General features: G+C 35.1%; 67 protein-coding genes (1 of these 67 cut by a window edge). 50 read left to right on the top strand and 17 right to left on the bottom strand.

The window, feature by feature from the left end; translation table 11 throughout:
• Positions 1-409: the 3' portion of a hypothetical protein gene (locus QZV03_RS02945; protein ID WP_296874217.1), read on the top strand. 71 nt of this gene lie to the left of the window's left edge; only the last 409 of its 480 coding nucleotides appear in the window; its start codon lies beyond the left edge, outside the window; its stop codon occupies positions 407-409.
• Positions 410-415: 6 nt separating this feature from the next.
• On the opposite strand, the gene QZV03_RS02940 is transcribed toward QZV03_RS02945, so the two are convergent.
• Complete coding sequence (locus tag QZV03_RS02940; protein WP_296874216.1) at positions 416-1,378, bottom strand: tetratricopeptide repeat protein; 963 nt, start codon at positions 1,376-1,378, stop codon at positions 416-418.
• Positions 1,379-1,993: 615 nt separating this feature from the next.
• Between QZV03_RS02940 and QZV03_RS02935 the strand changes: the two genes are divergently transcribed.
• The 8 genes from QZV03_RS02935 (at position 1,994) to QZV03_RS02900 (ending at position 11,437) form a co-directional block, all read left to right on the top strand.
• Positions 1,994-2,332: a hypothetical protein gene (locus QZV03_RS02935; RefSeq protein ID WP_296874215.1), complete on the top strand. Its 339-nt coding sequence runs from the start codon at positions 1,994-1,996 to the stop codon at positions 2,330-2,332.
• Complete coding sequence (locus tag QZV03_RS02930) at positions 2,281-2,793, top strand: SIS domain-containing protein (protein WP_342764221.1); 513 nt, start codon at positions 2,281-2,283, stop codon at positions 2,791-2,793. The genes QZV03_RS02935 and QZV03_RS02930 overlap by 52 nt, the downstream gene beginning before the upstream one ends.
• Positions 2,794-2,826: 33 nt before the next feature.
• The gene (locus QZV03_RS02925; RefSeq protein WP_296874214.1) at positions 2,827-3,630 is read left to right on the top strand and encodes an FHA domain-containing protein; all 804 of its coding nucleotides are present in this window, start codon (positions 2,827-2,829) and stop codon (positions 3,628-3,630) included.
• 29 nt (positions 3,631-3,659) lie between these two features.
• Complete coding sequence (locus QZV03_RS02920) at positions 3,660-7,178, top strand: Hsp70 family protein (RefSeq protein ID WP_296874213.1); 3,519 nt, start codon at positions 3,660-3,662, stop codon at positions 7,176-7,178.
• 8 nt (positions 7,179-7,186) lie between these two features.
• Positions 7,187-7,315, top strand: a complete 129-nt coding sequence (locus tag QZV03_RS02915) for a hypothetical protein (RefSeq protein WP_296874212.1) — start codon at positions 7,187-7,189, stop codon at positions 7,313-7,315.
• Positions 7,316-7,369: 54 nt separating this feature from the next.
• On the top strand, positions 7,370-9,619 hold the full coding sequence (locus QZV03_RS02910; RefSeq protein ID WP_296874211.1) for a RyR domain-containing protein: 2,250 nt from the start codon (positions 7,370-7,372) through the stop codon (positions 9,617-9,619).
• 226 nt (positions 9,620-9,845) lie between these two features.
• Complete coding sequence (locus QZV03_RS02905; protein ID WP_296874210.1) at positions 9,846-10,634, top strand: hypothetical protein; 789 nt, start codon at positions 9,846-9,848, stop codon at positions 10,632-10,634.
• The gene (locus QZV03_RS02900; protein ID WP_296874209.1) at positions 10,634-11,437 is read left to right on the top strand and encodes a hypothetical protein; all 804 of its coding nucleotides are present in this window, start codon (positions 10,634-10,636) and stop codon (positions 11,435-11,437) included. The genes QZV03_RS02905 and QZV03_RS02900 overlap by 1 nt, the downstream gene beginning before the upstream one ends.
• On the opposite strand, the gene QZV03_RS02895 is transcribed toward QZV03_RS02900, so the two are convergent.
• The 3 genes from QZV03_RS02895 to QZV03_RS02885 are packed head-to-tail and all read right to left on the bottom strand — an operon-like array spanning position 11,434 to position 13,278.
• Positions 11,434-11,841, bottom strand: coding sequence for a flavodoxin family protein (locus tag QZV03_RS02895; RefSeq protein ID WP_296874208.1), 408 nt, complete (start codon positions 11,839-11,841; stop codon positions 11,434-11,436). The genes QZV03_RS02900 and QZV03_RS02895 overlap by 4 nt on opposite strands.
• A gap of 46 nt (positions 11,842-11,887) precedes the next feature.
• The gene (locus tag QZV03_RS02890) at positions 11,888-12,589 is read right to left on the bottom strand and encodes a metal-dependent hydrolase (protein WP_296874207.1); all 702 of its coding nucleotides are present in this window, start codon (positions 12,587-12,589) and stop codon (positions 11,888-11,890) included.
• A complete protein-coding gene (locus QZV03_RS02885; protein ID WP_296874206.1) occupies positions 12,586-13,278 on the bottom strand; it encodes a DsbA family protein in 693 nt (230 codons plus the stop codon). The genes QZV03_RS02890 and QZV03_RS02885 overlap by 4 nt, the downstream gene beginning before the upstream one ends.
• Positions 13,279-13,359: 81 nt before the next feature.
• Between QZV03_RS02885 and QZV03_RS02880 the strand changes: the two genes are divergently transcribed.
• The 4 genes from QZV03_RS02880 (at position 13,360) to QZV03_RS02865 (ending at position 17,017) form a co-directional block, all read left to right on the top strand.
• Positions 13,360-13,731, top strand: a complete 372-nt coding sequence (locus QZV03_RS02880; RefSeq protein ID WP_296874205.1) for a helix-turn-helix domain-containing protein — start codon at positions 13,360-13,362, stop codon at positions 13,729-13,731.
• A 53-nt stretch (positions 13,732-13,784) separates the two neighbouring features.
• Positions 13,785-14,777 carry a tRNA-dihydrouridine synthase gene (locus QZV03_RS02875; protein ID WP_296874204.1) on the top strand — a complete coding sequence of 331 codons (993 nt, stop codon included), beginning with the start codon at positions 13,785-13,787 and terminating at the stop codon, positions 14,775-14,777.
• A 17-nt stretch (positions 14,778-14,794) separates the two neighbouring features.
• A complete protein-coding gene (locus tag QZV03_RS02870) occupies positions 14,795-16,159 on the top strand; it encodes an MATE family efflux transporter (RefSeq protein WP_296874203.1) in 1,365 nt (454 codons plus the stop codon).
• Positions 16,160-16,222: 63 nt separating this feature from the next.
• On the top strand, positions 16,223-17,017 hold the full coding sequence (locus QZV03_RS02865; RefSeq protein ID WP_296874202.1) for a tetratricopeptide repeat protein: 795 nt from the start codon (positions 16,223-16,225) through the stop codon (positions 17,015-17,017).
• Here QZV03_RS02865 and QZV03_RS02860 read toward each other — a convergent pair.
• The 3 genes from QZV03_RS02860 to QZV03_RS02850 all read right to left on the bottom strand — a co-directional run bounded on the left by QZV03_RS02860 (position 17,014) and on the right by QZV03_RS02850 (position 21,386).
• Positions 17,014-18,819 (bottom strand): ABC transporter ATP-binding protein, encoded by a 1,806-nt coding sequence (locus QZV03_RS02860; RefSeq protein WP_296874201.1) that lies wholly within the window; start codon positions 18,817-18,819, stop codon positions 17,014-17,016. The two genes, QZV03_RS02865 and QZV03_RS02860, sit on opposite strands and share 4 nt — an antisense overlap.
• Complete coding sequence (locus QZV03_RS02855) at positions 18,816-20,501, bottom strand: ABC transporter ATP-binding protein (protein WP_296874200.1); 1,686 nt, start codon at positions 20,499-20,501, stop codon at positions 18,816-18,818. The genes QZV03_RS02860 and QZV03_RS02855 overlap by 4 nt, the downstream gene beginning before the upstream one ends.
• 87 nt (positions 20,502-20,588) lie before the next feature.
• On the bottom strand, positions 20,589-21,386 hold the full coding sequence (locus QZV03_RS02850) for a DUF169 domain-containing protein (protein WP_296874199.1): 798 nt from the start codon (positions 21,384-21,386) through the stop codon (positions 20,589-20,591).
• Between the two features lie 249 nt (positions 21,387-21,635).
• Here QZV03_RS02850 and QZV03_RS02845 point away from each other — a divergent pair, with 249 nt between their 5' ends.
• From QZV03_RS02845 to QZV03_RS02815, 7 genes are all read left to right on the top strand, one after another.
• Positions 21,636-22,496 carry a DUF1002 domain-containing protein gene (locus tag QZV03_RS02845; RefSeq protein WP_296874198.1) on the top strand — a complete coding sequence of 287 codons (861 nt, stop codon included), beginning with the start codon at positions 21,636-21,638 and terminating at the stop codon, positions 22,494-22,496.
• 87 nt (positions 22,497-22,583) lie between these two features.
• Positions 22,584-23,474, top strand: coding sequence for a hypothetical protein (locus tag QZV03_RS02840; RefSeq protein WP_296874197.1), 891 nt, complete (start codon positions 22,584-22,586; stop codon positions 23,472-23,474).
• Positions 23,475-23,853: 379 nt separating this feature from the next.
• Positions 23,854-26,007 (top strand): collagen binding domain-containing protein, encoded by a 2,154-nt coding sequence (locus tag QZV03_RS02835; RefSeq protein ID WP_296874196.1) that lies wholly within the window; start codon positions 23,854-23,856, stop codon positions 26,005-26,007.
• Between the two features lie 420 nt (positions 26,008-26,427).
• Complete coding sequence (locus QZV03_RS02830; RefSeq protein ID WP_296874226.1) at positions 26,428-27,015, top strand: acyltransferase; 588 nt, start codon at positions 26,428-26,430, stop codon at positions 27,013-27,015.
• 18 nt (positions 27,016-27,033) lie between these two features.
• Positions 27,034-27,195 (top strand): rubredoxin, encoded by a 162-nt coding sequence (locus QZV03_RS02825; protein ID WP_296874195.1) that lies wholly within the window; start codon positions 27,034-27,036, stop codon positions 27,193-27,195.
• 63 nt (positions 27,196-27,258) lie between these two features.
• Complete coding sequence (locus QZV03_RS02820; RefSeq protein WP_296874194.1) at positions 27,259-27,378, top strand: rubredoxin; 120 nt, start codon at positions 27,259-27,261, stop codon at positions 27,376-27,378.
• Between the two features lie 11 nt (positions 27,379-27,389).
• Positions 27,390-27,500, top strand: a complete 111-nt coding sequence (locus tag QZV03_RS02815; protein WP_296874193.1) for a rubredoxin-like domain-containing protein — start codon at positions 27,390-27,392, stop codon at positions 27,498-27,500.
• 12 nt (positions 27,501-27,512) lie between these two features.
• On the opposite strand, the gene QZV03_RS02810 is transcribed toward QZV03_RS02815, so the two are convergent.
• Complete coding sequence (locus QZV03_RS02810; protein ID WP_296874192.1) at positions 27,513-28,112, bottom strand: YigZ family protein; 600 nt, start codon at positions 28,110-28,112, stop codon at positions 27,513-27,515.
• Between the two features lie 66 nt (positions 28,113-28,178).
• Here QZV03_RS02810 and QZV03_RS02805 point away from each other — a divergent pair, with 66 nt between their 5' ends.
• Positions 28,179-28,619: a hypothetical protein gene (locus tag QZV03_RS02805; protein ID WP_296874191.1), complete on the top strand. Its 441-nt coding sequence runs from the start codon at positions 28,179-28,181 to the stop codon at positions 28,617-28,619.
• Positions 28,620-28,639: 20 nt separating this feature from the next.
• Here the strand turns inward: QZV03_RS02805 and arfB are convergent, their stop codons facing one another.
• From arfB to QZV03_RS02790, 3 genes are all read right to left on the bottom strand, one after another.
• Positions 28,640-29,332 carry a 2-amino-5-formylamino-6-ribosylaminopyrimidin-4(3H)-one 5'-monophosphate deformylase gene (gene arfB / locus QZV03_RS02800; protein WP_296874190.1) on the bottom strand — a complete coding sequence of 231 codons (693 nt, stop codon included), beginning with the start codon at positions 29,330-29,332 and terminating at the stop codon, positions 28,640-28,642.
• 9 nt (positions 29,333-29,341) lie between these two features.
• On the bottom strand, positions 29,342-29,824 hold the full coding sequence (locus tag QZV03_RS02795; protein ID WP_296874189.1) for an RNA-binding protein: 483 nt from the start codon (positions 29,822-29,824) through the stop codon (positions 29,342-29,344).
• A 263-nt stretch (positions 29,825-30,087) separates the two neighbouring features.
• Positions 30,088-30,594, bottom strand: a complete 507-nt coding sequence (locus QZV03_RS02790) for a type II toxin-antitoxin system antitoxin SocA domain-containing protein (protein WP_296874188.1) — start codon at positions 30,592-30,594, stop codon at positions 30,088-30,090.
• A gap of 290 nt (positions 30,595-30,884) precedes the next feature.
• Here QZV03_RS02790 and QZV03_RS02785 point away from each other — a divergent pair, with 290 nt between their 5' ends.
• From QZV03_RS02785 to QZV03_RS02770, 4 genes are all read left to right on the top strand, one after another.
• The gene (locus tag QZV03_RS02785) at positions 30,885-31,115 is read left to right on the top strand and encodes an LSm family protein (protein WP_067042787.1); all 231 of its coding nucleotides are present in this window, start codon (positions 30,885-30,887) and stop codon (positions 31,113-31,115) included.
• Positions 31,116-31,171: 56 nt separating this feature from the next.
• Positions 31,172-31,360, top strand: a complete 189-nt coding sequence (locus QZV03_RS02780) for a 50S ribosomal protein L37e (RefSeq protein WP_292804605.1) — start codon at positions 31,172-31,174, stop codon at positions 31,358-31,360.
• A gap of 155 nt (positions 31,361-31,515) precedes the next feature.
• Positions 31,516-31,926, top strand: a complete 411-nt coding sequence (locus QZV03_RS02775) for a hypothetical protein (protein ID WP_296874187.1) — start codon at positions 31,516-31,518, stop codon at positions 31,924-31,926.
• Positions 31,927-31,931: 5 nt separating this feature from the next.
• Positions 31,932-32,321, top strand: a complete 390-nt coding sequence (locus QZV03_RS02770) for a hypothetical protein (protein ID WP_296874186.1) — start codon at positions 31,932-31,934, stop codon at positions 32,319-32,321.
• Here QZV03_RS02770 and QZV03_RS02765 read toward each other — a convergent pair.
• Positions 32,318-32,653 carry a hypothetical protein gene (locus tag QZV03_RS02765; protein WP_296874185.1) on the bottom strand — a complete coding sequence of 112 codons (336 nt, stop codon included), beginning with the start codon at positions 32,651-32,653 and terminating at the stop codon, positions 32,318-32,320. The two genes, QZV03_RS02770 and QZV03_RS02765, sit on opposite strands and share 4 nt — an antisense overlap.
• Positions 32,654-32,813: 160 nt before the next feature.
• Between QZV03_RS02765 and rnc the strand changes: the two genes are divergently transcribed.
• The 15 genes from rnc to QZV03_RS02690 all read left to right on the top strand — a co-directional run bounded on the left by rnc (position 32,814) and on the right by QZV03_RS02690 (position 44,937).
• A complete protein-coding gene (gene rnc / locus QZV03_RS02760; protein WP_296874184.1) occupies positions 32,814-33,485 on the top strand; it encodes a ribonuclease III in 672 nt (223 codons plus the stop codon).
• On the top strand, positions 33,486-34,952 hold the full coding sequence (locus QZV03_RS02755; protein WP_296874183.1) for a homoserine O-acetyltransferase: 1,467 nt from the start codon (positions 33,486-33,488) through the stop codon (positions 34,950-34,952).
• Positions 34,953-34,996: 44 nt separating this feature from the next.
• Positions 34,997-35,689, top strand: coding sequence for an AzlC family ABC transporter permease (locus QZV03_RS02750; RefSeq protein ID WP_296874182.1), 693 nt, complete (start codon positions 34,997-34,999; stop codon positions 35,687-35,689).
• Complete coding sequence (locus QZV03_RS02745; protein ID WP_296874181.1) at positions 35,686-36,003, top strand: AzlD domain-containing protein; 318 nt, start codon at positions 35,686-35,688, stop codon at positions 36,001-36,003. Before QZV03_RS02750 ends, QZV03_RS02745 begins: the two co-directional genes overlap by 4 nt.
• Positions 36,004-36,012: 9 nt before the next feature.
• Entirely contained in the window at positions 36,013-36,579 is a 567-nt protein-coding gene (locus QZV03_RS02740) for a phosphatase PAP2 family protein (protein ID WP_296874180.1), read from the top strand.
• 82 nt (positions 36,580-36,661) lie between these two features.
• On the top strand, positions 36,662-38,110 hold the full coding sequence (locus QZV03_RS02735) for an asparagine synthetase B (protein ID WP_296874179.1): 1,449 nt from the start codon (positions 36,662-36,664) through the stop codon (positions 38,108-38,110).
• A 148-nt stretch (positions 38,111-38,258) separates the two neighbouring features.
• Positions 38,259-38,474 carry an Asp-tRNA(Asn) amidotransferase subunit GatC gene (gatC, locus tag QZV03_RS02730; RefSeq protein WP_296874178.1) on the top strand — a complete coding sequence of 72 codons (216 nt, stop codon included), beginning with the start codon at positions 38,259-38,261 and terminating at the stop codon, positions 38,472-38,474.
• Positions 38,475-38,484: 10 nt separating this feature from the next.
• Entirely contained in the window at positions 38,485-38,970 is a 486-nt protein-coding gene (locus QZV03_RS02725) for an amino acid-binding protein (protein WP_296874177.1), read from the top strand.
• An 8-nt stretch (positions 38,971-38,978) separates the two neighbouring features.
• Complete coding sequence (locus tag QZV03_RS02720; protein WP_296874176.1) at positions 38,979-39,998, top strand: homoserine dehydrogenase; 1,020 nt, start codon at positions 38,979-38,981, stop codon at positions 39,996-39,998.
• 23 nt (positions 39,999-40,021) lie between these two features.
• Positions 40,022-41,233 carry a cofactor-independent phosphoglycerate mutase gene (locus QZV03_RS02715; protein WP_296874175.1) on the top strand — a complete coding sequence of 404 codons (1,212 nt, stop codon included), beginning with the start codon at positions 40,022-40,024 and terminating at the stop codon, positions 41,231-41,233.
• A 1-nt stretch (position 41,234) separates the two neighbouring features.
• Positions 41,235-41,870 carry a flavodoxin family protein gene (locus tag QZV03_RS02710; RefSeq protein ID WP_296874174.1) on the top strand — a complete coding sequence of 212 codons (636 nt, stop codon included), beginning with the start codon at positions 41,235-41,237 and terminating at the stop codon, positions 41,868-41,870.
• 3 nt (positions 41,871-41,873) lie between these two features.
• Positions 41,874-43,229 (top strand): MATE family efflux transporter, encoded by a 1,356-nt coding sequence (locus QZV03_RS02705; RefSeq protein ID WP_296874173.1) that lies wholly within the window; start codon positions 41,874-41,876, stop codon positions 43,227-43,229.
• Positions 43,229-43,639 (top strand): GNAT family N-acetyltransferase, encoded by a 411-nt coding sequence (locus QZV03_RS02700; RefSeq protein ID WP_296874172.1) that lies wholly within the window; start codon positions 43,229-43,231, stop codon positions 43,637-43,639. Before QZV03_RS02705 ends, QZV03_RS02700 begins: the two co-directional genes overlap by 1 nt.
• Positions 43,640-43,647: 8 nt before the next feature.
• Entirely contained in the window at positions 43,648-44,433 is a 786-nt protein-coding gene (locus QZV03_RS02695) for an alpha/beta hydrolase family protein (RefSeq protein ID WP_296874171.1), read from the top strand.
• On the top strand, positions 44,434-44,937 hold the full coding sequence (locus QZV03_RS02690) for a zinc-ribbon domain-containing protein (protein WP_296874170.1): 504 nt from the start codon (positions 44,434-44,436) through the stop codon (positions 44,935-44,937).
• Positions 44,938-44,941: 4 nt separating this feature from the next.
• Here QZV03_RS02690 and QZV03_RS02685 read toward each other — a convergent pair whose 3' ends face one another.
• A complete protein-coding gene (locus QZV03_RS02685; protein WP_296874169.1) occupies positions 44,942-45,229 on the bottom strand; it encodes a putative quinol monooxygenase in 288 nt (95 codons plus the stop codon).
• Positions 45,230-45,353: 124 nt separating this feature from the next.
• Between QZV03_RS02685 and QZV03_RS02680 the strand changes: the two genes are divergently transcribed.
• From QZV03_RS02680 to QZV03_RS02660, 5 genes are all read left to right on the top strand, one after another.
• The gene (locus tag QZV03_RS02680) at positions 45,354-46,970 is read left to right on the top strand and encodes a CTP synthase (protein WP_296874168.1); all 1,617 of its coding nucleotides are present in this window, start codon (positions 45,354-45,356) and stop codon (positions 46,968-46,970) included.
• Between the two features lie 131 nt (positions 46,971-47,101).
• The gene (locus tag QZV03_RS02675) at positions 47,102-47,941 is read left to right on the top strand and encodes a prepilin peptidase (RefSeq protein WP_296874167.1); all 840 of its coding nucleotides are present in this window, start codon (positions 47,102-47,104) and stop codon (positions 47,939-47,941) included.
• Entirely contained in the window at positions 47,938-48,363 is a 426-nt protein-coding gene (locus QZV03_RS02670) for a hypothetical protein (protein WP_296874166.1), read from the top strand. The genes QZV03_RS02675 and QZV03_RS02670 overlap by 4 nt, the downstream gene beginning before the upstream one ends.
• Before the next feature lie 119 nt (positions 48,364-48,482).
• Positions 48,483-49,241, top strand: coding sequence for a hypothetical protein (locus QZV03_RS02665; protein ID WP_296874165.1), 759 nt, complete (start codon positions 48,483-48,485; stop codon positions 49,239-49,241).
• A gap of 1 nt (position 49,242) precedes the next feature.
• On the top strand, positions 49,243-49,923 hold the full coding sequence (locus QZV03_RS02660) for a TIGR00289 family protein (RefSeq protein WP_296874164.1): 681 nt from the start codon (positions 49,243-49,245) through the stop codon (positions 49,921-49,923).
• Here QZV03_RS02660 and QZV03_RS02655 read toward each other — a convergent pair whose 3' ends face one another.
• The 3 genes from QZV03_RS02655 to QZV03_RS02645 are packed head-to-tail and all read right to left on the bottom strand — an operon-like array spanning position 49,924 to position 51,498.
• On the bottom strand, positions 49,924-50,463 hold the full coding sequence (locus QZV03_RS02655; protein WP_296874163.1) for an AAA family ATPase: 540 nt from the start codon (positions 50,461-50,463) through the stop codon (positions 49,924-49,926). It abuts the gene before it with no gap.
• Between the two features lie 5 nt (positions 50,464-50,468).
• Positions 50,469-51,206, bottom strand: a complete 738-nt coding sequence (locus tag QZV03_RS02650; protein ID WP_296874162.1) for a phosphopantothenate/pantothenate synthetase — start codon at positions 51,204-51,206, stop codon at positions 50,469-50,471.
• A gap of 10 nt (positions 51,207-51,216) precedes the next feature.
• On the bottom strand, positions 51,217-51,498 hold the full coding sequence (locus QZV03_RS02645) for a hypothetical protein (RefSeq protein ID WP_296874161.1): 282 nt from the start codon (positions 51,496-51,498) through the stop codon (positions 51,217-51,219).
• Between the two features lie 444 nt (positions 51,499-51,942).
• On the opposite strand from QZV03_RS02645, the gene QZV03_RS02640 reads away from it, so the two are divergent.
• From QZV03_RS02640 to QZV03_RS02625, 4 genes are all read left to right on the top strand, one after another.
• Positions 51,943-52,989, top strand: coding sequence for a ribonuclease H-like domain-containing protein (locus QZV03_RS02640; RefSeq protein WP_296874160.1), 1,047 nt, complete (start codon positions 51,943-51,945; stop codon positions 52,987-52,989).
• Positions 52,990-54,513 (top strand): HEAT repeat domain-containing protein, encoded by a 1,524-nt coding sequence (locus QZV03_RS02635; RefSeq protein WP_296874159.1) that lies wholly within the window; start codon positions 52,990-52,992, stop codon positions 54,511-54,513.
• A 182-nt stretch (positions 54,514-54,695) separates the two neighbouring features.
• Positions 54,696-55,724: a M42 family metallopeptidase gene (locus QZV03_RS02630; RefSeq protein ID WP_296874158.1), complete on the top strand. Its 1,029-nt coding sequence runs from the start codon at positions 54,696-54,698 to the stop codon at positions 55,722-55,724.
• A 101-nt stretch (positions 55,725-55,825) separates the two neighbouring features.
• On the top strand, positions 55,826-56,362 hold the full coding sequence (locus QZV03_RS02625) for a hypothetical protein (protein WP_296874157.1): 537 nt from the start codon (positions 55,826-55,828) through the stop codon (positions 56,360-56,362).
• 17 nt (positions 56,363-56,379) lie between these two features.
• Here the strand turns inward: QZV03_RS02625 and tsaA are convergent, their stop codons facing one another.
• On the bottom strand, positions 56,380-56,865 hold the full coding sequence (gene tsaA, locus QZV03_RS02620; protein WP_394350673.1) for a tRNA (N6-threonylcarbamoyladenosine(37)-N6)-methyltransferase TrmO: 486 nt from the start codon (positions 56,863-56,865) through the stop codon (positions 56,380-56,382).
• 160 nt (positions 56,866-57,025) lie between these two features.
• On the opposite strand from tsaA, the gene QZV03_RS02615 reads away from it, so the two are divergent.
• Positions 57,026-57,232 (top strand): molybdopterin-binding protein, encoded by a 207-nt coding sequence (locus QZV03_RS02615; protein ID WP_296874155.1) that lies wholly within the window; start codon positions 57,026-57,028, stop codon positions 57,230-57,232.
• The last annotated feature ends 132 nt before the right edge of the window (positions 57,233-57,364 follow it).

Raw genomic sequence — 57,364 nt, 5'->3', positions numbered from 1 at the left:
CATTTCAAAAGTATTAGATAATAAGGTTAATGTTTTCTGGCCAAAGGAAGATGAATATTTAGGTAATGAATCAATTTATGATCATTTGACATGTGATGATGCTAACTGGTCCTATTCAGAAGGAGGACAGGCAACCATTGAGCGTGTAATTCCTGGTGATGGGCAGATATCCGACAAAGGTCATCCTGAAACAGAAGAGGTTACTGTTGTAAATCTTAAGGTCAACACAACAAAGGATGAGGGTCCACTTATAAAATTGGCTTTAGAACATCCTGAAAGTCATGTGAGAATTGCTGCAATTAAAAAAATTACAAATCCTACTGTTTTATCCAGTATTATTGTCAATGATGAGGATAATGCTGTCAAAAAAGCTAGTTTGAACAGATTGGATGAGCTATTTATTGAATAATTGTTTTTAGTTCATATTTTCTTCATGTAGCTTATCTAATATTTCCAGTTGGTATGGTTTAACCTTATTGTAGCAGTGAGGTATCTTTAAAAGTTCATCAAAACATTTAAGGGCATCATTCATATTTTTCATTCTTCTTAATGTTATTGCCTTGTTGAATAGTGCCCAATAGTAAGTTTTATCAATTTTTAAACATTTTTCAAAGCATTTGAGTGCATCTTTATATTCATCAAATAAAAATAAGATACATCCTTTCTGATTGAGAGTATCTATATCATTTTCATCATCTTCCAAAATCAGGTTCATTATCATCATGGCCTGTTTCGGATTTTCTTCAATTAAAAGGAGTTTCAGGCTTTTCATTTTCAAATTGTCTATTTTTGACTTTCCCAATTGGGGCATTTTAATCATCAATTCATTCTGAAGAATAGATTTGATTTCATTTATCAATGCCTGTATTGAATTTCGGGATTTTTCATCTGTTTTCATAGCTTTTTCATAACAGTCCATTGCATCCCACAGTTTATTTGATTTTTTATATTCCAATCCTTTTTTTATCAACTCATTTGCTGGTGAATTGTAAGTGTTCAAATCGATTTCAACATCACTGTCAATCAATTCTAGTATCTCGTTTTTAAGGAGTGTGATGATATTATTTAAATTGGGATTGAGATTAATTGCCTTGTCATAGTAGTATAGGGACTGTTCGTAATCTTTTTTATTTTTGGATATTATGCCTTTGCTTATAAGTGCTGATGAGGTTTCATTAAGGGATAGTGAATGGTCAAAATATTTTTCAGCATCATCCATGCGGTTTAATTTCATCAATGATGATCCTTTTCCGTTAAGGGCTTCAATATTTTCGGAATCGATTTTCAATATTTCATCAAAAATTTCAATTGCCCTTTCGGTGTCATTTTGAATATAACCCATTGCTTCATCAATTTTTGATTTAATATCCTCTTTCATTATAATCCCATGTCTTGTCGTTTTTGCCTTTAGTATGATAGGTAAAATGAAAAGATTAAAAGAATAGCATTTAAAATATTCCAATAATATGATGGAATTATTTTTTATTAAAAAACGATATTTATTAACTACATAAAATACATACTCAATAAATAAGTTTTTGCTATTATTTTAACATTTATAAATGAATTTATAGTCAATATGTAATAAATCACATAAAGGGGTTAATTGTAAAGTATTTGCTTTCATTAAGAAAAATCAGTTTTTAATTTAAATGGGGAGGTAATTAAGAAAGTCTTTTCTTTATGTAAGTTATATATAATCAAGGCTAAACATTTAATATGTATCGATTTTGAGTAATGTTGAATTGTAACGGACATTTCGAAGTAGTAAATCTGATTGTACAGATAAATATGAAAGTACTCTAAATCTCAATAAAATCTCGTCATTTGATAAATTTAAGCTAGTATAAATAGATTTTATTCAACAATTGTGTTTTTGATGATTCGATTAATGCATTAAAACAATAGATAGAATTTTAAATAATGCTAAAGATAGTATTATTAATAAACACTTTACAATTTAAGCTTAAATAAATAAATGGGTTAGATAAAAATGTCTGAATTAAAATACATGGGTTTGTCCTTGGATGAAATATTAAAAAACTTGAACAACTGTAAAAGCGTTATTGAAAATCAGGAAGAAAGTATTGCTCAATTTAGGGATATTATCCTAACGGCTTCATATAAAAGAGTGTCCAGCAAAAGAAAAAAATCTATATTTCTCGCTGGTGCCGGAAGGTCAGGATTTGTGGCAAAGGCTTTTGCAATGAGATTGATGCATCTGGGATTTTATGCATATGTATTCAATGAAACAATTGCCCCTCCTGTAAATGATGGGATATCATTATCATTGTTTCAAAATCAGGTAAATCTAACTCCATTACACAAATAGTTGAGGATTCCAAATTGGACAATGTTAAATTTTTGGCTGTATGTGGCAATACTGAATCTGAACTTGCACAAAAGGCTGATGCACGCATTGTCATCGATTCTCTTCCTCAAACCCTCGTCAATCTCGAAGACAGTGATGTTGAAAAGTTCATGGAGGGTATGCCTAGAAGTTTGGTTAACTTTGAAAGTGATGAGGAAATAAGATCTAAAATCGATAATCTTCCTAAAAAATCTGCAGATTTATCAAGTAATTCTGTTTGGAATGCAGTCAATGAATTGCCAGCAGAAATTAGGGGAATTAGTAACATTTACCGTCCATTGGAATTGATATTGATGGGCACTGCTTTTGAATTGTCCGCTTTAGTGTTGCTTGATGCATTGGTCAGCGAGTTGATGCATAAATTAAATCTACGTGAAAAAGATTTAAAATCTTATCATGATGTTTTAAGCAGTTCAATTTAATTTTCATAGTATCATAAATAGGTAGGTTGGAATATGAGTGATTTAAGGACAGTAAAAACAGTGATTCTTGATTCATCAGAGTCAGGAATACTATCTACTAAATTAGCAGCAGTCAATAATAAGGTTAGATTTTCAATATTGGAAATTTTAAGGGATTTTGAGAAGACCAATAAAACAAAGGATGGTGCATTTAAAAAGGAGCCATTATATTCCCGTGAAATCAATTCTATTCTTTTAAATAACTATAATGTTAATATCACTACTCAGATGCTGGGTCAGCATTTAAAGCAACTAGTTGAAGCTGAACTGATTGAGGAGGTTGCCGTCAAAAAGGAGGTGCCAAACAAAATCGGCCGCAGAAGTGTAAAGGGTTTTACATTAAAGGAAGATGCATTTGAGGATCTGTTTTTGGATGTGAGCTTTTTATCAGATGAACTTTTAACTTTCTTTGATTTATATAAATCCAACCAAAGGTTTTCCGATGGTCAGCACTGTGTTTTAACCATATTCAATGGAATAGATAAGGGTAAAACATTCAAGGTTCACAAGGATGAAACCGTGCTGATTGGGCGTAAGGCCAATTTTAATGCTAGTGATTTGGCATCATTTACAATACTTTTGGACAATAAGTATTCAACAGTTTCCAATGTTGCAAAACCTCATTTAAAATTGTTCTACAAGGAAGATGGATGGTATATTCTTGATGAGGGAAGTTCCAATGGAACATTTATAGGAGATAAAAAAGTTCCGATAGGAGTTGCCAAAAAACTCAATGCGAATTCATTTTTAAAATTATCCAAGGGAAATGGTGCTGCAGTTATTTATTGTTCATTTTGATTAGATTTTTAATCTAATTGGTGGTTTATGTGTGTTTAGATAAGGCAAAACACTTAATTGAGAAATTTTTCAATGGAAAATTTGAAGTTAAAAAATTTCTGGGAGAAGGATCATTTGCAAAGGTTTATTTAGTAAACCATAACTATTTGGATACCTTGATGGCCATAAAAATCGTTAAGGAGCCGTTAAACATATCCACCAATAAAAAAGAAATTTTTAGTGAGGTCACCCTGGCCTCTCATTTGAGGCATGAAAATATCATAAGCATCTATGATGCTGCTGAAATAACTGATTTTGAGGATGGAAAAAGTCATGCCTATTTTGTTATGGAGTATGTGTCCGGAGGAGACTTGGAGGAATTTCTGAATTCATTTATTCAAAATGACATGTTCATGCCGGTTGGGCGAAGTCTTGACTTGATAAAACAGATTTTAATGGGACTTAACACTTTACATTCTGCAAACCCGCCTATCGTTCACCGTGATTTGAAACCGAAGAATGTTCTGTTGAGTTTTAATTCATCTGGAGACATTGTAATTAAGATTTCCGACTTTGGTTTTGCAAAGGCGGTCACAACGGGTATCTCAGACATTGACATTGCCGGCACAAGACCGTTCATGGCTCCTGAAATTTTCAACAAATCCGTTTCAACAGGTAGTGACGTCTATGCGGTAGGGGTCATGTTCTATCAATTGCTTACCAATTGCTATCCTTATGATGTTGACAAGTATACAAATGAGGAACTGATTGATTTAAAACCTTGGCAAGAAGAATTGAAACCTCCTAGCTATTATAACAATAAGGTTTCTCAGGATTTGGATAGGATAGTTCTCAAATGTCTTGAAGTGGATTCATCTTTAAGGTATATTGATGCTGGTGATCTTTTAAATGATGTTGAAAATGCAATCGATGTGTATAAATCAAAACAGGTTGTTGCAGATGATAATCATTTCGATGAGTATCTTGATGAGTATAATGATTATGTGATTAATGATTCCGTAAAAAAGGCATTGGATTTGGCAAAATGTGAAAATGGTTTGGGAGTGGCTATTGAGATTTTGGAAAGGGAAATCCTTAAGGATTATGATATCAGAAGATATTATTCGGAAACCCTAAGGATGTGGAAATCTGAAAAACCTGATTTAAAATTAATTTCCAAGGCATTCACTGTAAATTTAAAAGCTAAAAACTATAATTTGGCATGTGATTTATTAAAAGAAGCAATTGCATACAATCCATCTATAAAAAGCAGATATAATGATTACATTGATTTGTGGGAGATTTTTATTGGTCTGGAAAGTCATAAAAGCTTATTTAAATCAGTATCGCTTCTTGAAAACCTTATGGATTCAAGTGATGAAATCAGAAGAATCTATGAAAACCTAATTCCTGCACTTAAGACGTATTCAATTGAGGAAATTGTTGTAGAGGCAATTCGTCTTATAAATTCAAATGATTTGCTTTCAGGTGCCAATCTTATGGAATTTGCCGTAGTTTGTGATAGAAATGTAAGACGAAAGTATGAATACAAACTGTCACTGTGGAAACAGAACATGAAAATGCATTTCAGACATTCAAGTGAAGTAAAGGCTAGCACTGTCGATTATGCAATTGATCTTGGTACAACAGATTCCGTTCTTGCATATTTCAATAATGGAACTCCTTTAATAATCAAAAATCATCGTACTGGAGAGGAATTCACACCTTCGGCCGTGCTGATGGATGATGAGGACAATATTGAAGTGGGTGCCGGTGCAAGGGATGCCATTCTTAAAAATGATGATAATGCTGTTTCTGAATTTAAATACAATATGGGATTTTCAGTTCCGTTCAGATTTAAAAAATCTTCAAGGGTTATGTTTCCGGAGGAATTGTCTGCTATAGTTTTAAATGACATGAGACTTTCAGCCTATATTGATATTGGAGTAATTATTGAAGATGCAGTCATCTGTGTGCCTGCAAATTCGAATCCTCTCAAAACAAGAGCCGTCAATGAGGCTGCAGACCTTGCGGGACTGAGGTCACATCCACTTATTTTGGAACCTGTTGCGGTTTCTCTTGCATATGGTTTGGATAATCGAAATGGCATTTGGATGATTTATGATTGGGGTGGTGCGACATTCAACGTTAGTCTGATTCGCAGTATCAACGGGGAATGTGAACTTCTTGCGACAGACGGTTTGGAGAGTTTCGGTGGAAATTCATTGGACTGGAGGATTGTAAACGAGCTATTCAAGCCAAAAATAGTTCAAGATTTGAATCTTGATGATTTCAGAAATGACAATCCTAAATATATTTCTTCTTTTGTCAAACTCAAGAATGCTGCTGAAGCAATCAAAAAAGACCTGACTAATGATGATGTGGCAGATATATCCATCTCAAATCTTTTTGATGGTTATGACTTTAAGTATACCTTGGAAAGAGAGGAACTTAAACAAATCATTGCGCCTTTAGTAGAACATACATTTAAAATGTCTAGAAACCTCTTAGATGATAATTCATTTAATGATGGAGACATTGAAAAGATTATCCTTGTTGGTGGTTCTTCATTAAGTCCTATTATACAGGAATGCATTAGGGATGAATTTGAAATTGAAATTGAGTCAACCATAAATCCGTTGACCGTTGTATCCCAAGGTGCGGCAATTTATGCGGGAAGCATTGAAAAACATGATGTGGAAATCAAAAGAGAACCTCTTTCTGTGATTTTTTCAAGGAATAATAATCATATTATTGGAAAGGTATTTTCAAAAGACCTGAAATCCGCATTTTTAGGTTACTCTATATCGTTTAAAAATGAAAATGGCATGATTGAAGTTCCTTTAGGCATTGACGGAAACTTTAAAGTTAAAATTGAAGACTTAAAATATGATGTCATGGTCCATAATAAAGGCAAATCCGTTAAGATGGATGAAAGGTCACCATCAGTCATTCATGGCAATAAAATTTATATTCCGTACTTCAATAAGGAATTTGACTTAAAAACTACGTTAAATTCACATCAGATTATGGAGAAATACTCAAGGATGATTAAAGAAATCGAGTATATTAATGATTACTCAACATTTGATGGGAGAGAGGTTCAGGATTATATTGAAATGCTGTTGGAAATCGCAAGAAGAGACGATATTGCAATTGGACAGTGTGAAATTTACATTGATTATTTAAATGCGTTGGTTGAGGATGCAAAAGGCAATCTTGAATATTCAATGCTTTTGGAAAATGTAAAACAAAAAATTGAGGTTATTGAAAGGAATAATCTATTTGAAATTGGGGACATTGATGAAATTATAAAAAATAAGGACCTTGATAAATTAAGGGAAGTTTACAACAGACTTATTGGAGAGTATGTGGCCTTAAACAGAAATGATGTAATAAGGCAGTGCTATTTCAGCTTGAAACTTGATGGAATTTTCATCAACAATGAGCAGTTGGCTGAGAGTTTATTTAAAAATGCCCAGGATGCATTGAATGAAAATGATTATATGAGACTGTTTGAGATTGTGGAATTGCTTTGGGAACTTGATGAAAGGTCTAACGTTAGATAGTGATGCTTATGAAGGAATCAGATTTGATAAAAAATACTGTTGTTTTAAATAGGACTGATGAGGATGAATTTCTTGATTTGGATTCACCATTAGAATTCAAACAGGTCATGAAATCTTTGAAAAAAATTATAAAATAATATTTAAATATTATGATTTTAAGAAATTTAATTAATTAGCTTTAAGGTGTTATAATGGTTGAAAATAATTTAAAAAGCTATGTTGATGATTTCTTCAATCAATTGGTTTTATATGATGATTATTATAATGGGCATGACTATAAAGGATTATTAAAAGCATGTATTGATGTTTTTTTAGATAATGAAACAGAATATAATGCACGTGAGATTTATGAAACATTTTTCATGATTTATCAAATCACTTCAGAAAATAAATCAGACAAGGTCACCGATAAGAGCATTGTCAGCGAACCGAATACACTATTGGATTTGGTTGACATAATGCATAAATACGAAAAGGGCACTGGTGATTTGATTGAAAGACAAAGGGATCATTTCATCCATTCAGTAAACGTGTTCCTTTTGGGATTGGCTGTTTATTCACAGAACAGTATTTATCGTGAAGCTTTCATGGATTATATTATTAAAAGTCCTTATAATAAATATTATATGATTGATGGTGAGTTTTCAAATGAGGAATTTTTATATCGTTGGGGTATTGCATCTCTTTTCCATGATATAGGATATCCTGTAGAGATTATAGGTAAACAATTGAATAAATTTATCAATGATAGTGTAAAGTCAATTTCAGGAAGGTATGGTGCTGACACTGCTGTTGATTTTAAAGATTTCAATGAATTTAATACTTTAATTAAAATAGAGTCTGATTTTGCGGACAATTACACTGAAGTGTATCCGAAAGCCAAATTTTTAGATCTATTTAAGCCAACAGATATTATGGCTCACAAAATAGCGGTCGATTTTCCTAAAGTCAATGTCGATGATGTTGCCAGACATTTGGATAAGTTTATTGATGTCATGGGTGAAAATGGATTTATAGACCATGGATTTTTCTCATCAATCCTTGTTTTGAATTCCTATGGATATCTGATTCAAAAGTATGCCAAAAATCATGATTTCTTTTTCTATCCGATTGTAGACAGTGCAACAGCTATTCTGTTACATAATTATTATAACAAGGTCCTGCAGAAAAAACCATTCAATTTATCATCTCTTCATCCGAATGATTCTCCATTGGCATATCTATTGATTTTGTGCGATGAGCTTCAGGAGTGGAATCGTGTACCTCGCGGTGTTATTGATAAAAAAAGAAGCCATGTAAACGAACTGGAATTGAAGATTGATAACACCCGTCTGGATGTTGACTATATTGTTCATGATGGTGGAATGGGTATTGGATTTTCTGAAGATAAAGAAGAGTTGCTGAATAATGTATTGTCCATCCGTAGTGTATTCCAAAGAGGGTTATCTGTATTAATCAGGCTTGAACAGGACACCAGTGTCATGAGGGAATTTGATAAGGAAGATGCTCAAAAACCTAGTACCTTGCTTAGAAATATTGAAAAATTAGCCAGACAGATCCATCAACAATATATTGACACTACTACAGCACAGTATGAGGAAATGTTGGCCAATGGTGAGGAAGATGAAGATTTAATACAAAAATATGAAAATTTACCTTCCTTTGAAGAGTTATCTCCTCAATTAAAGATTGCAAATTTCCGTCAGGCAAAATCAATTCCTAAAAAATTGCGCAAAATAGGATGTGAATTGGCTAATATCTCCGATGAGCGTAAGGAAATTAAAGAATTTACAGATGAAGAAATCCTTGATTTGGCAATAATGGAACATGACGAATGGTGGGAAGAAAAAATAGGCACCGGTTGGAGATATGGTCCTGTTCGTGATGATGAAAATCTTATCCATAACTATATGGTGCCATGGGAGGAATTGCCTCCTGAAATACAGCAATATGATATTGACCCTGTAAAAAACATTCCAAAGTTAGTTGAATCTGTTGGGCTGAAAATAGTCACAACCAAAACAAGAATGCTGACATTTGAAATGCATAAGCTATACTCACAGGAAAATGATGCAGTGGAGTTTGATAAACTGCCGAACTATATCAAGTATTCAAATTATAAGCAGACGGACTATCTGGTCAAAATATTGGCTGAACTCGGTTATGATATGGTTGACATTGAGGAACCCGGTGTGGCAATATCCACTTTTGATAATGATTCCCTTAACTATTTGGCTCAAAGGGAACATGAGGGATGGTATAAACTCAAAATAAATATGGGCTGGAAATATGGTACTGTTCGTGATGATGATATGAAAACCAATCCTAATCTAGTTGATTGGGATGACCTTGAATATGCAAAAAAAGACGCCAATATTCACACATTCAGAAACCTTCCGGATTTATGCAGAAATGTAGGTTTAAAGATTGTTAAAAATTAACTAAAAATCATTTTTAAATCTAATCTGTTATTATTAAAATTTGACTAAAAATAGTTTAAAGTGAATGAAATAGTCATTCACTCTTTTTTTTAATTTAAAAATTGTTGGCCCAATTGAGGAAATTGCTAATCTAATATGAATAATGCATTTTTTCATATATCACAATTTTTAATACTTGGAACTCATATTAAAAAGTTATTAATAATGATTAACCAAAACTATACATATGAATGTGGCGGATATTATAAATCAACCGATTTTTCAGTTAATCGTGGAAATTATAATTTTTACTATTTTAACAGTAATTGGTATGTTTATTCATAAAAAAATAAAATCTAGTTCAAATAGATATTTAAATCCTCATGAATTTTTGCCGGAAGGGGAGATACACTCATTAAAACAGATGTTTTATCTAATCATGATGGCATTGTCATTTATCATCATTATTTATACTTTGACATTTGTGGTGGATGATGTACTTTATATTGTAATATTCGATATATTACTTTCATTGTTTATTGCGGTAACTTTGGATAAAACTTCAATCAAAGGTAAAATTCTCTTTTTGTTGTTGGTTCCATTTGGATCCTTAACTTATATGCTGTTTGGATTTACTTTGATCAGCTTGCTTGATATTATCCATGTATTCATATTCCTTTACTTTATTAAATACTATTTTGATAAATTCAGAGAATATACTACTTCTAACGGTTTAGGATTGGCTGTAATTCTCTTGTTTTCAATAATATTTATCAGTTTTTTCATTACACAATTTGCAGAACATGTCAATGCACTTGATTCACTTGTAATGGTGTCAAATGCATTTACAAGTAATGGATATACTGTTTTGGGAAAAACAATTCCTGGTAAATTGAATAGTTTATTTTTGGTATGGGGAGGTTATATTATCTCCGGTGCAGGTACTGCTACATTAACGGCTGCGATACTGATCAGGCACTTTAATAAAAGAGTTGAAGAACTTGAAAAAATAATTGAAGGGGAGAGTGGTGAATAATGGATAATACAATTTTTATTTTAATGACAGCGATTGACTTTGTTGTTGCAATTATAGTTTTTACTATTCTGTGCAAGGTTCTTAAATTCGCATCCAACAAGCTCAAGGCTTCCGAACGCTTCAATTCTTTTAGACTGTTCCACCTTGAAGAGTATTTTCCGGAGGAACAGGCAACTGAAATCAGACAAATTTATTATCTGACAATGATTGTGCTATTTGTGTTGAACTTCCTATACCTTATAGTGTATTGGAGGGATGTGACTTTCACATTGGTTGTTTTTGATATACTTCTTTCAGCTTATCTTGCAATTGGCATCAATAAAAGTTCAGGTAAAACCAAATGGCTGCTGTTGTTTTTATTGGTTCCATTTAATTCCATAGCTATGGTGATATTTTCAGGATCATTTGTTTATCCTCTGGATATATGTCACAGTTTAGCATTCCTGTACTTCATTAAAGTTTATTACGATAAATTCATCAACTATACTGAAACAAACAGTTTGGGAATAACAATAATGTTATTGTTTATAATAGTATTTGTCAGTTTCATATTCACTGCGTTTGTTGAAGATGTATCTCCGTTGGATGCCCTTGTCATGGCATCTAATGCATTTACAAGTAATGGTTATGCGGTTTTAGGTAATAGCAGTGTCGGTAAACTAAATTCATTAATTCTGGTTTGGAGTGGTTTTATTTTGTCCGGTGTGGCTACTGCAACATTAACCGTTGCAATCGTAATGAAACGTGTCAATAATGACTTTGACAGGCTTGAAGAATTGGTTAAAAAGAATAAGAAAAATTAATTGATTATTCTTTTTGCAAATTCTTGTGCATCTTTTAAATCTTTTTCATTTGGTCTTCCTCTGTGGACTAGTTTAAATGCTCCTCTGCAGTGGAATTCATCTTCACTCATTTTGATTCCTTTAGCTTCGACATGTTTTTTGACCTGTCCGTAGGTTGACTCAAGTAATGCCGCTGATGAGAAATTGACGACTTCACCGACATTTACATTAATGTTTGCTATGAAATCTTTGATTGCGGAGTCAATTCCAGCAGCATAAACAGCACTTCCTAAAAATAGGATGTCTACATCTTCGGTTAAAGGTTCATCTACTGTTTTTGCTTCTACATTGATTGCAGAGCCTATCGCTTCTGCAAGTTTCTTTGTATTTCCGGTTTTTGTGTAATATCTGATTGCTACTTTCATTTAAACACCTTATTTTTATATTGTCAGGGGGTTATTTAAATTTTTGTTAAAATTCATATGTTCTTAAAACTTCAGCAATCAGTGTTTCGCAGTCAGGTGCTCTACTTTCAACTTCTCTTTTAAATTCATCAGGATCCTGTCTGATTGACGGAAATGAATTGTAGTGCATAGGGATGACAAATTTCGGATTGATCCATGAGACGGCTATTGATGCTTCTGTGGGATTCATTGTGAAAATGTTTCCTATTGGAAGAATTGCAATGTCCGGTTTGTATACTTCTCCAATAACGAATTTCATGTCCGAAAACAATCCTGTGTCTCCTGCATGGAAAACCTTAAAATCATTTTCAAAGGTAAAAAGAAAGCTTCCGGGTTTTCCGGCATAGGGAATGTTGATGTCAAAATCTAGACTTGAAGAGTGTTTTGCATCAAGCATCCTTATTTTAACATCCTCAATTGTTATTTCTGCTCCGCAATTAATTCCAATGGCATTCACACCTTTCCTTTGGAGATAAATCGATATTTCGTAGTTTGTAACAACAACTAAATTTGGATTGTTTCTTGCTATTTCCACAACGTCTCCGAAGTGGTCTGCATGACCATGTGTGATGCAGACAACATCCGGATGAACCTCATCTACTTTTAGGGGACATGAGGGATTTGCCTGAATGAAAGGGTCAACAATGATGTCCAATCCATTATCACTAATCAGTTCAAAAGCGGAATGGCCTAACCATTTGAGTTTCATATCCTGCAGACTCCATTAACACAACTGTCAGCATCTTTTTCTTCATCCACTTCACTTTCAGCAATTATTTGACTTAAAACGCTTTTGAAATCTTCATATGAAAGTGCTCCTGGGATGGAATATTTACTATCGAATAGATAAAATGGAACAGCATGAATCCCGCTTGAAAGAGCAATTGTCTCATCTGATTCGACTAATGAATTGTACATGTCACTGTCCAGAACTTCAGTTATTTCCTCATCTTTCAAACCTGCTTTCATTCCAATATCAAGCAAAACTTCCCTGTCTGCCAATTTTAGATTTTTTGTGAAGTATGCATCAAAGAGCATATTGGCAAGATTTTCTACAAGTTCAGGGTCATTTTTACTCTCTGCCAGTTTCATCAGTCTGTGGGCATCACGGGTATTTGTGTATAAAGTGGTTTCATATTTAAAATCAATTCCCTCTGCCTTTCCAAGTTCGGATATTTGTGAAACCTGTTTTTTGGCATCCTCCTTACTTAAACCATATTTGACACCAAATCTCTCAACGGTTGTGGATGTAACATCCATAGGTGCATTCTGATCAAGCTCAAAAGCACGCATGTCAAATTCAACATCCAAATCCAAATCTTCAACCGCTCTTTTCAGTCTTGTGTTTCCTATATAACAGTAAGGGCAAGCAAAGTCGCTCCAGTATGTAATTTTCATAATCATAACCTCTAAGGAAAATATTTAATACATTTCATTAATAAATAGGTAAGTAACTATTGAATTACTTGATTTGATATTATGGTTGAGAATAATATTTGTCCTATAGGAAATACTCTTGATGTGTTCAATCGAAAATGGATTTTTTGCATAATGTCCAATATATACAACGGCAAAACCCATTTCAATGAGTTCAAGCAGATGAACCCGACAATAAGCAATCATGTTCTAGCCCAGACATTAAAGTATATGGAAGAGCAGAATCTTGTCACCAAAACAGTCATCGATGAGGTTCACAACAAAACCGAGTATGCACTGACCGAAAAGGGACTTAAGACAAATAGGATACTATACGAAATCACAGCTTATTTTTTCAATGAAATCGACGATACAAGAAGTGAAGATGAAATCAGCCAGCTTTTAAGAGAATATCGTGAAGTATATGGTATTTAGGTAAGTTTAAAATTACTTATTTCTTTTTATACTATTTTTTACTATTTACTACTATGAAAACTATATTCGATAAATGTAAACTAGGGGATTTAACACTTAAAAGCCGTATAATCAGAACAGGGCTATGGGAATCCGAGCAAAATGACCTAGATGCGATATATGAGCGATATGAAAAAATCGCCTCAAGTGGAGTTGGGCTTATCACTTCAGAATTATATTCAATCTATCCAAAGGACAAGTTCATTGAGCATTCCTATATGATGGACAGTCTGAATTTCATGACCATGGCAAGAAAACTTGCCGAAATAACTCACAGCTGGGACGTTCCAATTCTTGGCCAGGTCGAGTTCATCAAATATAACAGGGGAATAGATTTGGACATTCCGGTCAATGATTTGACTCTTGACGACATTCGCCAAATTCAATCAGACATCATTGATGCCGCCCAAAAGCTGCAGTATGCGGATTTTGACGGAATACAACTGTCTGTTGGAAACAATTTCTTTTTATCCAAATTCATCAATCCATATTATAACCAAAGGGATGACAACTATGGGGGAAATGTCTTTAACCGTATGAGGATGGTGCTGGAACTAATCAGGGTAATGAAGGACAATCTGGATTTGCATGTTTCAGTTAAGGTCAATACATTTGATGAGAGAAAGGACGGTTTTGACGCCAGTGAAAGTCTGGAGGCATGCAAGCTCCTTGAAAAGGTGGGAGTTGACTCAATTCAGGTTACACGACCATTGTCACCGCTTTATTTTACCAAAAAACTCTCATCTGAAGATGAACTTGTTGACTATACCAGCAAACTGATCGATTCGGTTGACGTGCCGGTAATTGTTGGCGGAGGATTCAACAATATGGAACATATGAATCAATTGCTTAACACAACTAATATCGAGTTCATGTCAATGTACAGGCCATTTGTCTGTGAAAAGGACTTCCTGAAAGGTTGGATGGATGGAAGCAGTGTCCAGTCTAGATGTCTGATGTGCAATAATTGCTATAGGACTAAAAAGAGTAACTGTTATCATTATTAACAGTTCAATATATTACTATGCAAAGCAGTGAAAATATTGACGTGATTAGAGGTTCTCCAAGAAATGCCATTAACAAATTGGCTTTTCCAACAATATTTTCAATGCTTCTGATGTTTTTAAACAATCTGATTGACAGCTTTTGGGTTTCGGGTTTGAATGCCGATGCACTTGCTGCATTGGGTTTCACTTCACCTTTGTATCTTGTCATCATTGGTCTTGGAACTGGTATCGGTGCAGGTGCCAACTCCCTGATTTCAAGATATGTCGGTGCCCAAAGAATTGAGGATGCAAATAATGCAGTTATGCATGCTATAATTTTAACAGTTATTGTATCTATTATAGTTTTAATTGTAGGAGTATTCTTTTTAGAGGATATAGTTATTTTACTTGGAGCATCAAGTGTCAAGACATATTGCCTAAGTTATGGTCAAATCATATTCTTTTTGAATATTGTATTTCTTGCACCCAATGTTACCGCAAGCATATTCCGTACTGAAGGGGCTGTTGGCAGGGCAACCAATCCGCTGATTTTTACTGCAGTCCTGAACATGATAATCGATCCTATTTTGATATATTCTTTTAATCTGGGCATTTTTGGAGCGGGACTTGCAACCGTAATAGCTTCATTTGCGGGTTATGTCTGGATGCTATACTGGATATTTGTTAAAAAGGATACCTATTTCAAATTCAAGTTCGAGTATTACAGAAGAAAGCTTGAAATATATAAGGAAATCCTCGTTGTGTCACTGCCCGCCGCAACAGAGGAGATTATATTTGCATTGGTGGCTATCATTTTGAATTTCCTGATAATGGTGACTGCAGGTGTCGGTGAGGTCGCATCATTTACCATAACATGGAGATTGATTACAATAGCATTCATACCCTGCATGGCTATTGGAATTGCGACCATAACCGTATCGGGTGTGGCATATGGGGCTCGAAACTGGGAAAACTTCAATGAAACAATCAAGTACTCTACATTCATAAGCCTGATTATCACTGTTTTGATTTGTCTGATATTCTTTGTTTTTGCCCAACCTATCTGTGGTGCCTTCAACTTCCAGGCTAATGACCCTGTTTTAGTCAACCGTTCCGCTGAAATACTGCAGCTTCTGGTTTTCTATAATGTCCTGATTGCATTTGGAGCAACGGCAGCATATACCTATCAGGGGGTCGGTTCAGGTTTCAAGTCATTGGCTTTGACTATAATGAGGGAACTGGTATTAAGTATGGCATTTGCCTATGTGATGGGTATACTATTGAATATGGGTGTTTTTGGAGTGTATCTGGGAGCAATTATTGGAATGAACATCGGTTCAATAGTGGGCTTTGTTTTCATATGGGTTTTTAATCTCAAATTCAAAAAGGTTTGCGGGAAGTAGCAGTTCCTTAAACTTTTTAAGATATGTGGTGTAATCTATTATTAAGTATGTTTGGGTGAGATAATGAAAGAAACAAAGGAAGAAGATATTAAAGTTAACAGACGTAAAGGTGACAAAGCAGTTTTTGAATCTAATTTACTTCAACAAATTTCTGACGGCATTGATTTTTTAAAAGATGAGGGTAAAGATGTTTTAAGAGAGTTAGATGCAAAAGGATTAAATGAAGAGGCTTTGGGGGAATTCGGTGAATCCACTTTAAATCATATTTCGGATGTGGTTGATGAGATGTCACAGTTAAAATCAGAAATCATTGATGAGGATGAGTTGCCGGAATCAATTAGAAAATCTTCTAGAGACCTTAAAGTTGCTCTCAATAGGGATGAGGACTATGTCAGAAGGGCAAAAAGAAGATTTGACAGAATAAATGATGGTGATTTTGTAGATGCATCAAGAGCAAACTTGAGAGTTGTAGAACTTTGTAACAAGGCTATTGATGTTAACCGATCTAATAAGAAAGCATATTATCTTAAAGGTTGTGCACTAATTAATCTTGAAAAATATGGTGCCGCTATTGAAGAGTTTATCAATTCCCTGGCCATTGAAGAAGATATTGATTCTTATATCGGTATTGCACATGCAAACAGGCTTAACGGAGACTATGAAGATGCAATAGATGTTTATGATAAAGTGCTTGAAAAGAATGAGGGATCATTTGAGGCATTTGAAGGTAAGGGACTGGCATATTATGCATTGGATGATTTTAAGGAAGCCTACAATTCATTTAGAAAAGCAGATGAGGTCGGTTCTCTTGGTGATGAGTCCCAAAAATTGATGGACGAATGCTTTGAAAAGATTTAGGCAATTTTTTCCTTTAGCTGTGTTTTCAAAGTAGTGTAGTAATAACCCTTAAGGGCAAGCAATTCCTCGTGGGTTCCTTGCTCTATTATTTCACCATTTTCAATTACAATAATCTTGTCTGCATTCCGGATTGTTGAAAGCCTGTGGGCTATAATGAAACTTGTTTTTCCTTCCATCAGCTTATCCATTGCCTTTTGAATCAATTTTTCTGTTCTGGTATCAACACTTGATGTTGCTTCATCCAGAATAAGTACTTCTTTTTTTGACAGTATTGTACGGGCTATAGTCAATAGTTGCTTTTGTCCATGGGATATGTTGTCCGAATCCTCGTTCAGGACACTTTCGTATCCATCGGAATGCTGGTGGATGAATTTGTCCGCATATACCTTGCCGGCAGCATCAGCAATTTCTGAATCGGTTGCATCAAGGTTTCCGTAGCGGATATTATTTGATATTGTATCTGAAAAGAGCCATGAATCCTGCAATACCATGCCTATTAGAGACCTCAGACTGTTTTTGTCATATTCATCTATATCTATGCCGTCAATCCTGATTGATCCGTCAGTTATGTCATAAAATCTCATGAGCAATTTTACGATGGTGGTCTTACCGGCTCCGGTTTCACCGATTATTGCTATCTTTTCACCTTTTTTAACATCAAATGATAGGTTTTTAATTATTTTTTCATTTGGTGTGTATGAAAAGCTGACATTTTCAAATGTGATGCCTTCTTTCAAGGTATTGATTTGTCTATCGGATGGGTTTTGCTCATCTTCATAATCCAAAAATTCAAAGATACGTTCGCTTGCAGCCATGGCGGTTTGGATCTGATTCATTATACGGGTTATTTGTTGTATAGGTCTTGTAAAGCTTTGGGTGTATTGGAAAAATGCTAAAATATCTCCGACCATTATTGCTCTTTGAAGCACAAAGACAGCACCCAAAACCGCAACCACAACATATGTGAAATTGGATATGAAGTTCATCAAAGGACCGTTCAGACTTGAATAAAACTGTGATTTCCATTCATGGGTAAACCAGTTTTCATTGTCGCTTTCAAATTTCTCCAGGGATATTTCTTCCTGGTTGAATGCACGGATAATGTCGTGGCCGGTGAATGTTTCCTCGATTTGACCGTTTAGCGAACCTTTAAAGGTCAGCTGTTTGAGGAAGTACTTTTGTGAATACTTTGTCATTAAATGGATTAATATGAATGCAATCGGGACCAGGATAATTGTAGTAAGTGTCATCCAGACATTGATTGTCAGCATCATTATGAATACTCCGATTAAAGTAATTATTGCAGTTGACAATTGGATGAATGACTGTGTAATACCATTCTGCAGGGAATCGACATCGTTTGTGACCCTTGAAAGGATATCTCCCCTTTTGTTTTCCTCAACCTTGTCCATTGGAAGGTGTAATATCTTTTCAATTAATCTTTCCCTTAAGTCATAACTGATTTTGGTGGTCACTTCAATCAAAAATAAACTCTGCAGGTATGAAAATACAGAACTTACAAGATATAATACTGTAACGATTTCCAAAAGGTAAAACAATGTGCTGATGTCAATTGTGCCTGTGTTATGGATAATGTTGTTTATTCCATCAAATATTATAGTTGTTGCCTGACCAATGAGAAGAGGTGCTATAATAGTAAATGCCGTGGATATTACGGTAAATAGTATTGTCAATATAAGTTTCCATTTATGGTCATTTAAAAGGCTTAAAATGTTTTTGATTGCCTTTCTGTTGTCTACAGGCTTTTCAGGAGGCTTTCTTCTAAGAGGTCTTGGGCTCATGATAATGCCTCCATGTTGTCGACCTGGATGTTTACGATTTCACGGTAGATGTCGGAACTTTCAATCAGGCTTTCATGATTTCCCCTATCAACGATTTCGCCATTGTCGATTACCAATATCTCATCGGCATCCATTATTGTCGAAATCCTTTGAGAAACAATGAGTATTGAGGAGGCCTTCAAATCCTTGAGATTGTTTTTAATCTTTCTTTCTGTATTCATGTCAAGGGCTGAAAAGCAGTCATCGAATAAATAAAATTCATGATGGTCAATTATTGCCCTTGCTATTGATAGGCGCTGTTTTTGACCGCCTGAAAAGTTTGACCCTCCTTGTGTGACTTCTTCTGAGAGATTTTCAATGAAATCAACCTGGGCAAGTTCCAGTGCCTTGGAAATTTCATCTTCACTTGCATCAGCTTTTCCAATTCTCATGTTGGATTTGACATCTCCTTGGAAAAGAATGGCCTTTTGAGGAGTAAAACTTATTTTGTCCCTTAATTGTTGTAATTTAAAATTTTTAATGTTTAATCCGTCAATGAGGATTTCACCACTTGTCGGGTCATGAAGGCGTGGGATCAGGTTTAATATTGTGGACTTGCCGCTTCCTGTTCCGCCAATGATTGCAGTGGTTTTTCCGGGTTTTAATGTAAAATTTATATTTTTTAGTGTTTCCTTTTCACTTCCGGGATATTTGTAGCAGACGTTTTTAAATTCAATTGTAGGATTTTGTGAAATTTCTGTAATTTCACCGTCTTTTATTGTAATTTCGGTGTTTAAAACTTCACTCACACGTCTTCCTGAAACAAGCACTCTTGGAAGCATAATGAAAAATCCTCCAATCATCAAAAATGAGGTAATAATCTGGGTTGAATATTGGATAAATGCAATGATGTCTCCGGTAAGGAGTCCTCCACTTATGGCATCATATGCACCAAAGTATAGGATTAAAACGACCATCATGTTCATTATCAGTGTCATTAACGGAAGCATAACCAGCATGTTTTTGAATACATAGATGTTCACGTCATAGAATTCCTTGTTCACTTTCTGGAATTTGTTTTCCTCATAATCCTGACGAACAAAAGCTTTGATAACTGGTATTCCCATCAGGATTTCCCTTGCAGTCCGGTTCATTCTGTCAAGAATTTCCTGTGTGATTTTAAAGTATGGGAGTACACGTATGATAACTATAATCAAAAGCAATATCACCGCAATGAAATTGACAATAATAATCCATGTTAAATCGGTTTCAAGCTCGAAAACTTTTATTATGCTGCCGATACCCAAGAGAGGTGCAAAAATCAGTGTTGTAAAAATCATTCCCAAAACGTTCTGGAGCTGATTTACATCATTGGTTGTTCTTGTAATCAATGAGGACCTGGAAATGTCATTCAGTTCATGATTGGAAAATTTTAAAACCTTTCTGTAGATTATTTTCCTCAAGTCCTTTGCATAACCTGATGATACTCTGCTTGAAAAATAGCTGACACCAACTGTGGCCAAAGCAGAGATTGCAACCATTAAAAGCATCATCATACCGGTATCTATAATAAACTGAAAATCAGTATTTTGTATCCCGATATTTACAATATACGCGGTGTATTGTGGTAAAGTTAAATCACAGTAAACTTGAATTAATAGGAAAATGAAAATAAATAAGATTAAGTGAATCTTATTTTTCATAGGTTTTAATAATTTTTTCATAAATATTCTTAATATATTCTATTGATCATTATAATTATATTTTTTCAAGAATTTGAAAGCAAATATTTAAATGAATTCCTTCCACAAATCTGTTTTTAAAACGCTTGTTTCGCTTAACTCTTCCAGTTTTAGGAATAATTCCCATGGCATGGACAATGTCAGATAATCATTTGGGATGAAGTGTTTCATTTTACTGCGTCCTGCAAAGTCAATTGGACTTAAAACAGGTTTCGGATTGTCACTTTCGGTCTGCTGGAATGTAAAGCATCCAATTGCCTGACATGATGAAGCCTGTGGTGTTAAGATGTAGTTGCCTTCAAGCCTGAATGATGAATTAATCTGCATTAAAACTGTCAGTTCAATAGGATTCACGGTAAAGATCACTGATTCTGGAATTTCACCTTCCTCCAAGTTTTCCAATCCCTTGAATATGACGTATTGTCCCTCATCATATATTGGACGATTTTTTATGCATGTCTTGGCAGTTTCAAAATCACAGTAGATTCTCTCTCCATGGGTAAACATTTCTCGTGATGGTTTTGGCATATTTTCCAATCTCTTTTGATAGTTTTCCTTGTCAACTGCTGAGTCAAGACCATTTGACAAAAATGCTGCCTGAAAATCAACTGCATCTTCTGTAGGAAGTCCTGATCCCCATCCGAATCCTACTGAAACTCCTCCGCAGGTAATGTTTTCACGTCCGAAGTAGGTGGTTTTTCTTTTTGCAATGGTTTGTGCAACAAAACTCATTGCACATCCTCCATTATTTTTCGGTCCGACTGCATTTTCAGGTTTATTGTCACTTTTGAGCAATACTATTGGTGGAAATTTCATGTTTAGTTCTTCTGATATATTACTTTTCATATTAACAACCTCATTAGTTGTATTTTGATTTTTGTTTTATATAATATTGTATGTTTTTTGCGAGTAGGATATTTTTTCATTTCAAAAAACCGAACGAATGAACAAATTTTAGAATATGTTGTTACATGTTTGTTTATTTTTTACAATGCTTTTTCAAACTTAACATTCACTAAAATATGTACAAAAAACTATAACATTTATATACTACTTCCGCTAATTTAAGATAGGAATTATAGTGAGGTGAAGATAATGAAAAGAATTACTATACCAATATTGGCTATACTCCTTGTTGGATTATTGCTTCCAACCGGATTTGCAGCCGATTCCAATCTTGTAATAACATATGGTGAAACTACATATGCAAACAACGATTATAAATCTGTTGTTGATGCATTCTTTGTAAATCAAGCAAATGTTGATTTAAACAATGTGAATTCAAAAGTAATCACTGCTGATCAAGTAAATCAAGTATCCAGTGGTATTACAGGTAAATCCTATTCATCAAATCAAATATTATCATCTGCATTCCTCGATTTAAAAGATAATGACAATCTTGAAGTGAGTGTGGACAAATCCAAAATCACAACAATCACTGGTAACATGTACATTTCAGCATTGAAATCAGCAGGTATAACCAGTGGACACGTTTACGTAACCAGTCCTGTTTCCGCTACAGGAGAATCTGCTCTTGCAGGAATAATGAATTCTTATGAAGAAGTTACTGATGTTAAAATTCCGGAAACTGTAAAAGAAGCTGCAAACGATGAAATCTACACACAAGCCGAAATTGTTGAAAACTCAGGTGTGGATGCGGACAAATTATCAAAACTGGTTGACGATGTTAAACAGGAAGTGTCAAAAGGTAACGTTACAGATCATGGAACTATTGTGAACATTATCAATAACTATGTTCAAAACAACAATATCAACATTACAAATGTGGATATTGAAAATCTGGCAAATACAATTCAACAAGTGCAAAATGTGCAGGGTGATGTAAACCACTATAAAGATCAAGTAGGTGAATTTCTAAATAATGGAAATTCCACTGGCGGTTTTTCACTTGATTCATTATTTGACTGGATTAAAGCATTCTTTAATGGGAACTAATTTCCATTAATTTCTTTTTTTTTAAAGTAAATACTTTAGGGTATTTATATAATGTTAAATATATATTATGATATTGAGGTGGAAATATTGAAACATCTTAATATTATAAAAATTTTAATAATTTTAATACTTCTGGTTGTAAGTGTAGGATCAATTTCAGCAGCTGATGATTCAAATTTCGTATCAGATGACAATTCAGATGATGATTTCGATTTGGATGAGGAATTGGAAGACAATCTGGATGATGAGTCTGATGATGATTTAGATGATGAGGACTTTGAGGATGATGAGTCTGATGATGATTTAGATGATGAGGACTTTGAGGATGATGAGTCTGATGATGATTTGTATAATGAATCTGATGATGATTGGGATGATGATTTAGATGATGGCAACTACACTGATTTTGACTATTTGGATTTCAAAATTAAGTCCTACTTGATTCAATATGGAAACTATTCATACTTTAACTGGACTGAATCCGAACATTTCATGAGTGAATATCAAGTATTTCTCTTAAATCAGTCAAACTATACTCTAAACAGTAGTGCGGAAGGCTATGAAACCTACCTGAAAATATTTGATTCAATAATATCCACATTTGGGGATTATAACCTAACCGAAAACGAAACAGAATACCTCAAATTCATGATAATCTATTATCTCAACAATTTCGGTAATGTTAGTGCAAATTTCACATGGGATGAAAATCAGAGTTTTGCGAATTTCACACCCGATTGGGCCGTTTTAGCTTGTTGTCTTGAGGGTTGTGGATTCAGTGGTAATGCGACATCATCCATATTCTATAATTATCTGCCAGTTTTAGGTAGTTTTAGTCCTATATTTGGAAATGTGACAGATTCAAATTCAACAAAAACAAACATGACTCATGTTGATTTGCCTGAAAATAATCCATGGTGGGCTAATCTGGCAATTTTGTTTCTGGTTGTTTTGATGATGTTTTTAATAATTTTGTAATTAGTTTGTAAATACTGTAATTTGATTGAAAAATCATTTTATAGTATAATTTTTTTTATTAACTTTCAAATTATTTTTTAAAATTAATTTAAACTTCTTGTACTTTTTTTATCTTAATATAAAAAGATTGTAATAATGGTAATTTTCTATAGTTTTATTTCATCCGACCAATCTTGATTTAATTTGATAATAGTTTTTCATAGCATTATTTAAATATTCAATTTATTTATATTAATTTTTAATGTTTTTTCATACTTATTTTTTGAAATTAAGGTTTTTTAATAAGATTTAGCAAATAAAAAGGTTTATATACTATTATCAGTATATTAAAATAAAAGTTTGTTATGATATGATGCAAACTTGTAGGAGGTATAATATTTTGAACAAACAATTATTGCTTGCATTTGCATTGCTTTTGGTTGCAATATTTTCAGCAGGAGCAATTTATGCAAGTGATGTAAATGGTACTGAAACATTGGATGCAAACGTAATTGGCGATGAAGCTGATATGCCGGTTGCAGTTGATGGGGATGTATCAAATGATAATAATATATCAACAGTTGAAGATACTATAGTGGTGGATAGTATTTCAAGTAAACATCCTACAGAAATAATTAATCCGAAGGACACGATTTATTATAAGGATTCTTATTATGTTATTTTAATTGATGAGGATGGTAACTGTTCCCTAGCCAATAAGACAATAGATATTGTAATCAATAATAGGGATTACACTGTCGTTACGGACAATGACGGTGTTGCTAGGATTGATCTCTCATTAAATCCTGGCCAATATTCGGTCACTGCATCATTTGCAGGAGATGAAAATTATATTTCATCAAACTTATCCACAAAAATCACTATACTGCCTTCAATACAGGCTAAAGATATAGTTAAATACTATAAAGGAAGTACAAAATATACAGCTACCTTTTATACGGTTAACGGCACTGCCTTAGCTAACACTGAGGTAAAAATTAAAGTAAATGGTAAAACATACCAGGTCAAGACAAATGCAAAGGGTGTGGCTTCTCTTGAGGTCAACCTTAAACCCGGAACATATAAGGTTATAGCCATTAATCCGGACACAGGTTATCAGTTAACAACTACCTTTAAGATATTGCCGACTGTTACTGCAAGCAATATTAAGAAGGTATATACTGACAGCAGAAAATTCTCTGCAAAATTCTATAAAAGCAACGGTAAGGCTTTAGCCTATAAATACATAAAATTCAGAGTCAATGGTAAAACATATAAAGTGAAAACCAATAAGAATGGTGTAGCTTCTTTATCTTTAATAAATTTAAAAAAAGGTACTTATAAAATATATTCTTATAATGTTGATGGATTCAGACTTACCAATACCATTAAAGTATATAGAAAGGTGGCTTCTTCATTAACTTCCAGTGATTTTACTTTTTCAAAGTATACAACATCTAAAGTCATAAAAGTTAGATTACTTAATATATTCGGATACGCTCCGAGTAAAGGAAAGGTAATAAAATTCACAATCAATGGAAAGAAATATTCCAAGACCACTAATAACAACGGTTATGCTTCCCTTACATTACCTAGTCTTAAAGTAGGGGTTTATAAGGTATCATATACTTTTTCCGGCAATTCGTTTTATAAGGCTTCCAAATTGACTAAAAAAGTTACAATCAACTCAAAATCAATCAATCCTTATGGTACCAAAAAGAATATTGTATATTTGAACTCAGATCTTATTCACGGATATGCTCATGACATGAAGGTGCTGAATGAAATTGCAAGTCTCCTGAGAAAAGCGGGTTTTCAAACAAAAATCTGTGGTGTTGGAGCATGGTCTCACTATGAACTAAGGGATACCGTTAAAAATGGTATATGGTTCACTATTTATGGTGGGGCATGTGCAAGTACCCTAAAGGAAACTGCCAATAATGACTGGTTCAGAAAACCGTTGGTCAATCATGGATCCCGTACCGTTGTAGGATTTTTGCCTCCTGCTGGAGATATTAGAAAAGGAGGAAAATATTATGAATGGTTGCCTCGTGCATGGGATGACGGTTTTTCCGATGAAGATTTCACCGGATTGTCCCATCCTGCAGATTATTTAACAGACCATGCAATACCATTCATGTATGCAAGCACTGCTAAAGAAATGGTTGCCAAGTTCCTCGCTGGTGGGGATAATAAGGAGGCATGTACTAAAAACTGGAAGTTTATAACTAAAGGTAATGCGGCAGGCTCTCCATCCGAAACCAAGGTTGCCGTTCAAACAGCAAGTTCATCCAGTAATGATGCAAATATTCTCAAGGCTATCCAAATGCAGCCTGTAATTGCAGAAAATGCTTTGAATAACGTTTCTTCAAATGAAGATTTGCTTTTAGTAAATTCTTCCTTTGGAGCTGATGCACTTCCTCTTAATTATAATGGAGGGTCTTGTGAAACTTCATCTTCAATGATGGTTTCAGATATAGGTAGAAATGTGACTGATGAAACCAGCATTTTGTCTACTTCAATCGAGTATTTAACTGTGATAATTGAAGCTTGATATTCTTTAAAAAATTTTTAAGAATATCTTTTCTTTATTTTTTTTAATCATTTTTTTTAACATTCTTCATTTTTTTACCATTTAGTATATATACTAATTAATTACATAAATAAACTCATTAACAAATTAAATTTAATTAACTGAAGGTTTGATATTATGGTTAGATTTTCACAAACTCTTGATGATAAACAATCAAAGAATCGAGGAAAACCTTATGAGCAACCTGCAAGTAATCAGTATTATGTACCTGAAGAACCTCGTGTTGCTCCAAGGCCTAGAGATGATAGGATGTATTCTCAACCTCCTAGACCAACTCCAGTTCAGAGACCCGTTTATCAGGAGGATAATTTCTATACTCAGCCACAAAATGCTGAACCTGAACAGATTATCTATGAAAGACCTAAAATTGAAAGGGAATCTATCCAGCCAGATTATTCAAAACCGGAATTGAACTTTCCAAAAGATCAAAATATCCAGTTCGGTGTCGAATATTCACCAAATTCAAAACCTCCGGTAATTGGTAATAACTATACTATACGTTCAAATTCAATTATCTACAATGATGTAGTCATTGGAGACAATTTCAGAACCGGACACAATGTTGTTATCCGTGAAAATACAAATATTGGAGACGATGTTTTAATAGGAACCAATACCGTTATCGAAGGGGATGTTATTATAGGAAATGATGTCAGTATACAATCCAATGTATACATTCCGACCAATTCCGTAATTGAAGATAATGTATTTATCGGACCTTGTGCTTGTTTTACAAATGATAAATATCCTGTTAGAATCAACTATGAACTTCAGGGACCAAAGGTTAGACGTGGAGCTTCAATAGGAGGTAACACTACATTTTTATCCAATGTTGAAGTTGGTGAGGGTTCAATTGTTGCTGCTGGAGCTATTGTGATCCATTCAGTTCCACCATTCTATTTGGCAATTGGAACACCTGCTCGTATTAAACCACTTCCAGACCACTTGAAAGTTCCTAATAGATTCTAATACCAATGGAGATTAATTATGGCTAAATATAAATGTAAAATTTGTGGATATATTTTTGATGAAGATGACATTGAAGAGGGATTAAACATTCCATCAGGAACAAAATTTGATGAACTGCCTGCTTCATTTAAATGTCCTAAATGCAGAATGGCAAAGGCTATGTTTGAAAAAATTGATTAGTTTTATATATTACTAACTTATATAGTATTATTATAATTAAAATTTTTAAGGAGATTGTTAATAATGGCAAAATTTAAATGTAAATTATGTGGTTTTGTAACCGATGAGTTTGAAGAACTTCCAGAAGATTACAAATGTCCTATGTGCGGTGCAACTGCTGACATGTTTGAAAAAATCGAATAGGGTTGTTTAACATGGCTTTTGTTTGTAAAGTTTGTGGATTCGTTTTAGATGAAGACGAATTACCAGAAGATTACGTATGCCCTGTTTGCGGTGTACCTGCAGCTAATTTTGAAGAACAATGAATGTTCTTCTTTTTAAATTTTTTCTAAAAACTGTTTATTTTCAAAAATTACACTTATTTTACCGGAATATTTTTCAAATATTTTTTCTATATTCCTGTTGTCCTTTGAAACTACTTGATAGGATACCTTATCCGAATATTCCTTATCGATTGCTTCAAGCTGATTGTTTCTGACTTCTGTATCCACTAGTTTTATGTCAGAATATTCGAAGGTAATCTTATAGACATCATACTCTTCAATTTCAACGATTTCCGCCTGGCCAACAGCTTCCATTACTGATTTGGAATATGCCCTTACAAGCCCTCCGGCACCAAGTTTTATTCCTCCGAAGTATCTGGTAACGATTGCGGTTATGTTGTGAAGTTCTTTTTTCCTTAAAACATTAATCATTGGTTTTCCTGCGGTTCCTCCAGGTTCCCCATCATCATCAAAGCCTTCTCCGTCCCCTACAATATATGCGGTGCAGTTGTGAGTTGCATCATTGTATTTCTGATTCAATTCATTAATGATTTCCTTTGACTCCGCTTTGTTTTTGGTTGGGTAAAGAGAACATATGAATTGGGATTTTTTGATGTTTATTTCAATCTGAACCGGTTTTTTAATTGTTTTCATGGTATCAATATATTTATATATATAATCAAACATATTAAGTTTAGTTAATTTTGTGAGGTGTTTAATTTGTCAAGTAGATCAGCTACAGTTTTGGTAATTTTTATAATTGCAGTCCTTGCATTCTGTTTTGCTAGTGTTTTTGCATCCATGACAGGACCAATTTCAATTTTACCTAATAATACGGATTCAAATGCTAGTTTATTTGATAATCTTTCAGTGCAGCAGGATTCTTCAAATAATTACAACTATAATGATTACAGTGATTATTCTAAGGATGATTCTTCAAGTGATGATTCCTCACATGTAGAAACCACAGTGGATAAGTCAACTGATGACAGTTCCCATTCTAGTGAGGGTTCTTCCAGTGGAGGCAGTTCTTCTGGAGGAAGTTCTCAAGAGGATGGTGGCAGTTCTTCTGAAGGTGGTTCATCTGGTGGTGATTCGTCTGGTGGTGGTTCATCTGGTGGTGGTTCATCAGGGAAAGATTCATCTAGTTCCGATAATTAATTCTCTTTTTTTTCTTTTTTTTAGAAATCTAATAATTTTTCAACATCGAATATTACAGAGTTGATTGCTAAACTGAACAGTCTGTTTCCGTAATCTTCATCTACGTAGACGCCATTTTCTTCAACGTCAATTGCGCCCTCTTCGATGTTTGGGTCATCTTCACGTGCTTGCTTGAATCCATGCAGACCAACTTCCTCATATTTGTTGACATCGGCCTGATTGACAACCTCATCATCATTTACAATGCCCAGTACCTTTGCCATTGACAGTTCTCCGCTTCCGCCGTGAGGACCTTCAGAAGAGATCACCTTGTTGTTGAATGTAATTGACAGTCCAGTCTTATCTTCAATGTCCCATAACTCGGCCATCAGGGGAATGTTTCCTCCGTGAGCATTGACAATCACGACTTTTTCAATATCCAGAAATTTCTTTGCCTGGTTTAGGGTGCTTATGACATTTTCCTTTAATGTTTCAAGGGAAACATGCACGCCATGGTCGATTGTGTCCAGTTCATATGCTGGAAATATTATTCCCAAAAACTTGGCACCGGTCAGGAGGGATGATTGAAAAGCGATGTGCGCTCCGATTTTTGCATCGGTATCGATTGGCAGTGCAGGGCCGTGGTTTTCCAGATGTGATCCGAGTGCTATTATTCCGACCTTGTGAACTCCAGGGTCTCTGATATTGCCCGCTCTGTATCTTAGTTCAGCCATATTGCCACCCTAGATTTCAAAGTTCCAGATGTCGTCACCGACATAGTGTTTGGTTTCAACAGCTTTTCCGGAATCATTTGCCACCATTTCCTCACCACTAATCAAACTTATTCCAATTGCCAGTGGTTTTCCATGGGTTTCATCTATAATAAGTACAATGTCTCCGCTTTCAATTCCTTCTGAAGCAGCTACAATTCCGGGACTCATGATGTCTGCACCATTGCTTACAAATCTGATAGCGCCCATGTCTACAGTAACTGTCTTTGATTCTATGTCAGTTTTCAGTGCTGCTTTGAGTGTAGGGAATGGTTTGTCATCGATAATTATGATGTATGGTTCTCCATCTACTAAAATGAATGAATTAGGTTCAGCTTCAAGTATCTCCACATTCTTTTTGCCTTGAAGTAATTCTCCATATTCGCCTAATTCTTGTTTTATCTCTTTAATTTTCTTTTTTTTAAGGAAATTTCTTTTTTTAACTTTTATTGCCATGTTATCCCAAAGTTTGTTTTATGATTATTAATATGTTTTTTCAATAAATAAAGTTTGTTTATAGGAGATTAATTTTTGTCTTTTTTTCAATGCAAGTAAGTAATTGCATGCGGAAAATTATTTATATTGATAAATAAAGATAATTAATTGTATGATTTGGGGTGTGGGGTAGTATTCTCCCCATGTTATATATTTAATTGATATTGAGGTGCGTGTTGTATAATCTGCATTTCTTGTGTTCCACAAGAAATGTGGTCAACACACTACTGAAGTAGAAATCTCTCACTCATCAATGAATACTTGCTGTTTCTTGAAAATACATATCTGAAGTCGATGTCGTCACCAAAATCTGCGATGATTATCGGTGGGTCATGAATTACATATTTTGTTATGCTGCTTGCATTGTTGTTGCTTAGATTTTTTATTATTTGGTTTATCACGTTTAGTTCCTTTTGACTGAATCTGTGTGTGGGAATTATTGTAGGATAATATCTGTGTATTGTTCTGGAATAGTATGCCTCTTTTTTTAAAAACAGCTGATTTTTTGAAATCAGATCCTGGCTTACCTCACTAAAGTGTTTCGGTTTTATTCCCCTTTTTGATTTGATGTATGTCTCATTTGTTAATAGCTCACCGTAAAGTTCATAATATCCAAAATCAATAAAGTACATGATGCTGCAGAGCACTGTCTTTCCAAAATTGGGTTTATAGGAACATTGGGACAATACATACATTATTAAATCAATATATTTGGTGCGGTTGAAATTCATGGTTGTGCCTGTGATGGTTGTGTGAACTTAACTCTGTATCTCTTATATATTATGGAGCGTGGGAGAGCATTTGGTAATCAATATGATATTAAAATTTATTGTCTTTGCTATTTTTTGATTATTTTCGCCTAAAATAAGGTAACCTTTATATAGTAGGTTAGTTATATTTAATAGTATTAGTTTTAATTAGGTTTTGTCTTATCTTAACTTGATTATATTATGTCTAATAATGAGTGTTAAACTCAATTCATATTAAAAAACTAAAATTTGTAATAATATAAGGTGATATAATGAGCGGACAAAATGTTCAAAGACCACTTGACGCATTAGGAAAATCTGTGGATGCTCCTGTGTTAATAAAACTCAAAGGAGATCGTGAATTTAGAGGTATACTTAAGAGCTTTGATTTACACATGAATTTAGTTCTTAATGATGCAGAAGAGTTACAAGACGGAGAAGTAACAAGAAGACTCGGTGTTGTGCTCATTAGAGGGGACAATATTGTTTATATTTCACCATAAGTATTATTCAATACTTTTCTAATTATATTTTTACGATAGCTTAAGGAGGTGTATCAATGTCAAAGGGAACTCCATCAATGGGTAAAAAGAATAAAAAGACCCATATCAGATGTAGAAGATGTGGTAAAAACACTTACCATATACGTAAAAAAGTCTGTGCTTCATGTGGATTTGGTAAATCCAAAAAACTCAGGAGATACAGCTGGCAAAACAAAAAACCAACTACTAGACAAAGATTAGTATAAGTTGGTTGATTCATGAAGATTATTTCGATAATCTTCTTCAAAATACTTTTTTTTCAATTACTACTTAATTTAAATACTACTTTTTTTAGATAACTTTATTAATTATTGTTTGTTATATTAATTTAGGTATGACTAAATATTTTAGGTGACACATTATGACAGAATTAAAGGATGTAGCTCGTGAAAACGATGTCGATTTGGAAAACTGTGTTGTTTTTGTAAGGGGAAACGATGATATACTTGCTGTGGATATTTCCAACGCAGGAATCAGGCAAAGAAGTGATGATACAATGGGATTTACCTTTTCAATTTCTCCTAAACAGGCTTTGGCACTTGAAGAGTACTTCAATAAATTTGCCACAGGTGAAAAATTCTACTTTGACATTTCACAGACTGGATACAGGCCGGTATATTACAGAGGATTATCTCCAATGACCAAAGAAGTAAGCGAAGAATATGAACCTAAATTCAATATCACATTGTTTGCCCAAAAGGCGATTGTGGAACCTGATGATTCATATTTTGCTCCAACCTGTGCATGCTGTGAATTTTGCCATATCGGTTAGATAACATGTTTTCCCAAGATTTTTCAAATAAGATTACTATTACAAAAAATTCAAAAGAAAGTATCGAATTAGATCAAAGAAGGGTAAAAATACGTGAAAACAAAAATGGGTTGATGGCTGTAAGTTATCTTGCACCTGTTTTTGAAATAATGGATGTTGAGGACTTTTTTGAGGATATGCTTTCCAGTGAAAAGTTAACCATGAACATATCCGATACAGGTGAGTTCAATGTTAGTTTCAGGGGAATAGTTGATGGTAAGGGTAAAGCGCTTCCTCAAAATCTGGACCATAAAATAATTCTTTTGCAGGAACCGATCTGTCCTGAATCCATAATGGATGTTCAGTTAACTGGATTTTCAAGGTTCAGGTTCAGGGATGAAATCTCAGACAGTTAGATTTCCCCTTCTAAGGCATCCCATAGGTCAACTGCCCAGCCTTGTTTGCCGTCGATTACCATATCAAGTAATCGTACTTTTCCATCTTTAAAACGGAATAATCTGTAGTCTAGCTGTGGCTTTTTGGTGGTTCCTTCCTTGTTGCAGTCAAGATAAATTCCTTCACTGTATTCTTCTTCGAAGTTTCCAGCTTGTACGAAATCTCCAACAAGGGAATATCCATTTTTGACACTTTTGTCGAGTTGGTCTACGGTTTTTAACCATCCGCCTTGTGCTCTGAATTTTATGTCAGGGTCTATTTTAGTTATTTCTTCTTGCCAATTTAATATCATATTTACCAAATCCTTTTTTAATTTAATTTTGGTATTCCATATATAAATGGCAAGTGCGAGAGAGCATTTGGTAATCAATATATATAACTATAGTTATATATACTTATATATAAGTTTAATTTCATAACTAATAATAATATTAATTTGACTGGGCATTAATATGGATTTATTTGAAAAATTTAATATTGAAACTAAAAATGAACATTTATATGATATAGCATTTACCCACTCTTCATATGCGACTAAAAACAATTTAGATTATAACTATGAGAGATTAGAGTATTTGGGAGATTCAGTTTTAAGTCTTATAGTCTCTGAATATCTATATAAAAAATATCCTCAATATGAAGAAGGTGAGTTGACAAAAATCCGATCAAATTTTGTTTGCCAAAATGCTTTGATATATTATTCCCAAAAGTTAAAATTAGGGGATTATCTCAAAATTTCAGTTGAGGAATCAAACTTAACTAAAAATGAAGTAATTTCAATAACCGCAGACATATTTGAATCCTTTTTAGGAGCAATATTTCTTGATAAAGGTTTGGATTTTGCAAAAAAATTCATTTCCGAATGGATAATTAAGTATATTGACCAAAAAAGAGTCTTTTTTGAAGACTACAAGTCCCAATTAAAAGAATATGCGGACATGGAAGGATTAGTTATAGAATATAAAATATTGAAAGAATACGGAGTTCCCCATGACAAGACATTTATTATGGCATGTATGGTAAATGGTAAGGAAATGGGTGTTGGAAGAGGTAAAAATAAAAAAGAAGCTGAACAATCATCTTCAAAAGGTGCAATACGCAAAATGAGGATTGGGAGGAAGTAAATGAACAAAGAATCTGTTGGAAACGTTGAAACTCAATATCTCCAAATTGATGAACCTATTGAATTGGATAGTGGTAAGGTTTTAGAAGAGGTTACCGTAGCTTATGAAACCTATGGTGAACTTAACAAGGAAAAATCTAATGCCATATTGGTTTGTCATGCTTTAACTGGTGATGCACACGCAGCAGGTTGGCATAAAGGTGATAAAAAACCAGGTTGGTGGGAAATAGTAATCGGTCCAGGCAAGGCATTGGACACAGAAAAGTATTTCATCATATGTTCGAATGTATTAGGTGGTTGTAAGGGAACAACCGGCCCAAGTTCAATAGATCCAAAGACTGGAAAGCCATATGCACTCAATTTCCCTGTAATTACTATAGGGGATATGGTTCGTGTTCAAAAGAAACTCATCGACCATTTTGAAATCAGCCAACTGATGGCTGTAATTGGTGGATCAATGGGTGGAATGCAGGTTCTAGAATGGATGGTATCCTATCCTGAAATGATGAAAAAGGCAATTCCAATTGCCACAACCGCTATGTCTTCCCCTCAGCAGATTGCTTTTAATGATGTTGGCCGTCAGGCAATATTTTCAGATCCGAACTGGAATGGCGGAAACTATTATGAAACCGGCAAGCTTCCAGGTAACGGATTGTCTCTTGCCCGTATGATTGCTCACATTACTTATCTAAGCGATGAATCTATGGATATCAAGTTTGGAAGAGGTCTTCAGGACAAGGAGGAAATAAGCTATGACTTTTCAATTGATTTCCAGATTGAAAGCTACCTGAAACATCAGGGTGAAACATTTGTCAAACGTTTTGATGCTAACAGTTATTTATTTATTACAAAGGCGGTCGATCTGTTCGATTTAAGAATAAACAATTCATTAATTGATGGTTTTAAGGGTGTTGAATCAAAAGTTCATGTGATTTCAGTTGATTCAGATTGGCTTTATCCGTCCGAGCAAAGTATGGAGATTGTCAACTCTCTGAATGCGAATGAACTTGAAGTTTCATATTCTGAAGTCAAATCCAACTATGGTCATGATGCATTTTTGCTTGAAAAAGGACAATTAAATCATATGTTGTCTAAATTCCTGTCTGAAAGTATTGTTGAAGATTTGATGATGGAAAAAATTGCAACAATTCGTGAAAATGCAAACATTGAAGATGCAGCCAAATTGATGTGGGATAAGCATGTTACTCATATTCCGGTTGTTACTAGTGATTATAAGCTTATTGGTATTGTTACCAGTTGGGATGTTTCAAAATCAATTGCAACGGGAGCAGACCAGTTAAAGGACATCATGACAACAACGGTCAAGTATTGTCATGCCGATGATGCAATTGAAGATATAGCACGTATGATGAGGAAATTTGATATATCCTGTCTTCCTGTTGTTGATGAGGATATGAAAGTGCTCGGTTTAATTACAACCGACCAAATAAGTAATTTATTAAGTTAAATTACTTAAATTCTATTTTTTGATTATTTTTTGGAGTCGTTATTTTGTCAAGAAGGGAACGTTTTATCGAGGGATGTAAAAAGGGTATTCCAATTGCCTTTGGATATGTTCCGATGGGAATAGGATATGCTGCAATTGCAATAAAGGCAGGTATGACTCTCCTTCAGACAATTTCAATGTCAGTGCTGGTCTATGCTGGTGCCGGTCAGATCATTGCGGCTTCAATGCTTTTAAGCGGTGCGACTGCAATGGCAATAATTCTTACCAATTTTGTAGTGAACCTGAGGTACTTTGTAATGTCCACCTGTGTTCTAAATCAGGTTGAAAAGTCCAGTTTGCCTTTGAACATACTTGCGGCTCACGTTACCGTTGATGAGTCATTTGCAATGTTTTCCTTAAGTGAGGATTCAAACATCTGGGTATATTTGGGTATTGCAGTATTTGCATGGCTGAGCTGGATTGTGGGAGCGGGAATAGGTGTCGTTGTACTTGACATTTTGCCTGTTATCGTTACAAACAGTTTCAACATTTCATTGTATGCGCTTTTCGTTGCAATTCTTGTTCCGTCAATCAAGGAAAGCAAGCAGATTGCGCTTCTTGTCTTGATAACTGCGGTTTTAAATATTATTTTAGGTCAATTTTTGGGAAACTGGTCACTTATCGTTTCAACACTTATCGGTGCGGCGGTTGGAATGTATATCGTTGATGATGAATATATTCTTGGAGGGGATGAATGATGGATTATGTTAACTTGGTAATTTTGGGATGTGCTGTTGTGACATTCATTCCAAGGCTGATACCTGCCCTCTTTGTTGATAAACTGAACTTCCCTCCAAAGGCGGAGAAGTTCTTGAATCTTATTCCCTATACTGCCCTTGCGGCACTGATATGTCCTGGGGTATTGACAGTGGACAATCAGCTGTGGTATATAGGATTGATTGGTGCTGTTGTGGCGGCGGGACTTGCATGGAAAAAGGTTCCTTTAGGGGCAATAGTAATTTTGACAGTGGTAGTTTTGATAACAGTTTATTCGATTGTACCATTCTTTTGAGGAGATAAAATGAATATTAATGAAGCTTTGTTTATTTATATAAATCAGTTTATGCAGAATCAGACTTTGGATGTGATTATGCCGACTGTAACTCACTTTGGAGGATTCGTTTTTCTGTTTTTATTGGTGGTGGCGCTGTTAATCTTTTCAGTCATAACCAAAAGGGATACTCTTAAAAAAGTTGCAATCATAGCATTGGTGGCATTGCTGGTTTCTGATGTGATAGTTTTAGCTTTAAAAAATCTTGTTCATGAGCCAAGACCGTTCATGGCTTTGGAAAATGTTCGTCTGTTGGTTCCGGAAGATGATCCGAATTCCTTCCCGTCAGGCCATGCCGCTTCAACATTGGCTGTAGTCAGTGTCTTTTTGCTGAATATGGAGGGATTGGTCAAGAAGCATCAGATTATTATTGACATTGTTTTGGCAATATTTGCAGTCCTCGTGGTGCTTTCAAGGGTATACTGTGGAGTGCATTATCCGGATGATGTCCTTATAGGTGCATTGATTGGAATTTTTGGAGCGTTCATAGTCAACAGGTTCAAGGACAGGATTTTTGAATTTCTTAGAGTAGTGTAATCATGTACAGTGAGATTCACTAATCTTTTTTTTCAACACGTCACTTAAATTTTAAGTACTATTATAATTTTATATTATAACCATGAGTTCAATAGTAGGTCTTCAAGGAAAATTTAATGGTAATGATATTTTAGAAATGTTGAAAGCATCCAAAAACAGAGGTCCTGATGCATCGGGGGTTTTTCTCGATGATATAAAACTTGATATTGATTTGGATGAATTCAATGATGACGGAAGTTATGAAATAGCTTTCGGTCATAATTTGCTTTCCGTTTATGATACTGAGGACCGTCAGTCATTGGCCCAGCCTGTCTCAAACGGCAGTCTCGTTTTGGTTTTTGACGGTGTTTTGTACAATTTCAGAACCATCAGAAACCTTGTACAGAAGGTTGGCGTTGAGGCTGAAGTAAAATCTGATGCGGAAGCATTGCTCTATTTAATTGATTTTTACAATAAGGGAGACTTGCTTAATGCAATACAGATGGCTCAAAGACTAATTGACGGTGATTATGCATTTGCCGTTTGGGATGGTGAAAACCTTGCAATTGCACGTGACTCATTAGGGGTCAAACCGTTATTCTACTCACAAACCGAAGACCTTTGCGGTTTTGCATCAACTAGACAGGCTTTAAGTCAAGTGGGTTTTTCAGAAATTGAAACCTTAAAGCCTGAACACATACTATTTAACTGGCAGGATATAGCTCCGGCACAGGCATTATATGAAAAGATCTTTGAAGGTGACGTAAGTAAAATAGACAAGCTATTAAAGTTAAGTGTTGCCACAAGGGTTGAGGAATTATATGAGGTTGGTGTAATATTTTCAGGTGGTGTCGACAGTTCATATCTGGCATTGTTTTTAAAGGAAATATCCGAAAACATTGGCCTTAAGATAAAACTCTATGCCGTGGGCAGGGAAGGCTCCCATGATATTGATGCCGCCAAATATGCAGCAAAATTCCTTAATCTTGAGCTGGAGATATGTGAGATAACCGAAGACATGGTCAGAGAGGCGTTGCCTGATGTTGTAAGGGCAATCGGAGATGACAATCTCATGAAGTTGGGTGTTGGTCTCACAACTTATTTTGCAACAAAAATGGCTGCTGAAGACGGTATAAAAGTTGCAATTTCCGGTCAGGGTGCAGATGAGCTTTTCGGAGGATATAAAAGATACCTTAAAAGCTTCGTCGACGATACACTGAATTATGATATAAGGGAGGACATCTCAAACATGTATCATGTAAACCTTGAAAGGGATGATGCATGCTCAATGCTTAATTCAGTAGAATTGAGATTGCCTTTCCTGGATGAAAAGTTAGTGGAGCTGGTTTTGAATATTCAGGACAACAAAAAAATTGTTTCAATGCATGATGAAATGCGAAAAAGCATTTTAAGGAAACTGGCCTTTGAGGAAGGGCTTGACTATGAAATAGCATACAGGCCAAAGAAGGCTGCCCAGTATGGAACCGGCATCGACAAGATTTTAAGAAAGAAAATTTTGAAGGATACTGATATATCCAAATTTCTAGAATGATTATTTGTTTGGAATATCCATTCATTAATATGAAATTGAATTGCAGATAATTTTTTTACCATCACTTCTTTTTTTCTAATTTTTCTTTAACTTTATTAATGTAAAAAAACATAATAAATATATTATTAATTATTAGGAGTTTATGTTTATGTCAATCGAAAAAGATGCAGAAGAAATAATAGAAAAATTCTCAAAAATATTGGAAGACATTCCAGATTCAGACGAAACCTGGTACATTACCGATAACTTAAACTTAACACGTGAAGACAAGTCCAAAGAGAAAAATCCAGAAAAAATATTAAGAAATGCTAATATTGACAAAGATGGAAATTTAATTGTTAAAAGAGCAGATTGGACTAATTAAGAGTGATTTTATGAGAATCAATTTAGTTATTGAACTTATGGATACTCCAGGACAATTGGTCAAGGCATTGGAACCAATCAGGAGTCTTGGCGGAAATCTCGTAACCGTTATCCATAAAAGAGATTACAAAAATGAAAATGGCAATGTTCCGGTTCAACTAACAATTGAAGGTGAACAGGAAGATTTAAAAAATATTGTTGAAAGATTTGAGGAATTGGGATTCACCATTATCGAGATGGATGGTGTTGTTAAAAAGGAAAAGATTACAACAATTTTCTTTGGACACATTGTAGATCAGGACTTAAGGGACACCATGGATAGAATCAACGATTTGGAAGGTGTAGTAATCGTTGCATTTGATATCAAACTGGATGGTGAGGATAAATCCACAGCATTAATTAATATCGAAGCTGATGTCGGTAAAAAGCAAATAGTCTTTGACAGAATTGCTGAAATTGCTGAGGAAAAGGAATTGTTAGTAATTAATGAGGTATAGTGATTATTATGGATGAATGTAGAGTTATTATCATGGGATTTGGTTCAGTTGGCCAAGGTGTCGCCAATGCACTTTCCATGAAAAGGGATTTAATTAAGGATAAAACTGGAGTCAATGTTAAAGTTGTTGCTGCAGCTGATTCATCTACATCTGCAATATCTCAAGATGGATTGGATGAAGAATTGCTTGTCAAAACCAAAAAAGAAGAAGGAAAATTATCTGCATATCCTGAATTCGGGTCTGATATTAATGGTGCAGATGTTCTTGATGCTGTTGAATACGATTGTCTTATAGAAGCAACTCCTACTAATATCGTTGATGCAGAACCTGCATTATCATTAACATTCAAAGCATTTGAACAAGGTAAAGATGTAGTAACTTCAAACAAAGGACATTTGGCTTTAAAATTCAGGGAAGTTGTTGATGCAGCAGAAAAAGCAGGCGTTGAATTCAAGTATGAAGCGAGTGTCGGAGGATCAATGCCAATCATCAATTTTACTAAGGAAACTCTTTCCTCATGTGATATAAAATCAATCAAGGGTATTTTAAACGGTACTACAAATTATATCCTATCAAGGATGACTGCTGAAGGTTCAGAATATGAAGTGATCTTGAAAGAGTCACAGGAATTGGGTATTGCAGAAACCGACCCAACACAGGATGTTGAAGGTATTGACGCAGCCTGTAAGACAGTCATCTTGGCAAATTCCCTTTTGGGTATTGATGCAACCTATAGCGACGTTAAGGTTGAAGGTATTTCAAAAATCAACTCCCAGGCTATTGAGCTTGCCAAAAAGGATGATTACTTAATCAAACTGATAGCTGAAGTATCTCCTGATAATTTGCAGGTATCTCCTCGTTTGGTTAAAAGAGGAAGTTCCTATGATGTAAGCGGAACTTTAAACATGGCTACAATCAAGACAGATTTGGCTGATGAAGTTTCAGTAATTGGTCTCGGAGCAGGTTCACTTGAAACTGCTTCAGCGATGTTGACTGACTTAATTAGTATTTTAAAAACAAAATACTAATTTTTTATACTTTTTTTGATACTATGAAATATGTAATTTTTATTCCAGATGGTTCCAGTGATTATCCTGTAGATGAATTGGACGGTAAAACTCCATTGATGGTAGCTAACACTCCAAATATAGACAAATTAGCTAAAATGGGTTTTGGAGGATTTACCAATAACGTGCCTGAACAGTACACTCCAGGTTCAGATGTTGCTAATATGAGCATCTTCGGATTCAATCCTGAAGATTTCTATACTGGTCGTGGACCTTTAGAAGCAGGCAGTGAAGGAATTCCTACATCTCATGAAGACGTAATATTCAGATGCAATACAATTTTCAGTGAAAACGATTCAATGGATGACTTCAATGCAGGCCACATCTCCACTGAAGAGGCAGATGAGCTGATGAAAGGGCTAAATGAGTATTTCACCGAAAAGTATCCTGACTTTAAAGGCAAATTTTATACCGGTGTAAGTTACAGACACCTCTTCATTTACTCATGCGACAGCGTGGAGGATGCAAAAATCTTGTCAAGCATCAAGACAATGCCTCCTCACGATATTTCAGGAGAAAAATTGGTTGATAACCTATTTGGTGATTGTGAACTTGCTGAAGAAATCCAGAAAATAATGTTTGAAGCAAGAGAATACCTCAAGGATCATGAGGTCAACCAGAAAAGGGAAATTCCTGCAAATATGGTATGGCTTTGGGGACAGGGCGTAACTCCTAAATTGCCTAATTTTGAGGAAACCTACGGCATAACAGCTTCTGTAATTACCGGTGTTGACTTGCTTAAGGGTATCGGTAACTTTGCAGGCATGAATATTGTAAACGTTCCTGGAGCAACCGGATACTTTGATACCGACTACAAGCAAAAAGGTGAATATGGTATCAATGCATTAAAGGAAACCGATTTGCTGCTGATTCATATTGAAGCGCCTGACGAAGCGGGCCATGCTCAAAATACTGAAGAGAAAGTCAGGGCTATTGAAAGAATTGATGAATTTATAGTCGGACCTATAATCGAAAGTTTAAAAGGTCAAGAATTTAGAGGTGCAATACTTCCTGACCATCCAACCCCTATAAGCGTTGGAACACACACCCGTGACAATGTGCCGATAATCATCTTCGATTCCGAACGTGAAGGTGACGAATGTGAATCATTCGATGAAGAGGGCGTTAAAAAAGGTTCACTTGAATTCAAAAAAGGACACTTATTAGTTCAAAGATTGATTGATGGAGATTATTAAAATGAAAGTAATGCTTGTAAATGGAAGTCCAAACAAAAACGGATGTACCTACACTGCACTCACCTATGTTGAACAGACATTGAACGAGGCAGGAATTGAAACCGAGATATTCTGGATTGGAACAAAACCTATAATTGGATGTACAGCTTGCTCAAAATGTTATGAGACCGGCGAATGCACATTCGACAATGATGTAGTTAACGAATTTGTGAAAAAAGCCTATGATGCTGACGGATTCATATTCGGTTCACCTGTATATTATGCGGGAGCTGCCGGAGCCATGACTGCATTCATGGACAGGGCATTCTATTCAAACTCACATGGAACCGGCGGTGAGGCATTCAAGCACAAACCGGCTTCAGTAATATGTTCCGCAAGACGTGCAGGAACAACCGCAACTTATGACCAGTTGAATAAATATTTGGGAATTAGTCAAATGCCGATTGTATCATCATTCTATTGGAACATGGTTCATGGAAACACTCCCGAAGAGGTCGAACAGGACGCTGAAGGTCTTGCAACCATGAGACAGCTTGGAAGAAACATGGCATTTTTCCTGAAATGCATTGAAAGCGGTAAAAAAGAGGGACTGGTCCCTGAAGAAGAACCGAAAATTGCTTTCAACTTTATAAGATAACTTATGAATTTATTTAAAACTCCCGAAGGTTACTTGTATTCAAACAGGGCACTGCTCTACCTATTTCTACCATTGCTGGTGGAGTATGCCTTGGAATTCTTTGTAGGTCTGGCCGATTCAATCATGGTTGCATCACTTGGTGAGGCGGCGATTTCAGGAGTTTCCCTTGTTGACTTTTTGATGCAGTTTCTTATTTTTTCATTTTCAGCCCTTGCAACTGGTGGAGCCGTTGTGGCAGGTCAGTATTTGGGCGATAAACAACTGGATAAGGCACAAAATTCTGCCACTCAGCTTGTATGGTTTTCAACAATCCTGTCAACTCTTCTGATGATTGTTGTCATTGCTTTAAGGCATGTTCTGATTTCCGTTCTCTTTGGACAAATCGAAGCTGATGTGTGGCACAATGCAGATATTTATCTATATATTGTTGCTTTGTCAATCCCGTTCATTGCAATGTATAATGCGGGAGCGGCAATTTTCAGAACAACCAATGACGCATCCCTTCCCATGAAGATCATGCTTGTATGTGATGTATTGAATGTTATAGGAAATGCAATATGCATCTACCATTTGGGATGGGACGTTACAGGTGTTGCGATTCCGACAGTAATCTCAAGGGTTATGGCGGCACTTGCGGTATTGTACTTCGTTGCTGATGAAGACTATAAGCTCCATATCAAAAGGACATTCAAGCACAGATTTGACAGGTCAATGCTTAAAAAGGTATTGAAGGTCGGCATTCCATACGGAATTGAAAACGGTTTGTTTCAGCTGGGAAGGATATTGATTTTAAGCCTGGTTTCAACATTCGGAACAATGGCGATAGCGGCCAATTCAGTCGGATATGCTATTGGAATTTTTTCAGTTTTGCCAGGTTTTGCAATCAATCTAGGTCTGACTGCAATAATATCAAACTGTGTAGGTGCAAACGACTATGAACAGGCAAGATACTACAATAAGAAATGTTTGGCAATTGTTTTCATATCCCATTTCATAATCAACATGGTGATTTTTGCGATTTTCCCATGGGTTCTGGGAATCTACAACCTCTCGGCCCAAACCGCTCAAATGGCAACTGAAATGGTATTCTGGCATGGAGTTTTTGCAATAGTGATTTGGCCACTGTCATTTACCGTGCCTGCAACATTCAGAGGGGCGGGAGATTCCAAAACAGTAATGTACATAAGTCTGATTGTAATGTTTACATGCAGAATCGCATTGTCCTATGTGATTGCGGACTGGTTGAATGTGGGAGTCTTTGGAACATGGATCGCAATGTTTGTCGACTGGTATGTAAGGGCAGGAATTTACATTTACAGATATCTCTCGAACAAATGGACAGAATATAGGGTGGTTTGATGAGACCTAAAATAACATATAAGAATACACATAAATTTAGTAAAAAGGAACTTGAGGATCTTTTTTTGTCAGTTGAATGGTCTTCAGGTGAATATCCTGAAAAGCTGGTCATAGCGATGAGGAATTTCAATACAGTCTTTTCAGCATGGGATGGTGAAGATCTGGTCGGACTGATCAGCGTAATGGATGATGGCATCATGAACGCATATATCCACTATCTGTTGGTAAAGCCTGACTATCAGCTTAAGGGAATTGGAAAGGAATTGGTGGAAAGGGTTAAAAAGCATTATGATGATTATTTAAGAATAGTGGTGATTTGTGAAAACAAGAACGTAAAGTTCTATGAATACTGCGGATTTGAAAATGAGACCGGCAAATCCCCATTGTTCATAACAGATTTGGAAAACTAGGTGTTAAGATGGTACTGTTTAGAGGAGATATCAAGTGCAAAAGTTTACAGAGAAGAACATCAATAAGTGTGATTTTACCGGCGGACAACATTCATTTCCTTAATGATTCAGAGGAAATCGTTCCTCAGCCATATAAAACACTGTATCTGCTTCACGGGCTCTACGGCAGCGATGACATATTCCTTGCAAACACATCCATTCAGAAATTTGCAGAAGACCATGGAATTGCAATTGTGATTCCCTGCGGTGAGAACAGTTTCTACGTCGACAATGAAAAGGCCCATGCATATTATGGTGAGTACGTAGGTCAGGAATTGCTGGACATTACAAGAAACATTTTTCCATTGTCACACAAACGTGAAGACACATATATTGCAGGGTTTTCAATGGGAGGTTATGGGGCTGTCAGAAACGGTTTGAAGTACTCTCACAACTTCTCAAAAATAGGGATGATTTCAGCTGCACTCATAACCGATGATATTGCCGATTATGTAAGTGACAGCAATGTTCTGCGTTCAAGGGATTTCTATGAGTCAATTTTCGGAAATCTGGATGGAATAAAAAATTCTGATATGGATCCTAAATTCCTGATTGACAACTGTGAGGATCTTCCGAACATTTTCATGGCCTGCGGCAGGGATGATTTCCTGTTTGATAAAAACACTGATTTTTATGAATTCTTAAAATCCAGGGATGTTGATGCCACTTTCATACAGGGTGACGGCGAACATACATGGGAATTCTGTGACCGATACATCAAGGAATTCATTAATCTACTGGCTGGAGGCGATTAGATGAAGTTATGTCCTAAGTGTGGTGCGGTGTTGAGTGAAGTCATCGGTGGCTATTTGTGCCATGAATGCGGTGGCGGAATGTTTGGAGAGGATGATGTTATCACTCCAAGATGCCCATACTGTGGTGAGGAATTGGGAAGCCTTGGAAATGATGATTTCTTTTGTTTTTATTGCTCACAAGATGTTAGAAGGGATAGTGCGGTTTTCAGTAAGGATATTGATTTTGATGATGACTTTGATTTTGAGGAACCTGATTATGATTCAATGGTCAACAATGGAGATTCAATCTGTCTCAACTGCACCTACTGGAGCGTAAGTCCTTACGGCGCTTCACATGGAATGGTCTGCAGGAGGGGTTATCCAACCGACGGGCCTGGAGACTCATGCGGCGATTTTGTACAGTCACACAGTTTTGCAAGTTATGGTGATGATGGCCAGTACCAGTTCAATGAAACGTCAAGGGACATTTCAAACAAGCTTTATCACTGGAAAAACAATAGGTGAGAAATTAGATTTCTTCACCTACAATGATTTTAGCTTCCAATGGAGCGGTTACAAACTCTTTGATATCTTCACCGAATGCAATGAATTCCGGTGTTTGCATATGTGCATCAAGTGCTTCTTTTGATTCCCATTTCTCGAAAAACATCAGGGAATTGTCCAAAACATCCTGGAATAGACTGTATGATATGTTTCCGTCGTGTTGTCTTGAAGCATTGATTAATACTTCCGCCCTGTTTATTACTTCTTCAATTTTTTCTTCTTTTACTGGCAATTTTGCATTAACGATTATCATTTTTTCACCTTTTGGTAATAAGGGGTATTAAGATTTAAACATATTAATTTTTTCATTCGAAATCAATTTTATTACTCGATTAAATTTTTATATATCATGAGTTACTAAAATTATAATATAATTAATGGAGAGGATTTTTCTGACAAAGTATATTATTATAACTGGTGGGGTAGTAAGTTCCATAGGTAAAGGTATCACATCCGCATCTATGGGTAGAATTTTAAGATCATATGGTTTAAAAGTTTCAGCTATTAAAATAGACCCGTATCTGAACTGGGATTCTGGAACACTCAATCCATACCAACACGGTGAGGTATTTGTAACTCATGACGGTATGGAAACCGATTTGGATCTTGGACACTATGAAAGATTTTTAGATGTGGAACTTGATGGAATGGCTAATATCACAACTGGTAAAGTTTATGAATCTGTCATCGCCAAAGAAAGAGAAGGAGGATATCTTGGAGAATGTGTACAGGTTATTCCTCACATTACCAACCGTATCAAAGAGATGATTCGTGCCAATTCTGAAAGCGCTGACTATGATGTGGTTTTAGTTGAACTCGGTGGTACTGTCGGAGATATTGAAAGCCAACCTTTCCTTGAAGCCTTAAGACAACTCAGAAATGAGGAAGGCAGAGAAAATGTTATGTTTGTCCATGTTACATTTATTCCCTACCTAAATGCAGCTGGAGAATTCAAAACAAAACCAACTCAGCACTCTACCAAAGAATTAAGAAGTGTCGGTATAAATCCTGATGTAATTGTATGCAGATCACAGGTTCACATTGACGATGGACTTTTGGCTAAAGTAGCACATTTCTGTGATGTTGATGTCGATGCAGTGGTAAACACTCCTGATGCCGGAACAATCTATGAGGTTCCATTGGTTTTAGAAGACAAAAACATCGGTGAGTTGATAGTTAAAAGAATAGGTCTTGATATTGAAGCTGATTCATCAAAACTTGATGACTGGGCAAAAATTGTCGATTCATTAAGAATCACTGATCCTGAAGTTACCATCGGTATCGTCGGTAAATATGTTGAGCTTGAAGATTCATATATCAGTATCCGTGAATCCCTCTTGCATGCTGCCGCCAATATTGGTGTTAAGGCCAATATCAAATATTTAAGCTCTGACGTTGAAGAGCTTGACAAAGATGCATTGGCTGAATTTGATGGTATTCTCATTCCTGGAGGATTCGGAGAAAGAGGATTTGAGGGTAAACTTGATGCCGTTGACTATGCCATTGAAAACAATGTTCCGTTATTCGGAATCTGTCTTGGTATGCAGTCTATCGTAACCCAATTTGCAAGAAGAAACGGATACCCTGATGCAAACAGTTCAGAATTCGATGACAATCTGGAATTCCCTGTTATTGACATGATGGAAGAGCAGAAGAAAATCAAAAACATGGGAGGAACCATGCGTTTAGGTTCATACGACTGTAAGATTATTGAAGGAACCAAAACCTATGATGCATATGGCGAAACAGATATTGAGGAACGTCACCGTCACAGGTATGAATTCAACAATGACTACAGGGAAGACCTGCAGGAAAAAGGTCTGATAATTTCAGGTACAAGTCCTGATGACTTCTTGGTTGAAATTGTTGAGCTGCCTGATCATCCATGGGCTATTGGTTGTCAGTTCCATCCGGAATTCAAGTCCAGACCTAATAGGCCACACCCATTATTCAAATCATTTTTAGAAGCTATTTACGAGCATTCTAAAAATTAATTTTTTCTTTTCTATTTCAATTTTTCAAGTCAAAAGCAATTTTGCTTTCTTATTTTCTATTCTATTTATATATCTGTAAATATAATCTTATCATCATGATTATAAGTAGTATTTTTTTAATTCAAATAGTAATGGCAATTTTATTTTCGATTTTAGCGGTAATTTTTGATATTAAATTTCACATTGTTCCCGAGAAGCTGACCTATGGGCTCCTGATTTTTGGGCTGGCATCAAACCTTATTTTGTCCTTGATTACAAATAACATTAAATTCATTTTAGCTTCATTTATTTCAATGGTTATTACATATGTCATTACTTATCTGTTATGGAAATTAAAAATGTGGGGTGGTGGTGATGTAATTCTATTTACTGCTATTGCCACAGTAATACCAAACGGTCTTAACATAGACTTTTTGAATGTTTTTCCGTTGCTGTCAGTATATCCCTTTTCATTTAGTGTAGTTGTCAACAGCATTCTTGTATCTTTTCCGTTTTTGGTGATATTTCTGACCCGTCTTTTTATTAAAAATGGGGTATTCAGTGATGATCCTACAAACGTGATTGCTTTGCTGAATATTTCCACATTGAAAACTCTGATTCACAACACTCTTAATAAAACCATTCCTATTTCAGATTTAAAGGAAGGAAATATTGTAAATAATTATTATTTCGATAATGAATATATAATTTCACTTATAGAAGAGCAGGAAGGTAACCTGGAAGTTTTCAAAAGCAAGGATAAAGAACATGGTAAATACTATTTCAAGTCAATGAGTGCAGGGGGAATCACAAAGCAGGAGATGTATCTAATCAAGATTCTATATGCTCAGGGTTTTATCAGGAAGGACATATCGGTTAAGTTTTCATATCCCTTCACTCCGGCAATATTTGCAGGTTTGCTCATTGCGGTATTTTATGGGGATATCATGATGATTTTTACCAAAAACCTGTTTTTGGGGATGATATTATGAGAGACAACGGAGGACAGGTTGCCCTTGAATATCTGCTGATATTCACAATATCTCTGATACTTTTGATCGTCTTTACATTGCCTTTGTCTGAATTGACTGTAAAAAATACTTTGGATGTATCCGATACTCTTGATGTCAAATCGGATTTGTCAAAAATCGCACAGGCTGTCAAGAAAGTATACGGACAGGGTCAGGGGTCAAGACAAACTGTTGATATCGTCTCCTCAAAGGATGTTCAGGTCAATGTTGCAAACAACTGTGTTTCGTGCACTTTGAAGTTAAAGGACGGATCAAGCAAGGTCGAAAAGATATATTTCAAGTCAACACTTCCAAAGTCAACATTATACATAGGTAAGGGTGAAAATTCAATTGTCGTAGACTGGCCGATTGACAGTGAAAACATGCAAATCTATTCTAAATAAAGCATTTTGTACAAAGTTTTTTTAAGTATTACGATTTAATATTTAAATGATATTGTTAGATGGCGTGTGAAAATATGGATGTTATAACTGCAATTATATATCTAGTTTTATTTATTATAATGATGGTTTTTGTTTTTTCAATAGGAATGTTGAGACAATACATGCCAAAACGTGAAATACTTCTCGTGCTTGCAGTTGCGTTCCTGATCGGTTCTATTGGAGGGGCCTTTTTCCTCCAGCCTATATATCAGGAATTGCCTAACATGGCGAGTGTTGTTGAACAGAGCATGCCTAATAATGAAGAGACACTGTACCTTGATTTATCATCTTCAGTCGACACGAATCAACTCAGGAGTGAATTGTCCGGAATGGAGGGTTTCAAATCATTTGACGAAACATCTATCACGATTCCGATGTGGCATTTCAATGAGATGGAACGTGACTATTTTGAATCGATTGTTGGAAACATCAATACGAACTATAAGAATTACAATATAACCGAAGATAAAATCGTGATTGAACTCGAAAAGAATTTCACTTCTTCCGATGCATTAAAATCATTTTCTGATTGGTATAAATTGGTTTATGGTGAAACAATTTCTTATGCACAAATTCATGCTGTTTTAGTGATTGATTCCACTCAATTGGATGAATTTGAACATGCTTTGCTTCAAAAGGGAATTGTAGCAAGTGACATTGACGGACCTGTCCATGACAGCCTTAACAAAACTAATTCCACAATGTTGGGAAATATTGAATTTACATTGGTCTGTGGGGTTGTAGGTGTTATTGTGGCAGTAATTGGAATATATATGGATTCCGTTGTTCCGGCCTATAGAAGATTTAGAAAATTCATGAATAAGAAACGTAAAAGATAAAATGGATGTTGCGATTTTATTTTCAGGTGGTAAAGATAGTACTATGGCTGTTTATGCCGCTATAGAAGCGAAAGAAGATGTAAAATATCTTCTTTCCATGAAATCCAAAAACGATGAGTCATACATGTTTCATGTTCCCAATATTCATATAACCGATTTGCTCTCACAGGCACTTGATATTCCGATAATGTCTGTTGAAACCGATGGTGTTAAGGAAGAGGAACTCAAAGATTTGAAGGCAGCTTTTTTTGAACTTAAGAATTTGGGTGTTGAAGCCATATATACCGGGGCACTTTATTCCCAGTATCAAAAGTCAAGAATCGAAAGGCTTGGTGAAGAGGTGGGATTAAAGATAGTTTCTCCATACTGGCATGTGGATGAGCTTGAATACATGCGCAAAATCGTTTCATTGGGTTTCAAGATAATGATTTGTGGAGTCGCAGCCTGGGGATTGGATGAATCCTGGCTGGGCCGCATTATTGATGATGAAACAATTGATGAGCTTGTCAGGCTTAATGAAAAATACTATGTTGATATTGCATTTGAAGGTGGTGAGGCCGAAACACTGGCCATTGATGGACCCATCTTTAAAAAAAGGCTTAATATATTAAAATATAAAAAGGAATGGCATCTTGACAGTGGTGTTTTCATTATCGAAGATGCAATTTTGGAAGATAAATAATTATATATTCATTTCTTTGAAAAATTCACGAACTTCTTCCTGGAAGCTTTCTATGTCACTTTCATTTATAATGATCTTATCTGAAAGTGCAATCACGCTTCCTATACCGAAGTTTAGTTCCTGTTCATCTCTTTTTTTGAATACATTGTAGTCTGTAGAATCGTCTTCTCTTTGTCTAAGTTTCAGTCTTTCAAAGCGTAATGCAGGATTTGCAACGACTGAAAGAATAATGAAATTGTCGAAATTGTCTTTGAACATTTCAACTTCAAAATGGCTTCTAATGCCTTCTACAATGATTAGATTGTCAACTCCTTCATCTTGAAGTTTTTTGATTTTTTTTATTGTCAGTTCGGATACGATATAATCGCCATGTTCTGCCCTTAAGTTTTGAGCAGTTTCTTTGGTACCTTCTCCTCTTTTTTTAGCTTCTTCACGTATGATGTCTCCCATACTTACGATGATGGCACCGTTTTCAGTTGCAACATCTGAAACTATGCTTTTTCCTGAACCTGGCATTCCAGATATTCCCATTATTTGCATTATATTCACTCTTTTATTTTAATTTGCTCTAAGGATTCCTTAAGATTTTCTTCATTATCAAATTCATTTACTAATTCTATCAGGACTGACTTGTCTTGGGTTTTTAGGTCTTCAGCTATCTTTGTCATGAATGGTATTGCACGAACAATGTTGTCCATTATTGAGACATCGGACATTTTTGATGTCCTTGAAAGAGGGTTCAAATCAATTGTCAAAATGTTTTTGCCACTTTTCTTTAATATTTCAGCTCTGTCTCCATCTTCTAATGGTATCAATATTGTATCTGCACTGTAGATGCCGGTTTTACTTGCGGAAGCCCTTGCATTTTTAATATCATTCAAATATTCAATATCGTCATCCAATGAACCTAAAATGTTTTTATAGCCATGATCTTTATACAGTTGGGTTATTATTTTGACCCTGTCATCTGTTCTGTAAAAGAGATTTATCTCAATTTTTGCATTTACTGTCTTTGCAAGTTCAATTATTTCATCACATGCCAGTGCGGTAGCATTTCCATTAACTGATATTACTGGATTGTTTGATAAAAGAAGTGCCGCCACTGCAACATACATTGCTCTTTTTGCAGGGTATGTGGTTCTTTCACCAATCAGGTAATCAAAAGCTTCACCTCTTCCATGAGCTATCATTGCTGAATCTGCAAGATAACCTTCCTTTGATGCTTTAACTATCTTATCTCTTAAAAGTAATGACTCATAACGGGGATGTGATTTTGGTATCATGTTATTTCTCCTATTTCAAATCAATTGTCATCTGTGATAGATATCCTAAAAATGTTGTTATCAATAGTGTAATTATAAATGTGGAAAGTATATGTAAGGGATAATTTCCTATTGTTGGAGTGTGTACATTCGGTAAAATGAATGTGATGTAATCTAAAATAACGTCTATTACAACAAAAACTATTCCAACCAGTATACCTTCTACAACTTCATTTGTGTCTATGTTTCTGATATAAATAATTCCGAAAAATCCAGTTACTATGATGGTGATTATCGGTACAATAATATTCACATGTGGAAGGTTTGAATTAAATATCGGATTAAATAGAGCTGATAAAAATGTTGTGATAATCCATATAACAATTCCTAAAATTATTGCTAATTTAATTTTCATATTCAAACCTTAAAATATTATTAATTTATATTTATTTAATTTGAGGTATTAAATACTTTTCTAACAAATATTTTGAATATTGTTGTTAGTTTTTTTTTTAAAAATAGTTAATTTAGAATGTTAGGTAGGTAAATATATTTTTAACTACCTAACTACTTGTTTTACAAGCTTTAGAGAAATGAATTTTAAAATTTGGCTGTTTTATCTATCTCTCAGTTGACTACAATGTAGTCAATTATATTATTTGATTTTTGCCATATATAAATGTTATTATATTTTATAAAAATTCAATTATACTTTATTAATAACGTTTATATTCAATTATTGATAAAGTTAAATTGAATGATGCAAGATTACAATTTTGAAGAATATTTGAGAAAAACGCTTTCCAATTCAATAAGTTCACAAAATCCGTCAGAAGCTGCCAAAAAGGAGGCTCGAAAACTATCTCCATCATATTTTGCTGATTTAAAGGAAAAGCTATTGATTGAGTATGAAAACAAATCTCTTGGAGATGTGATGGATTGTAAAAAGGTTAAAACATCATATGGTGATGTATTGAAGATAACCAAGGCCGAAAAAATTGATTTTGACCTTGAAGACAATAATTTCAAAGAGCAGATGAATTGTAACTTAAAGCTATTGCCGAAAATCGGTTTGAAAACAGAGGAAAACCTGAAAAAGAAAGGTTACACCACTATTGAATCACTTAAGAATCATGACAAATACGGTGATGTGGCAGCAAAATTCATTGACAAGTTTGATGGGATGAGTTACTGTGAGATAATCGATTTGTTGGATAACAATAAATATTCCAAGAAGTGCAGGGACAATGTGCTTAAAAGCATAAGCTTGACTGAACCTGAAAACTTCAAATTCATGGATATCGAAACCAAGGGGTTGTCTAATGTTCCTATAATACTTATAGGTGTGGCTGAAATCAAGGGAAATGAGATTGTTGCATCACAATATTTCCTAAGGGACTACACTGAAGAGGCAAACATAATCGATGCGTATTTAAGTCACCTTGATGAGGATTCCGTGCATGTTACATTCAATGGAAAAACATTTGATGTACCTTTCATAAAAAATAGATGTATGTACAATCGCATTGATGCCGATTTGGACCTTGCACATCTGGACCTGATGTATTTTGCAAAAAACCTCTGGTCCGATGAGCTTCCCAACTGTCAATTGCAGACTATAGAAAGGGAACTTTTCGGCATTGAACGTGAAGGAGATGTTCCTGGCCAGTATATTCCTGGATATTATGATACTTATTTGGATGAAGACAATATAGGGCCTGTCGTGCCGATTATTGAGCATAACGCACAGGATATTATTTCGCTTGCAAGCTTTTTAGAGAAAATGTATAGGGATGTAAATTAAATGGGATTATTTGACAGATTTAAAAAAACCGATTCAAAAAAGAAAGAAAAGCCTAAAAAGGAAAAGGTCATTCCCGATGATTTGGAAATAGATGAAGATCAATTGGTACTAAAGGAAATTGCAACAAACAGCAAGGATAGGTATGAAAGGGCAGCTGCAGCTGACCAGATTACTGACCAGTATGTTGCGCTGGACTTATCAAAAAACATTAAGGACCGTGCCATAAGGCTTATTGCAATAAACAAGGTTAGGGATGAAAGACTGTTGCGTGATGCGGCTGAAAACTCACAGTTCTTTGACGTGAGAAGTTTTGCATGGGAAAGGCTCGGTGAAAACAACAAATCAATTGCCGAAGTGGTAATCAACACCAAAAAGAATCCTCAGGTGGATGAAATCTTTGAAAAGGTAGTGGATGAAAAAACCCTAGCGTGGATTGCAAAGGACGCCCAGGATAAAAGGTACAGGAATGCTTCAGTGGAAAAGATTGAGGATGCCAATGTATTGTATGACCTGGTATTTGAGGCAAGTGACAAGTCCATCAGAAGGGCATGTGTTGAAAAGGAGACATTCGTAAGTGAAGATATTCTTCAAAAGGTTGCCATTGGGGATAAGGATGAATCGGTAAAGATGGCGGCTGTCAAAAAGATTAACAATGAGGATAATCTTGCAAATATTGCACTAACAGAGGATAATGCTAAGATACGTTCAGTCATTTTCGATAGGATTGATGATGTTGATATCCTGCGTAAGATTGCATTGGATTCCAAAAAGTCGGATGTAAGGCTTGATTTGGTTAACAAACTAAATGATGATGAACTGCTCAAACAGATTGCCCTAAACGATGATGACAAGATTGTAAGAAGTGAAGCCGTTAAAAAGATAGATGATGAAAAAGTGCTTCTTGAGGTAATAGCTAATGATGATGACAGGTTTGTCCGTCAAATTGCAGTAAAAAATATAACCAATCCTCAAGAGCTTATAAGAATTGCCCTTGAAGATGATGATCAGTTCGTGAGAAATCATGCCATAACAAATCCCGCAATAGTCAGTGAAGATGACTTTAAATATGTTGCAATCAATTCGACTCATGAGGAAGTGGCAAATGAGGCCCTAACACACATTGTCGATGAGAAGAACTTCATTGAAATTCTAAAGAATGCCAAAATAGATTCCGTAAGTAAGGCCACACTGGACAATATCACTGATTTGGAAACATTGATTAGAATAGTTCTGGCCAATGAGGATGAGGAATTTTCCCTAAAGGCACTGAATAAGATTAAAGTTGAAAAGTGTCTTTTAAAGATTTATCAGCAGGGTATTTCTGAAAATATTTCAGTTAGAGCAGTATCTTTGATAAAAGATCAGAAAATGCTGACCGATATTGCAAGAAATGAGGAATTGTGGAGAATTCGTGAAATTGCAGTTAAAAAAATTGTAAGTAAAAAGGTCCTCAAGGAAATTTCAATTAATGATGAGAATGAGTATGTACGGGAAGTTGCAAAAAAGAGAATGAATCTATCTTAATTTAGAATTGAAAGAGATTGATGTTTTGTCTTTATAGTTCTTTAATTTTTCCCCAACATTATTCTTTTTTTCGTGTTTAGATTGCTTTTTAGATTGAAATTGGGTGAGTTTACATTAATATGGTTTTTTTCATTAAATTATAAATATAAGTTAAACCTAAAAAATTATTTGGTGATAAGAAGATGGAATTAATGAAAGAACTTTCTTTAGCACCAGGAGTATCAGGTTCTGAAGAAGAAATTGTTAATATTATTACTCGTGAATTAAAAGATGTGGCTGATAAAATCGAAACTGACAGTATGGGCAATGTTATTGCTACCAAAAAAGGTCAAAAAAAGGCTCCTACTGTAATGTTGGCAGCACACATGGACGAAATAGGTTTAATGGTTAAATACATTGATGATAATGGATTTATTATTTTTACAACAATAGGTGGAATCAACGACCAGATGTTAATGAATCAAACCGTGACAATTCATTCAACTGTTGGTGAACCTGTAGTTGGTGTAATAGGCTCAAAACCTCCTCATGTAACAAGTCCTGAAGAAAGAAACAAGATTGTCAAATATAAAGACATGTTCATTGATATTGGAGCAAAGGACAAAGAAGAAGCAGAAAAAATGGTGAAAATTGGAGATAAAATCACATTCAATTCAATTTTTGCCGAATATCCAAACAACAGGGTCATGGGAAAAGCACTTGACAATCGTGTAGGCTGTTATGTGATGATGGAAGTTCTTAAGAGAGTTGACACCAGAGCTACCGTTTATGGTGTAGGTACCGTTCAGGAAGAAGTAGGTCTTAAAGGTGCTAAAACTGTCTCATTTAAACTAAACCCTGACCTCGCATTTGCACTTGATGTAACCTTGTCTGGGGACCATCCTGGAATCAAAAAGGATGAGGCTCCTGTTGTGATGGGTGAAGGTCCTGCTGTTATCCTTGCTGATGCAAGCGGTAGGGGAATATTGACTCAGGATTCAGTTAAAAACTTGCTTATCAAAGCGGGTGATGAAAATGACATTCCTTACCAATTGGAAGTAAGTGACGGAGGTACCACCGACGGTACAGCAATCCACTTGACTCGTGAAGGAATTCCTACTGGTGTTGTATCAGTACCTACCCGTTATATACACACTCCTGTAAGTGTATGTAGTATGGATGATGTTGAAAACACCATCAGGTTAATTACTGAAGCTATAAACAGTTTATAGCTTTTAACTTTTCTTTTTTTTGATTAAATAATATTATTTATAAATTAAACTCTTTTTGTGACTTATATAGTTTGAATTTCATATTTCTATCTGGTGATTAGATGTCAAGAACAGTCATACAGTTGAAGTGTGAAAATCCAAGTGAAAGTGAGAAGATTATCCAAAAGATTTTGAGTTCCTATAACTACAAACTGGATGAAAATAATGGTGAAAAATTCTATAAATGCGGTGTAGGCTTTTTAACTGCTCCTAAATTTATTAAATATACATTTGACGGCAATAATTTGACTTTGGAAGGATGGGTTCGTGCCTTTGCATTTGGAGGGGAATCCGAACTGAAAGGCGTTCTTGCAGCTGTTCCAAAAAGATCCTGCAGAAAAACCTTGGAGGACATTCAAAATAATTTAAATGCCACTGATGTTGATGGAGATATTGTAATTACTGCTGAGGAAAAGAGTCATACTCTGGCGACAGTTTTGGGTTTTCTTTTTGCAATTCTGATTCCAATAATTGGTTTGATTTTTGGAATATATCTTATGACACGTAATGACAGTGAAAATGCCAAAAAGTATGGAATAGCCATCATTCTTTTGGCAGTCATTATTTGGGGAGTGTCTAGAATGTTGTTGATGGGATAATATTATCCCTTTTTTTATTATTTGAATCGGTCGTCTGATTTTTGTGATTTTGCCTTTTGGTGCTTTGTTTCAAACCAACCGATTCTTAAATCATCTATTGTGTCCTCGTATAGCTGTGGAACATATGGTTTGATGTCAAGAAGGGGTGTTCCGTCAAGGATGTCCACATTTTCAACGTAAACTTTATTTCCTTCGACCTTATTTACTTTTACAACACTCATTCCGATACGGTTTGGCCTTTTAGGTGATCTTGTTGCAAAGACTCCATGGGTATTGTTGTCCATGAATGGCTTTACTTCAAGCATGTATCCCTCTACCTTGTGAAGCAGGTATATTAAATGTACATGTGAAAAGCCGTCAAGGTCTTTTAATCCATCTGCATATTTGTCCTTGATTTCTATTGTTCCTTTTATTCCTTTTGCCCCTGTAGGTTGAATTGGCATTCCTTCAATTTCCTTAAATTGTGTGTGGACTGTACCAATTGATTCTAATTCGATGTTCATATCTATTATTATCATGTTCATGATTATTAAATGTATATTTTTTACGATATGAACTAATTTCGGTAATCGATAAAAAAAGTCTTTATTCACTGTAAACCGAAACATTTATATGCAATTCGATATAATATACAATTGTCAAAATTAAATGAGGTGAAATGATATGCAACTTAGTGCAAGAAATCAATTAAAAGGAAAAATTACTGGAGTGGACAAAGGTGCTGTAATGGCAAACATCAAAATTGAAGTAACTGAACCAAATACCATTACTGCAGTTATCACTAAAGAATCTGCTGAAAAATTAGGTTTAAGTGAAGGTGATGACGTAACCGCTATCATTAAATCCACTGAAGTTATTATTGGAAAATAGGATTATTATCTTAAAAATGCGAGAATGCCTCGACTTCTGTAAGTCGAGGATGAATCGCAAATTGGGTGTACTTTTGTTAACTATCTGATTTAAATAGTTATTTTTTTTAAATAAGCTTATTTTATAATAACT

This window comes from uncultured Methanobrevibacter sp., from assembly GCF_902788255.1.
Classification (GTDB): domain Archaea; phylum Methanobacteriota; class Methanobacteria; order Methanobacteriales; family Methanobacteriaceae; genus Methanocatella.
Note: the sequence above shows the minus strand (reverse complement) of the source record. Positions and strands in the feature narration are given on the sequence as shown.

Bases quoted from the DNA above. Each gene is read 5' to 3' on its own strand.
- QZV03_RS02790 (WP_296874188.1), bottom strand. From the start codon at position 30,594: ATGAATTTCAACCGCACCAAATATATTGATTTAATAATGTATGTATTG.
- QZV03_RS02665 (WP_296874165.1), top strand. From the start codon at position 48,483: ATGATGGTTTTTGTTTTTTCAATAGGAATGTTGAGACAATACATGCCA.
- QZV03_RS02705 (WP_296874173.1), top strand. From the start codon at position 41,874: ATGAATTTATTTAAAACTCCCGAAGGTTACTTGTATTCAAACAGGGCA.
- QZV03_RS02905 (WP_296874210.1), top strand. From the start codon at position 9,846: ATGAATGTGGCGGATATTATAAATCAACCGATTTTTCAGTTAATCGTG.
- QZV03_RS02895 (WP_296874208.1), bottom strand. From the start codon at position 11,841: ATGAAAGTAGCAATCAGATATTACACAAAAACCGGAAATACAAAGAAA.
- QZV03_RS02720 (WP_296874176.1), top strand. From the start codon at position 38,979: ATGGATGAATGTAGAGTTATTATCATGGGATTTGGTTCAGTTGGCCAA.
- QZV03_RS02765 (WP_296874185.1), bottom strand. From the start codon at position 32,653: ATGATATTAAATTGGCAAGAAGAAATAACTAAAATAGACCCTGACATA.
- QZV03_RS02860 (WP_296874201.1), bottom strand. From the start codon at position 18,819: ATGAGCCCAAGACCTCTTAGAAGAAAGCCTCCTGAAAAGCCTGTAGAC.
- QZV03_RS02810 (WP_296874192.1), bottom strand. From the start codon at position 28,112: ATGAAAACAATTAAAAAACCGGTTCAGATTGAAATAAACATCAAAAAA.
- QZV03_RS02855 (WP_296874200.1), bottom strand. From the start codon at position 20,501: ATGAAAAATAAGATTCACTTAATCTTATTTATTTTCATTTTCCTATTA.
- QZV03_RS02815 (WP_296874193.1), top strand. From the start codon at position 27,390: ATGGCTTTTGTTTGTAAAGTTTGTGGATTCGTTTTAGATGAAGACGAA.
- tsaA (WP_394350673.1), bottom strand. From the start codon at position 56,865: ATGAACATCGAATTAGAATCAATTGGTACAGTCCACACACAATTTAAG.
- QZV03_RS02655 (WP_296874163.1), bottom strand. From the start codon at position 50,463: ATGCAAATAATGGGAATATCTGGAATGCCAGGTTCAGGAAAAAGCATA.
- QZV03_RS02735 (WP_296874179.1), top strand. From the start codon at position 36,662: ATGAGTTCAATAGTAGGTCTTCAAGGAAAATTTAATGGTAATGATATT.
- QZV03_RS02725 (WP_296874177.1), top strand. From the start codon at position 38,485: ATGAGAATCAATTTAGTTATTGAACTTATGGATACTCCAGGACAATTG.
- QZV03_RS02885 (WP_296874206.1), bottom strand. From the start codon at position 13,278: ATGAAAATTACATACTGGAGCGACTTTGCTTGCCCTTACTGTTATATA.
- QZV03_RS02900 (WP_296874209.1), top strand. From the start codon at position 10,634: ATGGATAATACAATTTTTATTTTAATGACAGCGATTGACTTTGTTGTT.
- QZV03_RS02870 (WP_296874203.1), top strand. From the start codon at position 14,795: ATGCAAAGCAGTGAAAATATTGACGTGATTAGAGGTTCTCCAAGAAAT.
- QZV03_RS02690 (WP_296874170.1), top strand. From the start codon at position 44,434: ATGAAGTTATGTCCTAAGTGTGGTGCGGTGTTGAGTGAAGTCATCGGT.
- QZV03_RS02660 (WP_296874164.1), top strand. From the start codon at position 49,243: ATGGATGTTGCGATTTTATTTTCAGGTGGTAAAGATAGTACTATGGCT.
- QZV03_RS02925 (WP_296874214.1), top strand. From the start codon at position 2,827: ATGAGTGATTTAAGGACAGTAAAAACAGTGATTCTTGATTCATCAGAG.
- QZV03_RS02715 (WP_296874175.1), top strand. From the start codon at position 40,022: ATGAAATATGTAATTTTTATTCCAGATGGTTCCAGTGATTATCCTGTA.
- QZV03_RS02875 (WP_296874204.1), top strand. From the start codon at position 13,785: ATGAAAACTATATTCGATAAATGTAAACTAGGGGATTTAACACTTAAA.
- QZV03_RS02635 (WP_296874159.1), top strand. From the start codon at position 52,990: ATGGGATTATTTGACAGATTTAAAAAAACCGATTCAAAAAAGAAAGAA.
- QZV03_RS02865 (WP_296874202.1), top strand. From the start codon at position 16,223: ATGAAAGAAACAAAGGAAGAAGATATTAAAGTTAACAGACGTAAAGGT.
- QZV03_RS02680 (WP_296874168.1), top strand. From the start codon at position 45,354: ATGGAGAGGATTTTTCTGACAAAGTATATTATTATAACTGGTGGGGTA.
- QZV03_RS02755 (WP_296874183.1), top strand. From the start codon at position 33,486: ATGAACAAAGAATCTGTTGGAAACGTTGAAACTCAATATCTCCAAATT.
- QZV03_RS02685 (WP_296874169.1), bottom strand. From the start codon at position 45,229: ATGATAATCGTTAATGCAAAATTGCCAGTAAAAGAAGAAAAAATTGAA.
- QZV03_RS02775 (WP_296874187.1), top strand. From the start codon at position 31,516: ATGACAGAATTAAAGGATGTAGCTCGTGAAAACGATGTCGATTTGGAA.
- QZV03_RS02910 (WP_296874211.1), top strand. From the start codon at position 7,370: ATGGTTGAAAATAATTTAAAAAGCTATGTTGATGATTTCTTCAATCAA.
- QZV03_RS02770 (WP_296874186.1), top strand. From the start codon at position 31,932: ATGTTTTCCCAAGATTTTTCAAATAAGATTACTATTACAAAAAATTCA.
- QZV03_RS02745 (WP_296874181.1), top strand. From the start codon at position 35,686: ATGATGGATTATGTTAACTTGGTAATTTTGGGATGTGCTGTTGTGACA.
- rnc (WP_296874184.1), top strand. From the start codon at position 32,814: ATGGATTTATTTGAAAAATTTAATATTGAAACTAAAAATGAACATTTA.
- QZV03_RS02710 (WP_296874174.1), top strand. From the start codon at position 41,235: ATGAAAGTAATGCTTGTAAATGGAAGTCCAAACAAAAACGGATGTACC.
- QZV03_RS02615 (WP_296874155.1), top strand. From the start codon at position 57,026: ATGCAACTTAGTGCAAGAAATCAATTAAAAGGAAAAATTACTGGAGTG.
- QZV03_RS02670 (WP_296874166.1), top strand. From the start codon at position 47,938: ATGAGAGACAACGGAGGACAGGTTGCCCTTGAATATCTGCTGATATTC.
- gatC (WP_296874178.1), top strand. From the start codon at position 38,259: ATGTCAATCGAAAAAGATGCAGAAGAAATAATAGAAAAATTCTCAAAA.
- QZV03_RS02850 (WP_296874199.1), bottom strand. From the start codon at position 21,386: ATGAAAAGTAATATATCAGAAGAACTAAACATGAAATTTCCACCAATA.
- QZV03_RS02700 (WP_296874172.1), top strand. From the start codon at position 43,229: ATGAGACCTAAAATAACATATAAGAATACACATAAATTTAGTAAAAAG.
- QZV03_RS02630 (WP_296874158.1), top strand. From the start codon at position 54,696: ATGGAATTAATGAAAGAACTTTCTTTAGCACCAGGAGTATCAGGTTCT.
- QZV03_RS02625 (WP_296874157.1), top strand. From the start codon at position 55,826: ATGTCAAGAACAGTCATACAGTTGAAGTGTGAAAATCCAAGTGAAAGT.
- QZV03_RS02825 (WP_296874195.1), top strand. From the start codon at position 27,034: ATGGCTAAATATAAATGTAAAATTTGTGGATATATTTTTGATGAAGAT.
- QZV03_RS02640 (WP_296874160.1), top strand. From the start codon at position 51,943: ATGATGCAAGATTACAATTTTGAAGAATATTTGAGAAAAACGCTTTCC.
- QZV03_RS02650 (WP_296874162.1), bottom strand. From the start codon at position 51,206: ATGATACCAAAATCACATCCCCGTTATGAGTCATTACTTTTAAGAGAT.
- arfB (WP_296874190.1), bottom strand. From the start codon at position 29,332: ATGGCTGAACTAAGATACAGAGCGGGCAATATCAGAGACCCTGGAGTT.
- QZV03_RS02820 (WP_296874194.1), top strand. From the start codon at position 27,259: ATGGCAAAATTTAAATGTAAATTATGTGGTTTTGTAACCGATGAGTTT.
- QZV03_RS02695 (WP_296874171.1), top strand. From the start codon at position 43,648: ATGGTACTGTTTAGAGGAGATATCAAGTGCAAAAGTTTACAGAGAAGA.
- QZV03_RS02915 (WP_296874212.1), top strand. From the start codon at position 7,187: ATGAAGGAATCAGATTTGATAAAAAATACTGTTGTTTTAAATAGGACT.
- QZV03_RS02845 (WP_296874198.1), top strand. From the start codon at position 21,636: ATGAAAAGAATTACTATACCAATATTGGCTATACTCCTTGTTGGATTA.
- QZV03_RS02880 (WP_296874205.1), top strand. From the start codon at position 13,360: ATGGTTGAGAATAATATTTGTCCTATAGGAAATACTCTTGATGTGTTC.
- QZV03_RS02780 (WP_292804605.1), top strand. From the start codon at position 31,172: ATGTCAAAGGGAACTCCATCAATGGGTAAAAAGAATAAAAAGACCCAT.
- QZV03_RS02940 (WP_296874216.1), bottom strand. From the start codon at position 1,378: ATGAAAGAGGATATTAAATCAAAAATTGATGAAGCAATGGGTTATATT.
- QZV03_RS02675 (WP_296874167.1), top strand. From the start codon at position 47,102: ATGGCAATTTTATTTTCGATTTTAGCGGTAATTTTTGATATTAAATTT.
- QZV03_RS02935 (WP_296874215.1), top strand. From the start codon at position 1,994: ATGTCTGAATTAAAATACATGGGTTTGTCCTTGGATGAAATATTAAAA.
- QZV03_RS02890 (WP_296874207.1), bottom strand. From the start codon at position 12,589: ATGAAACTCAAATGGTTAGGCCATTCCGCTTTTGAACTGATTAGTGAT.
- QZV03_RS02740 (WP_296874180.1), top strand. From the start codon at position 36,013: ATGAATATTAATGAAGCTTTGTTTATTTATATAAATCAGTTTATGCAG.
- QZV03_RS02795 (WP_296874189.1), bottom strand. From the start codon at position 29,824: ATGGCAATAAAAGTTAAAAAAAGAAATTTCCTTAAAAAAAAGAAAATT.
- QZV03_RS02785 (WP_067042787.1), top strand. From the start codon at position 30,885: ATGAGCGGACAAAATGTTCAAAGACCACTTGACGCATTAGGAAAATCT.